At 71.7% G+C, this 56940-nt stretch carries 49 protein-coding genes (2 of these 49 cut by a window edge); 23 read left to right on the forward strand and 26 right to left on the reverse strand.

The annotated features are described in order from the left end of the window. The 6 genes from ACIA5G_RS35230 to ACIA5G_RS35255 all read right to left on the reverse strand — a co-directional run. Window positions 1-147 carry the 5' portion of a helix-turn-helix domain-containing protein gene (locus ACIA5G_RS35230; RefSeq protein WP_395931184.1) on the reverse strand. The gene continues 1725 nt to the left of window position 1, outside the view, so the window shows 147 of its 1872 coding nt (coding positions 1-147); it begins with the start codon at window positions 145-147; its stop codon lies beyond the left edge, outside the window. Between the two features lies 1 nt (window position 148). After that, a complete protein-coding gene (locus ACIA5G_RS35235; RefSeq protein WP_395931186.1) occupies window positions 149-1477 on the reverse strand; it encodes an MFS transporter in 1329 nt (442 codons plus the stop codon). Between the two features lie 42 nt (window positions 1478-1519). Beyond that, on the reverse strand, window positions 1520-2269 hold the full coding sequence (locus tag ACIA5G_RS35240) for a 3-hydroxybutyrate dehydrogenase (RefSeq protein ID WP_395931188.1): 750 nt from the start codon (window positions 2267-2269) through the stop codon (window positions 1520-1522). Window positions 2270-2318: 49 nt separating this feature from the next. Then, window positions 2319-2507, reverse strand: a complete 189-nt coding sequence (locus ACIA5G_RS35245; protein ID WP_395931190.1) for a DUF397 domain-containing protein — start codon at window positions 2505-2507, stop codon at window positions 2319-2321. Then, window positions 2500-3348: a helix-turn-helix transcriptional regulator gene (locus ACIA5G_RS35250; RefSeq protein WP_395931192.1), complete on the reverse strand. Its 849-nt coding sequence runs from the start codon at window positions 3346-3348 to the stop codon at window positions 2500-2502. Before ACIA5G_RS35250 ends, ACIA5G_RS35245 begins: the two co-directional genes overlap by 8 nt. 74 nt (window positions 3349-3422) lie before the next feature. Continuing rightward, window positions 3423-3812 (reverse strand): VOC family protein, encoded by a 390-nt coding sequence (locus ACIA5G_RS35255; protein ID WP_395931194.1) that lies wholly within the window; start codon window positions 3810-3812, stop codon window positions 3423-3425. Window positions 3813-3897: 85 nt separating this feature from the next. Here ACIA5G_RS35255 and ACIA5G_RS35260 point away from each other — a divergent pair, with 85 nt between their 5' ends. The 3 genes from ACIA5G_RS35260 (at window position 3898) to ACIA5G_RS35270 (ending at window position 7441) form a co-directional block, all read left to right on the forward strand. Continuing rightward, window positions 3898-4833, forward strand: coding sequence for a helix-turn-helix transcriptional regulator (locus ACIA5G_RS35260; protein ID WP_395931196.1), 936 nt, complete (start codon window positions 3898-3900; stop codon window positions 4831-4833). Between the two features lie 287 nt (window positions 4834-5120). Beyond that, window positions 5121-7187, forward strand: a complete 2067-nt coding sequence (locus ACIA5G_RS35265) for an AMP-binding protein (RefSeq protein WP_395931198.1) — start codon at window positions 5121-5123, stop codon at window positions 7185-7187. Then, entirely contained in the window at window positions 7187-7441 is a 255-nt protein-coding gene (locus ACIA5G_RS35270) for a hypothetical protein (protein WP_395931200.1), read from the forward strand. The genes ACIA5G_RS35265 and ACIA5G_RS35270 overlap by 1 nt, the downstream gene beginning before the upstream one ends. Window positions 7442-7474: 33 nt before the next feature. On the opposite strand, the gene ACIA5G_RS35275 is transcribed toward ACIA5G_RS35270, so the two are convergent. Together ACIA5G_RS35275 and ACIA5G_RS35280 are read right to left on the reverse strand one after the other, a co-directional pair. Next, window positions 7475-8065 (reverse strand): GyrI-like domain-containing protein, encoded by a 591-nt coding sequence (locus ACIA5G_RS35275; protein WP_395931202.1) that lies wholly within the window; start codon window positions 8063-8065, stop codon window positions 7475-7477. Next, the gene (locus ACIA5G_RS35280; protein WP_395931204.1) at window positions 8065-8577 is read right to left on the reverse strand and encodes a PadR family transcriptional regulator; all 513 of its coding nucleotides are present in this window, start codon (window positions 8575-8577) and stop codon (window positions 8065-8067) included. The genes ACIA5G_RS35275 and ACIA5G_RS35280 overlap by 1 nt, the downstream gene beginning before the upstream one ends. Window positions 8578-8679: 102 nt before the next feature. Here ACIA5G_RS35280 and ACIA5G_RS35285 point away from each other — a divergent pair, with 102 nt between their 5' ends. The 6 genes from ACIA5G_RS35285 to rpmJ all read left to right on the forward strand — a co-directional run bounded on the left by ACIA5G_RS35285 (window position 8680) and on the right by rpmJ (window position 16049). After that, window positions 8680-9999: an SWIM zinc finger family protein gene (locus ACIA5G_RS35285; protein WP_395931206.1), complete on the forward strand. Its 1320-nt coding sequence runs from the start codon at window positions 8680-8682 to the stop codon at window positions 9997-9999. A gap of 40 nt (window positions 10000-10039) precedes the next feature. Then, on the forward strand, window positions 10040-11425 hold the full coding sequence (locus ACIA5G_RS35290; protein ID WP_395931208.1) for a DUF5691 domain-containing protein: 1386 nt from the start codon (window positions 10040-10042) through the stop codon (window positions 11423-11425). Further along, window positions 11422-12507: an AAA family ATPase gene (locus ACIA5G_RS35295; RefSeq protein ID WP_395931210.1), complete on the forward strand. Its 1086-nt coding sequence runs from the start codon at window positions 11422-11424 to the stop codon at window positions 12505-12507. The genes ACIA5G_RS35290 and ACIA5G_RS35295 overlap by 4 nt, the downstream gene beginning before the upstream one ends. Continuing rightward, window positions 12504-14684 carry a DUF5682 family protein gene (locus tag ACIA5G_RS35300; protein ID WP_395931212.1) on the forward strand — a complete coding sequence of 727 codons (2181 nt, stop codon included), beginning with the start codon at window positions 12504-12506 and terminating at the stop codon, window positions 14682-14684. The genes ACIA5G_RS35295 and ACIA5G_RS35300 overlap by 4 nt, the downstream gene beginning before the upstream one ends. Beyond that, window positions 14681-15850, forward strand: coding sequence for a VWA domain-containing protein (locus ACIA5G_RS35305; protein WP_395931214.1), 1170 nt, complete (start codon window positions 14681-14683; stop codon window positions 15848-15850). Before ACIA5G_RS35300 ends, ACIA5G_RS35305 begins: the two co-directional genes overlap by 4 nt. 76 nt (window positions 15851-15926) lie before the next feature. Continuing rightward, window positions 15927-16049, forward strand: a complete 123-nt coding sequence (gene rpmJ, locus ACIA5G_RS35310) for a 50S ribosomal protein L36 (protein WP_020640202.1) — start codon at window positions 15927-15929, stop codon at window positions 16047-16049. Here rpmJ and ACIA5G_RS35315 read toward each other — a convergent pair. From ACIA5G_RS35315 to ACIA5G_RS35345, 7 genes are all read right to left on the reverse strand, one after another. Continuing rightward, window positions 16040-17521: a flavin-containing monooxygenase gene (locus ACIA5G_RS35315; protein WP_395931217.1), complete on the reverse strand. Its 1482-nt coding sequence runs from the start codon at window positions 17519-17521 to the stop codon at window positions 16040-16042. The genes rpmJ and ACIA5G_RS35315 overlap by 10 nt on opposite strands. 124 nt (window positions 17522-17645) lie before the next feature. Then, on the reverse strand, window positions 17646-20018 hold the full coding sequence (locus ACIA5G_RS35320; RefSeq protein WP_395931219.1) for a polysaccharide lyase 8 family protein: 2373 nt from the start codon (window positions 20016-20018) through the stop codon (window positions 17646-17648). A 223-nt stretch (window positions 20019-20241) separates the two neighbouring features. Continuing rightward, on the reverse strand, window positions 20242-21696 hold the full coding sequence (locus ACIA5G_RS35325; protein ID WP_395931221.1) for an aldehyde dehydrogenase (NADP(+)): 1455 nt from the start codon (window positions 21694-21696) through the stop codon (window positions 20242-20244). A gap of 14 nt (window positions 21697-21710) precedes the next feature. Beyond that, window positions 21711-22850 carry a hypothetical protein gene (locus tag ACIA5G_RS35330; RefSeq protein WP_395931223.1) on the reverse strand — a complete coding sequence of 380 codons (1140 nt, stop codon included), beginning with the start codon at window positions 22848-22850 and terminating at the stop codon, window positions 21711-21713. Between the two features lie 4 nt (window positions 22851-22854). Further along, on the reverse strand, window positions 22855-24111 hold the full coding sequence (locus ACIA5G_RS35335; protein ID WP_395931225.1) for a glucarate dehydratase family protein: 1257 nt from the start codon (window positions 24109-24111) through the stop codon (window positions 22855-22857). Continuing rightward, window positions 24111-25046 (reverse strand): 5-dehydro-4-deoxyglucarate dehydratase, encoded by a 936-nt coding sequence (locus ACIA5G_RS35340; protein ID WP_395931227.1) that lies wholly within the window; start codon window positions 25044-25046, stop codon window positions 24111-24113. The genes ACIA5G_RS35335 and ACIA5G_RS35340 overlap by 1 nt, the downstream gene beginning before the upstream one ends. A 50-nt stretch (window positions 25047-25096) precedes the next feature. Then, on the reverse strand, window positions 25097-26602 hold the full coding sequence (locus ACIA5G_RS35345; RefSeq protein ID WP_395931229.1) for a sodium:solute symporter family protein: 1506 nt from the start codon (window positions 26600-26602) through the stop codon (window positions 25097-25099). Between the two features lie 160 nt (window positions 26603-26762). On the opposite strand from ACIA5G_RS35345, the gene ACIA5G_RS35350 reads away from it, so the two are divergent. From ACIA5G_RS35350 to ACIA5G_RS35360, 3 genes are all read left to right on the forward strand, one after another. Next, window positions 26763-27572 (forward strand): IclR family transcriptional regulator, encoded by an 810-nt coding sequence (locus tag ACIA5G_RS35350; RefSeq protein WP_395931231.1) that lies wholly within the window; start codon window positions 26763-26765, stop codon window positions 27570-27572. 26 nt (window positions 27573-27598) lie between these two features. After that, window positions 27599-28405 carry an NAD-dependent epimerase/dehydratase family protein gene (locus ACIA5G_RS35355; protein WP_395931233.1) on the forward strand — a complete coding sequence of 269 codons (807 nt, stop codon included), beginning with the start codon at window positions 27599-27601 and terminating at the stop codon, window positions 28403-28405. Window positions 28406-28481: 76 nt separating this feature from the next. Then, window positions 28482-29213, forward strand: a complete 732-nt coding sequence (locus ACIA5G_RS35360) for a polysaccharide deacetylase family protein (RefSeq protein ID WP_395931235.1) — start codon at window positions 28482-28484, stop codon at window positions 29211-29213. Here the strand turns inward: ACIA5G_RS35360 and ACIA5G_RS35365 are convergent. Continuing rightward, window positions 29155-30144, reverse strand: a complete 990-nt coding sequence (locus tag ACIA5G_RS35365; protein WP_395931237.1) for a histidine kinase — start codon at window positions 30142-30144, stop codon at window positions 29155-29157. The two genes, ACIA5G_RS35360 and ACIA5G_RS35365, sit on opposite strands and share 59 nt — an antisense overlap. A 23-nt stretch (window positions 30145-30167) precedes the next feature. Here ACIA5G_RS35365 and ACIA5G_RS35370 point away from each other — a divergent pair, with 23 nt between their 5' ends. From ACIA5G_RS35370 to ACIA5G_RS35380, 3 genes are read left to right on the forward strand one after another with little or no spacing between them, the layout of a single operon-like run. Further along, window positions 30168-30746: a LuxR C-terminal-related transcriptional regulator gene (locus ACIA5G_RS35370; RefSeq protein ID WP_395931239.1), complete on the forward strand. Its 579-nt coding sequence runs from the start codon at window positions 30168-30170 to the stop codon at window positions 30744-30746. Next, complete coding sequence (locus ACIA5G_RS35375) at window positions 30747-31649, forward strand: hypothetical protein (RefSeq protein WP_395931241.1); 903 nt, start codon at window positions 30747-30749, stop codon at window positions 31647-31649. It begins immediately after the preceding gene. 47 nt (window positions 31650-31696) lie between these two features. After that, window positions 31697-32965 carry a right-handed parallel beta-helix repeat-containing protein gene (locus ACIA5G_RS35380; RefSeq protein ID WP_395931243.1) on the forward strand — a complete coding sequence of 423 codons (1269 nt, stop codon included), beginning with the start codon at window positions 31697-31699 and terminating at the stop codon, window positions 32963-32965. Here the strand turns inward: ACIA5G_RS35380 and ACIA5G_RS35385 are convergent. Further along, the gene (locus ACIA5G_RS35385) at window positions 32955-33569 is read right to left on the reverse strand and encodes a TetR/AcrR family transcriptional regulator (RefSeq protein ID WP_395931245.1); all 615 of its coding nucleotides are present in this window, start codon (window positions 33567-33569) and stop codon (window positions 32955-32957) included. The genes ACIA5G_RS35380 and ACIA5G_RS35385 overlap by 11 nt on opposite strands. 71 nt (window positions 33570-33640) lie before the next feature. Between ACIA5G_RS35385 and ACIA5G_RS35390 the strand changes: the two genes are divergently transcribed. From ACIA5G_RS35390 to ACIA5G_RS35415, 6 genes are all read left to right on the forward strand, one after another. Beyond that, complete coding sequence (locus tag ACIA5G_RS35390) at window positions 33641-34279, forward strand: pyridoxamine 5'-phosphate oxidase family protein (protein ID WP_395931247.1); 639 nt, start codon at window positions 33641-33643, stop codon at window positions 34277-34279. A 2-nt stretch (window positions 34280-34281) separates the two neighbouring features. Next, window positions 34282-35169 carry a PDR/VanB family oxidoreductase gene (locus ACIA5G_RS35395; RefSeq protein ID WP_395931249.1) on the forward strand — a complete coding sequence of 296 codons (888 nt, stop codon included), beginning with the start codon at window positions 34282-34284 and terminating at the stop codon, window positions 35167-35169. After that, window positions 35169-35963, forward strand: a complete 795-nt coding sequence (locus ACIA5G_RS35400) for a siderophore-interacting protein (protein WP_395931251.1) — start codon at window positions 35169-35171, stop codon at window positions 35961-35963. Before ACIA5G_RS35395 ends, ACIA5G_RS35400 begins: the two co-directional genes overlap by 1 nt. 168 nt (window positions 35964-36131) lie before the next feature. Beyond that, the gene (locus tag ACIA5G_RS35405) at window positions 36132-37007 is read left to right on the forward strand and encodes a helix-turn-helix domain-containing protein (RefSeq protein ID WP_395931253.1); all 876 of its coding nucleotides are present in this window, start codon (window positions 36132-36134) and stop codon (window positions 37005-37007) included. A 76-nt stretch (window positions 37008-37083) separates the two neighbouring features. After that, the gene (locus ACIA5G_RS35410; RefSeq protein WP_395931255.1) at window positions 37084-38880 is read left to right on the forward strand and encodes a maleylacetate reductase and hydroxyquinol 1,2-dioxygenase domain-containing protein; all 1797 of its coding nucleotides are present in this window, start codon (window positions 37084-37086) and stop codon (window positions 38878-38880) included. Further along, window positions 38877-40616, forward strand: coding sequence for an FAD-dependent monooxygenase (locus ACIA5G_RS35415; protein ID WP_395931257.1), 1740 nt, complete (start codon window positions 38877-38879; stop codon window positions 40614-40616). The genes ACIA5G_RS35410 and ACIA5G_RS35415 overlap by 4 nt, the downstream gene beginning before the upstream one ends. Before the next feature lie 99 nt (window positions 40617-40715). Here the strand turns inward: ACIA5G_RS35415 and ACIA5G_RS35420 are convergent, their stop codons facing one another. The 3 genes from ACIA5G_RS35420 to ACIA5G_RS35430 form a co-directional block, all read right to left on the reverse strand. Then, on the reverse strand, window positions 40716-41639 hold the full coding sequence (locus ACIA5G_RS35420; RefSeq protein WP_395931259.1) for a peptidylprolyl isomerase: 924 nt from the start codon (window positions 41637-41639) through the stop codon (window positions 40716-40718). Window positions 41640-41705: 66 nt separating this feature from the next. Further along, window positions 41706-43991 (reverse strand): glycosyl hydrolase family 95 catalytic domain-containing protein, encoded by a 2286-nt coding sequence (locus tag ACIA5G_RS35425; protein WP_395931261.1) that lies wholly within the window; start codon window positions 43989-43991, stop codon window positions 41706-41708. Between the two features lie 28 nt (window positions 43992-44019). Then, window positions 44020-46311, reverse strand: coding sequence for a glycosyl hydrolase family 95 catalytic domain-containing protein (locus ACIA5G_RS35430; protein WP_395931264.1), 2292 nt, complete (start codon window positions 46309-46311; stop codon window positions 44020-44022). Between the two features lie 170 nt (window positions 46312-46481). Between ACIA5G_RS35430 and ACIA5G_RS35435 the strand changes: the two genes are divergently transcribed. Next, window positions 46482-47354 (forward strand): hypothetical protein, encoded by an 873-nt coding sequence (locus tag ACIA5G_RS35435; RefSeq protein WP_395931266.1) that lies wholly within the window; start codon window positions 46482-46484, stop codon window positions 47352-47354. A gap of 3 nt (window positions 47355-47357) precedes the next feature. Here ACIA5G_RS35435 and ACIA5G_RS35440 read toward each other — a convergent pair whose 3' ends face one another. Further along, complete coding sequence (locus tag ACIA5G_RS35440; protein ID WP_395931268.1) at window positions 47358-47993, reverse strand: TetR/AcrR family transcriptional regulator; 636 nt, start codon at window positions 47991-47993, stop codon at window positions 47358-47360. Window positions 47994-48039: 46 nt separating this feature from the next. On the opposite strand from ACIA5G_RS35440, the gene ACIA5G_RS35445 reads away from it, so the two are divergent. Then, complete coding sequence (locus ACIA5G_RS35445; protein ID WP_395931270.1) at window positions 48040-48876, forward strand: class I SAM-dependent methyltransferase; 837 nt, start codon at window positions 48040-48042, stop codon at window positions 48874-48876. On the opposite strand, the gene ACIA5G_RS35450 is transcribed toward ACIA5G_RS35445, so the two are convergent. The 5 genes from ACIA5G_RS35450 to cmk all read right to left on the reverse strand — a co-directional run. Then, window positions 48873-50288: a M1 family metallopeptidase gene (locus ACIA5G_RS35450; RefSeq protein WP_395931272.1), complete on the reverse strand. Its 1416-nt coding sequence runs from the start codon at window positions 50286-50288 to the stop codon at window positions 48873-48875. The two genes, ACIA5G_RS35445 and ACIA5G_RS35450, sit on opposite strands and share 4 nt — an antisense overlap. Window positions 50289-50377: 89 nt before the next feature. Further along, window positions 50378-54316, reverse strand: a complete 3939-nt coding sequence (locus ACIA5G_RS35455) for a Pls/PosA family non-ribosomal peptide synthetase (RefSeq protein WP_395931274.1) — start codon at window positions 54314-54316, stop codon at window positions 50378-50380. Window positions 54317-54583: 267 nt separating this feature from the next. Further along, a complete protein-coding gene (gene der / locus ACIA5G_RS35460) occupies window positions 54584-56053 on the reverse strand; it encodes a ribosome biogenesis GTPase Der (RefSeq protein WP_395931275.1) in 1470 nt (489 codons plus the stop codon). A gap of 16 nt (window positions 56054-56069) precedes the next feature. After that, on the reverse strand, window positions 56070-56729 hold the full coding sequence (locus ACIA5G_RS35465; RefSeq protein WP_395931276.1) for a lysophospholipid acyltransferase family protein: 660 nt from the start codon (window positions 56727-56729) through the stop codon (window positions 56070-56072). After that, window positions 56726-56940, reverse strand: the 3' portion of a protein-coding gene (gene cmk / locus ACIA5G_RS35470) for a (d)CMP kinase (RefSeq protein ID WP_395931356.1). It continues 490 nt past the right edge of the window; only the last 215 of its 705 coding nucleotides appear in the window; its start codon lies beyond the right edge, outside the window — the gene reads right to left on this strand; it ends in the stop codon at window positions 56726-56728. The genes ACIA5G_RS35465 and cmk overlap by 4 nt, the downstream gene beginning before the upstream one ends.

Raw genomic sequence — 56940 nt, forward strand, 5'->3', positions numbered from 1 at the left:
GGCCAGCGCGCCCAGGTCGGCCGGGCCGAGGGCGCCCTCGGCCCGGGCCGCCACGACGACGTGCGCCAGCTGCTCGCTGCTCGCCCCGGAGGCGAGCAGGTCGAGCAGCCGGCGCAACGCGTCGGTGGGTGCGGTCACGGCCGTCATGCTAGGGCGAAACGGCCGCCGTCTCCGCCTCGACACTGTCGTCGTGCAGCGACTGGCCGCGCGTCTCCCGGGCGGCGAGCAGCGCGATCACCGTGATCAGGCACATCGCCGCGACGTACAGCGACACCGGCACGGTGCTGCCCCAGGCCGAGAACAGCGCGACGGCGATCAGCGGGGCGACGGCCCCGGCGGCGATCGACGACAGCTGGCCGCCGACCGAGAGACCGGTGTAGCGCACCCGGGTCGGGAACTGCTCGGCGAAGAAGGCGGCCTGCGGGCCGTACATCGCGCCGTGCAGCACCAGCCCAACGGTCGTGGCCAGCACGATCACCGCCGACGACTTCGTGTCCAACAGCGCGAAGAACGCGAAGCCCCACAACGCCATCCCGACCGCGCCGAACAGGTACACCGGACGCCGGCCGACCCGGTCGGACAGCGCGCCCCACAGCGGGATCGTCACGAAGTGCACGGCCGAGCCGATGAGCACCGCGCTCAGCCCGACGCCCTTCGACAGGTGCAGCCCGGTCGTGACGTACACCAGGATGAACGCCGTCAGCACGTAGTAAGAGACGTTTTCGGCCATCCGGGCGCCGATCGTGACGAGCACCTGGCGCCAGCTGTTGCGGAACACCTCGACGACCGGGACGTGCTTCTCGACGCGCGATTCGGCCTGGCGCTGCGCGGCCAGGAACACCGGCGACTCGGCGACGGCCAGCCGGATCCACAGCCCGATCAGCAGCAGCACCCCGGAGAGCAGGAACGGTACCCGCCAGCCCCAGGACATGAACGTCGCGTCGGACTGCGTCGCGGACAGGATCGCCAGCACGGCAGTGGCGAGGAGATTGCCGCCCGGCGCGCCGCACTGCGGCCAGCTCGCCCAGAAGCCGCGGCGGCGGTCGTCACCGTGCTCGGAGACGATCAGGACCGCACCACCCCATTCCCCGCCGAGCGCGAAGCCCTGGACGAGGCGAAGCAGCGTCAGCAGGATCGGAGCCGCGACGCCCGCACTCGCGTACGTCGGCAGCACGCCCATCAGGCAGGTCGAGCCGCCCATCAGCACCAGGCTGACGATCAGGAGCTTCTTGCGGCCCAGCCGGTCGCCGTAGTGGCCGAAGACGAGACCGCCGATCGGCCGGGCGAGGAACCCGACGGCGTAGGTCAGGAACGCCAGCAGCGTGCCGGTGAGCGGATTCGCCGTCGGGAAGAACAGCTTGTTGAACACCAGCGCGGCGGCCGAGGTGTAGAGGAAGAAGTCGTACCACTCGATGGTGGTGCCGATCAGGCTCGCGCCGACGATCTTGGCGATCGCCGATCGGTTCGGTTGACTCACTGCGGGCTCCACTTCCTTGTGGTGTCAGGGTTTCGAGCGGCTTTACGCGGCGGTCCAGCCGCCGTCGAGCGGGATGGACGCCCCGGTGACGTGGCCGGCGTGCGGCGAGCACAGCCACGTCACCAGAGAAGCGACGTCGTCGGCTTCGATGAGCTTCTTGATCGCGGCGCGCCTGAGGAGGACCTCGGCGACGACGTCCTCACGCGGGATGCCGTGCTCGGCCGCCTGCGCGTCGATCTGGCCGTCGACCAGCGGGGTCCGGACGTACCCGGGGTTCACGCAGTTGCTGGTGACCCCGTGTTCGGCGCCTTCGAGCGCGGCGACCTTGGAGAGGCCTTCGAGACCGTGCTTCGCGGCGACGTACGCGGCCTTGTAGGCGGAGGCGCGCAGCCCGTGGACGCTCGACATGTTGACGATCCGCCCCCAGCCCCGGGCGTACATCGACGGCAGCGTGTGACGGATGAGCAGGAAGGGCGCGGTGACCATCAGCGCCTGGATGCGGGTGAAGGCATCGGGCGGGAAGTCCTGGAGCGGGGCCACGTGCTGGATCCCGGCGTTGTTGACCAGGACGTCGACCTCGGTGGGGAGGTGGCCGATCGCCGCGGGGTCGGTGAGGTCGGCGGCGTGCGCCCAGCCCCCGACCTCGGTGGCGGCGGCTTCGGCGCGCTCGGCGTCCACGTCGACGACGTGCACCTTGGCCCCGGCCGCCGCGAGGGCCCGGACGCAGGCCAGGCCGATACCGCCGGCCCCGCCGGTGACGAGGGCGGTGCGCCCGTCCAGATCGCTGGTCATGGACGGGAACGGTAAGCGTGACCCGCGTCGCGAGCTATGTGCGCGAGGGCTACAAGTTCCGAAGATCCAGTGGCCGCGGAGCACATAGGTCGGCGAGGAAGGCGTCCCACGATCGGGTGGAGATGATGAGGGTGCCGCCCGCGCGGTCCTTGGCGTCGCGGATTTGCGACACGGCGCCGAGCGCCACTTCCACGCAGTTGTCCTTGCCTGAATAGCGGGAAGTCCGCCACTCACTCATCCGAGCCTCCGAGGTCGGCGATCACCTCCCCGATGAACACGCGGCTGTCGTGTTCACTCAGGGCCAGCGCCGCCAAGGTTTTGGCAGCCGCCCGGTAGTCGGCGACCTGATCTTCAGCGTAGAGGTAGGCGCTCGCCCGGTACTGCTCCACGAACACGATCGGCGGCAGCTGCTCGAAGTCGAGGATCGCGAACGGTCCGCACAGTCCCGGATGGCAGCTCGGGCTGCCGCGAAGAACCCGCAGAGAGATGTTCGGCCGCCGCGACAGTTCGGCCAGCAGCCGGAGCTGCTCGATCATGAACGAAGGTTCGATGAACCCCGGCCGCAGCGCGGCCTCGCCCACGATCGCCTCGAAGGGAACCGGCTGCGGTCCGGTGAGCAGGCCCCGCCGCGCCTGCCGGGCCACGGCCCGCCGCTCGACCATCTCGCCGGGCACACCGAGACCGGTCAGCACGACCCGCGTGTAGGCGTGCGTCTGCAACAGCCCGGGAACCAGCACCGGCTCCCACCCGAACAACTCGCTCGCCTCGCGCTCGTACTGCACGTAGGTCAGGTTCTTGCGTCCCGGCATCACCTTCTCCAGCCAGCTCGGCTCCGCCGCCGTGCGCGCCAGCTCGAGCAACCGGGCGCGCTCCCCCGGCTCCACGACGAGCACCCCCATCACGAGCGCCACCTGCTCCACCCGCGGCACCCGCTTCGCGTACTCCCAGTTCGACACCTCCTGCGCATGCACCCCGACCAGCTTCGCCAGCTGCCGCACGCCGACGTCCTTGTCCTCCCGGCACTTGCGCAGCCCGAAGCCGAGCGCTCTCGCCCGGGGTGTCGCGAAGGGTGTCGCCATGACCGCATTCTGTCACCGGGGTCCGACAGTTCCGCCGGCCCGGCGACCGCCCCCGTCGCGAATTCGCGACACCCTCACCGCTCCTTGAGCACCGCCAGGTAGTGCACGTTCGTCATGACACCCAGGACGTTGCCGAACGGGTCGACGACCGACGCCGTCACGAACCCGGGCCCGCGCTCGGTGATCGGCTCGTGTTCCTTCGCACCGAGTTCCTGCAGCCGGGCGACCGTTGCTTCCAGGTTGTCCACGTGCCAGTAGACGATCTCGCCGCTCGCGCCGCCCATGCTCGCGGGCACGTACTTTCTGTCGATCAGCCCGAGCTCGTGCTGGTAGTCGCCGATCCGGAACTCGGCGTAGCCCGGGCGGTGGAAGTACGGCTCGACGCCGAGGAACTCGGTGTACCAGGCCTGCGCGGCCGCGTGGTCGTCGGCGAAGTACGAGACGGTGGCCATTCCTCGCAGCATGTCTGCTCCTCTTCATCGGGTGTGCAGCCATCATGCGGGGTAAAAGTGCGCACCGACTGAGCACTTTGTTTGCGACACTTCCCCCATGCGCGCCGATCGCCTCGTGGCCACCCTCCTGTTGATGCAGACCCGCGGCCGCGTCACCGCGGGCGAGCTCGCCGCGGAGCTCGAGATCTCCGTCGCGACGGCCCGCCGTGACCTCGAAGCGCTCTCGGCCGCCGGGGTGCCCGTTTACCCGCAGCCGGGCCGGGGTGGCGGCTGGCAGCTCGTCGGCGGCGCCCGGACCGATCTCTCCGGACTGAGCGCGCGGGAAGCGCAAGCGCTCTTCCTCCTCGCCGGCCCGGCCGCGGCCGCCGCACCGGAGGTCAAGTCCGCGCTGCGCAAGCTCATGGGCGCGCTGCCCGGCACGTTCCGGGCGGACGCCGAGGCCGCGGCGGACGCGGTGGTCGTCGACCAGGCGGGCTGGGGCGAACGTCCGAAGGAGCGGCCGCCGATGGTCGAGGCGCTGCGGGACGCCGTCATCGCGCGCCGGAAGGTCCGGCTGACCTACGCCGGCCGGGAGAAGTCGGAACGGCTCGTCGACCCGTGGGGCCTGGTCGACAAGGACGACGTCTGGTACCTCGTCGCGGGCACGGAGAAGGGGCGCCGCACGTTCCGCGTCGACCGGATCATCACGGCCGTCCCGACCGAGGAGACCGCCGACCGGCCATCGGGCCTGGAGCTGGCCAAGGTGTGGGACGAGGTCGTCGAGGAGATGGAGAAGCGCCGTTCACTCCTCACGGCGCACGTCGTACTGGGCCGCCGCTACTTCGGCGTGCTGCGCGACCGGTTCGGCCGGCACTGCGAGATGGTCACCGAACTGCCGGGTGACCGCGTCCGCGCCCGGGTCGCCGCGCCGGCGCCGATCATGATCGCGCAGGAGCTGGCGGGCTGGGGTGCGCTCGTCGAGGTCGAAGGTCCGGAGTCCGTCAAAGCCGAACTCGCCCGCCTGGGTGCCGAACTGGTTGCCCGTTATGCCTGATTATCTACTCAATGTCGGATCAGATCCAGGCGTTCATCATTCGAGACGACGCACGTCAGAAGCCCGTCCGAACCGACTTCGCGAGCTTCGATCCGCGGCCATTTTCCCGCTATGCTCGGTAAACGGCGTTAAGGTATCCATAGTGGACAGTGGGACTACCTACTACGAGTGTCCGTTACTCTCCGGTATATCGCCGTTCGGAGTATCCGGGATCACCCGTTTGCTGCTAATGTGACGCGTCCGTGACCTGAACGTGTGTTCGGTGACACCTGCGGTGAGGGCTGACGATGCGTGACGATGTGGTCGAGGCGAGTGCCGTGGTCGGACACACGCCGGACGTGGTGTGGCAGATCGTCGGATCGCCGGAGTGGTATTCGCGATTCGTGCCGGAGATCAGCTGGTGCGAGATCCAGGAGCCGCCTTCGCGCGGACGGGGGCCGAAGGGCCTGATCCGGATCGTCCCCGAGCGCGGGCCGATGCTGGAGACGCAGATGCAGGCCGTCGTGTACCGGCCGGGCGAGCACGTCGTGTGGTGCGGCGTCCCCGACGAGGGCACCTGGGTCTCCCTGGAGCTGAGACCGCTGGCCGGCGGCAAGACCGAGCTGTTCGTCCGGATGATGCTGCCGCCGTCGCACCTGGACCTGGTGTCGTCGGTGAAGAAGGACCTCCGTGCCCTCGCCCGGCGCCTCGACCTGCACCTGGCGGGCAAGCCCGATCCCGAGGCCGACACCGACGGCAACAAGGCGACCAAGCTGCGCACCACCAGCATCCTGGTGCGCGCCGGCGTGGTGAGCCCCGCCCGGCCGGACCGGCTGGCCCGCCAGCTGAGTTCGATCGCGCAGTGGGGTGCCACCGTCGCGGGCGGCTACCAGGCTGCCGCGAGCCGCGTGCCCGACCAGACCGCCCTGCACGACGAGCGCAACCTCCGCACCTTCCGCCAGGTCAAGGAGCGCAGCGACCGGCTCGCCAACGCGCTGACCGACCTCGGTGTCGGCGAGCGCGACCGGATCGCGCTCATGTGCCGCAACCACTCCGCGATGGTCGAGTCGTTCGTCGCCGCCAGCAAGCTCGGCTGCGACGTCATCCTGCTGAACACCGGGCTGTCGCCGTCGTCGGTGAAGGACGTGCTGGCCGAGCACGAGCCGGCCGCCGTCCTGGCCGACGACGAGTTCGCGCAGACCATCGCGAACGTGCCGGGCGACTTCGCGCGCATCAGCACCTGGCCGGACGCCGAGACCGGCTACCCGACCGTCGACGAGCTGATCCAGGCCGCGCCCGCCGACCCGCCCAAGCCGGCGGAGCGGCCGGGCCGGCTGGTCGTGCTCACCTCCGGCACCAGCGGGACGCCGAAGGGCGCCCGCCGCCCGACCCCGAAGGGTCTCGGCGCGGCCGCGTCGATCCTCGACCGCATCCCGCTGCGCTCCGGTGACAACATCCTGGTGGCGGCACCGCTGTTCCACAGCTGGGGCCTGGCCGCGATGCAGATCGGGATGGCGCTGCGCGCGTCGCTCGCGCTGATCCGCAAGTTCGACGCCGAAGAGACGTTGCGGACGATCGCCGAGCAGAAGTGCGACGCGCTGTTCGTCGTGCCGATCATGCTGCAGCGGATCATGGACCTGCCCGAGCGGGTCCGCGCGCGGTACGACCTGTCGTCGCTGCGGATCGTCGCGAGTAGCGGCTCGGCGATGTCCGGGACGTTCGTCACGCAGTTCATGGACACCTTCGGCGACGTCCTCTACAACTTCTACGGCTCGACCGAGGTCTCCTGGGCCAGCATCGCCGACCCGGGTGACCTGCGTGCCGCGCCGACCACGGCCGGCCGCTGCCCGCTCGGCACGCGCGTCGCGATCCTCGACGAGGACCGCAAGCCGGTCCCGCCCGGCGGCGAGGGCCAGATCTTCGTCGGCAACGACATGCTGTTCGACGGCTACACGAACGGCACCGACCCGGCCCGCGCGGCGGACCTGATGGCCACCGGCGACGTCGGCTACCTCGACGCGGCGAACCGGCTGTTCGTCACCGGCCGCGCCGACGAGATGATCGTTTCCGGCGGCGAGAACGTCTTCCCGCGCCCGGTCGAGGAAGCCCTGGTGGCCCTGCCCGGCGTCCACGACGCGGCGGTGGTCGGCGTGGCGGACGCGGAGTGGGGCCAGCGCCTGGCGGCGTACGTCGTGCCGCGGCGAGGGGCGTCGCTGCACGCCGAGGACATCCGGGCGTACATCCACCAGCGCCTGGCCCGCTTCGCCGTGCCGCGCGACGTGTACTTCGTGCCGGACCTCCCGCGCAACGCGACGGGCAAGATCCTCAAGCGCCTGCTGCACGACGACACCTGGCCGGCGACCACCGACTACTGATGCCGGAGCACACGGCCGACGGCCGTCACATCATCGTCGACGGCCGCCGGTGGCGGGCGACGGATCCGGAGATCCCGGACGAGGTCCGGGATCGGCTGCAGAAGCACCTGATGGCGGCGCGGCGCGTGCAGGATCGCGCGCGGACGCAGACGGCGAAGGTCGCGCTCGGAGAGCGCGGGGAGCCTTGGTGGGAGCAGACTTCCGAGCAACGCCGGGCGCGGTGGGAAAGCGGGCTCGCCGAGCTTGACGGCTGACCTATCGGACTCGCGGCCTCCTACGGAGCCGGATCAGCCGACCGGCTGCCGCAGCACGGTCCTGAGCTTCTCGGCCGCCACTCGCCGCGGATCGCCAAGGTAGACCTCGTGGTGCAGTCCGGTGGGCTTCAACCCTTGCGCGGCAAGGAACTCGTCGTGCAGCCGGGCCAGCACCGGACCCTCGTCGTCGTACGGCCCCACGTGCAGCACCTGCGCACACCGCCCCTCGTGCAGCTTCTCGAGCCGCACCGGCGCGTCGATCTTCTTCTTGCGCCGCACCGTCTCCCGCGCCGACTCGACGGCGTCCTCGCCGATCCACCCGGGCACGGAAACGAGCATCGTCCACTGCCAGGAATCCTTGGCCCGCACGGTGAACGCCGCCATGTCGTCGGCCCACCACAAGCCTTCCAGCGGGCCGACGACGAACCTCTCCGTCGCCGCCATCCTGATCGTGTACGCAAAGGCGTAGAGCGCCTCGACGGCCCGCGCATAACTCGACGCCGTGTTCGGGTTGCCGCGGCCGTCGACCGCGAGGAACTGCTGTTCGGGCACATCCAACAGCTCCCACTCGCGGTTCCTCGGTGCGTAGAGCTGCTTCAAGTCTTTCTTGACGTCGTACGGCATCAGATCGTTCCTCCGGTCAGCCACTGGGCTTCGGCTTCGAGCTGCGCGATCGAGTAGTCGAAGATCGCCCGGACGAACGGCGGCACGTCCGGCTGGGCCGCGGCGGCGCGGCGGACTTCGGCCAGCCGCTCCTCGACCGCTTCGGCACGCCGGGCCAGGGCGGCCGCGAGCCGTCCGGGTGGGATGGCCGGGCTGTTGGCCAGCCCGATCAGCACCGGCGGGTGCACCGGGCGCAGCTCGGCGATGGCCGCCTCCGCCGCCTCGGCGCACGCCTGCCGGCCCGCGTCCGTGGCCGTGAACGTCTTCTTGGCCTTGGCGTGCGCCCGATCCGCCGCGACCTCGGCGATCAGGCCGCGGTCGCGGAGTTTGCCGAGCACGTAGTAGATCGAGCTGAAACCGAGGGCGGTCCAGTCGCGCATGCCGCGTTCCGAGACGACCTCGTCCAGCTCGTAGCCGTGGCGCGGCCGTTCGACCACGAGGCCGAGCACCGTCAGTTCCGCGTCGGTCAGCACGGCCCTATTCTAGAACTAGAATAGGGCTCGGTGTCAACGCTCTCGGAAATTGTCGGTGGGTCCTGGCATGCTTCAGCGGTATCCGAAAACCGAGGGAGCACAGTGGGGGGACAGGTGGTGACGGCGGTGCCGTGGACCGCGGAACGCGTGGCCGGGCTGGCGCCGGATCCCGCTTCGGAGAAGGCGGGCCGGGCGCTCGCCGCGCCGGCGAGGTGGTCGGGCGCGGGCGCGTCCGAAGACGCCGTGTGGGGTTTCTGCCGGGGCAGCGGCAAGAAGCCGTACCAGACGTGCGTCGAGCTCGCCGAGCCCGCGTTCCGGTGTTCCTGTCCCAGCCGGAAGTTCCCGTGCAAACACGCGCTGGGGTTGCTGATGCTGTGGGCGGCCGGGCAGCTCGACACGGCGGAGCCACCGGAGTGGGTGCACACCTGGCTCGCCGAACGCGCGGATCGCGCCCGGCGCGCGGAAAAACGCGCCGAGACAGCCGGGCCGAAGGACGAGGAAGCCGCCGCCCGGCGCGCCGGCGAACGCGCCGCCCGGGTCGAAGGCGGCGTGGCGGAGCTGAAGATCTGGCTGACCGACCGGATCGGCGCGGGTTTTGCCGGGTTCGACCGCAGCGGCGGTGAAGAGCTGCGCACGGTCGCCGCCCGCATGGTCGACGCGCAAGCGTCCGGCCTGGCGGGCGGGCTGCGGCGGGCGGCCGGGATCGTCGGCCGCCGCGACTGGCCGGAGGCGCTGCTGGGCGAGCTGTCGCTGCTGTACCTGCTGGCGGACGCGGCGAGCCGGCTGAGCGAACTGCCGCCGGCCTTGGCGGAGACCGTCCGCACGCGGCTCGGGTTCTCCGTGGAGACAGCGCGAGTGCTCGAACAAGGCGAGCGCGTCTCCGACGACTGGCTGATCACCGGCGCGGCCGACGAGGAGAACGACCGGCTGCTCACCCGGCGCACCTGGCTGCGCGGCCACACCACGGGCCGGGACGCGCTGGTGCTGTCGTTCGCGCCACCGGGCCGGCCGCTCGACGCGTCGTTGCCGCCCGGGCACCTGCTCACCGCGGAGCTGGCCTTCTATCCGGGCGCGGCCCCGCTGCGTGCGCTCGTGGCGGAGCGCGGCATCCCGCTCCCCGCCCCGGCCGCCGACGGCGGTTCGATCGAAGACGCGCTGGGGGCGTGCGCACGGGCGATGGCCGCGGACCCGTGGCTGGAACGCTGGCCGGTCCTGCTGGCCGGCGTCACCCCGGCGGAACACGCCGGCGGCTGGTGTCTGTCCGAAAAGGACGGAACGGCGCTGCCGCTGGTGCCGTACGCCTTCCCGTGGTCGCTGCTGGCGATGTCCGCGGGCCGCCCGGTGACGGTGGCGGGCGAATGGAGCCCGTCGGGCCTGCGGCCGTTGACCTGCTGGCACGAAAACCGGGCGGTGCGGCTGTGAACCACCCGGCGAACCGGAACCACGAACAGGAGGTGCGATCGTGAAAGCCTGGGAAGACCTCGTCGGCACCGCCCTCCTCGGCACCCGCCGGCGCACCCTCGACACCACCACCCAGCCGCCGGCCGTCCGCGAGCTCGTCGCCGACCGCGCCGAACCCGCGGACCAGCTGCTCACCGCGGCGGCCGTGCTCACCACCTACCGGCGCGCCGGCAAGCGTCCCCTAGCCGACGTCAAGCCGCTACCGGTCGCCGCGGACGACGAGCGGCCGTTAGTGCCGCCCCTCGCGCGGGAACGGCTGGCCCGGCTGCTGGCCGCGAGCCACCCCGACCTGCTGCTGGAATGGCTCGGGATCGTCGCGGGCACGAGCTACCGCGTCCCGCCGGAAACCCTGCCCCTGCTGGCCGAAGCGGCACGCACCAAGGCCGCGTTGCGCGGTCCGCTGGTCACGGTCGCCGGGCCGGTCGGGGCGTGGCTCGGGCAGCGAAACCCGGACTGGGCCTTCCTGTCCGCGCCCGCCGGGGAAACCGCGGACGTCTGGCAGTACGGCAGCCTCGCCCAGCGCCGCCGCTGGCTGGCCGCCCGGCTGGCCACAGACCCGGACGCCGCCCGCGAAGCCCTCACTTCGTCGTGGAAGAGCGAACCCGCCGACGTCCGGTCGGACTTCCTCGGTGTGCTCGCCGCGCACGTCCGCCCCGACGACGAAGCGTTCCTCGAAGCCGCGCTCAGCGACCGCGCGGCCGCGGTCCGCGAGCGAGCCGCCGAGCTGCTCGGCCGGCTGCCGGGCACCCGCTACGGGCAGCAGATGGCCGAACGGCTGCGGCCGCTGGTGCGCCGCCGGGGCCGGGTCCTGGAGGTGTCCCTGCCCCCAGGGGAACGCGGCGAAGGCACCGTCCGGCTGCGGACGCTCGTCGCGGCCGCGCCCCTGGCGTTCTGGACGGAGTTCGGCCCGCCGGCCGAGGTGGTGCGGATGACCGTCGAAGGCTGCCCGTCCGGCGTGCTGCGCGACTCCTGGGCCACCGCGGCCCTGCGCCAGCACGACGAAACGTGGGCCCACGCGCTGATCGGCGCCGACCCCGGCGGGCGCACCACCCCGCCGCTGCTCGGCGTGCTGAGCCCGGGCAGCCAGGCCGCCACCGTCGGGCACCTGGTCAGCCGGCTGCCCGTCGAGTCGTTCGCGCGGCTGGTGCACGAGCTGCCCCGGCCGTGGACGAAGGAGCTCGGCACCGCGCTGCTCGACTGGATCGCCCGCCAGGACGACCACCGCCTGGTCTCGCACGCCGCCGTCGTGATCGCCCGCGCGGTCCCGCGCGCCTGCCTCGGCCACCCGCTGGCCACCACCCGCTTGACCATGGACGCCGGGCCGTGGCGCCGGGCGCTCACCGAGACGTTGAACTTCCGCCGCGAAATGTACGAGGAGCTCGCATGACCGCCGCCACCGTCCTCCGGCCGCACGCCGAACAGGACCACGCCGCCGAGCTGGCCGCGCTGGCCGCCGCCGACGACCGGGCGAAGCCCCCCAACTGGAACCTCTCCCCCTGGGCCGTCGTCGAGTACCTGCTCGGCGGCACGCTGCCGGACGGCACCGTGATCACCCCGAAGTACGTCGGCCCGCGGCGGCTGATCGAGGTCGCCGTCGCGACGCTGGCCACCGACCGCGCGCTGCTGCTGCTCGGCGTGCCCGGCACGGCGAAGACGTGGGTGTCCGAGCACCTGTCCGCCGCGATCAGCGGGGACTCGACACTGCTGGTCCAGGGCACCGCGGGCACGTCCGAGGAGTCGATCCGCTACGGCTGGAACTACGCCCGGCTGATCGCCGAAGGCCCGAGCGCCGCCGCGCTGGTCGAAAGCCCGGTGCTGCGCGCGATGCGCGACGGCAAGCTCGCCCGGCTCGAGGAGCTGACGCGCATCCCGGCCGACGTCCAGGACTCGCTGATCACCATCCTGTCGGAGAAGACGCTGCCGGTCCCGGAGCTGGGCACCGAGGTGCAGGCGCGGCCGGGCTTCAACCTGATCGCGACGGCGAACAACCGCGACAAGGGCGTCAACGAGCTGTCGAGCGCGCTGCGGCGGCGGTTCAACACCGTGGTGCTGCCGCTGCCGGACACCGCCGACGCGGAGGTCGAGATCGTCAGCCGCCGGGTCGCCCAGCTGGGTGCGTCGCTGCAGCTGCCGGCCGAAGCGGCCGAGCTGAACGAGATCCGCCGGGTGGTCACGGTGTTCCGCGAGCTGCGCTCGGGCCGCACCGAAGACGGCCGCACGGCGGTGAAGTCGCCGTCCGGCACGCTGTCGACGGCCGAGGCGATCAGTGTGCTCACCGGCGGCCTCGCCCTGGCGACCCACTTCGGCGACGGGGTGCTGCGCCCGCACGACATCGCGGCCGGCATCCACGGCGCGGTGGTCAAGGACCCGGTGGCCGACCGCGCGATCTGGATCGAGTACCTGGAGACGGTCATCCGCGAGCGTGACGGCTGGGCCGACTTCTACCGGGCGGGCCAGGAGATTTCGTGACGACCCACCTGCTCGGCATCCGGCACCACGGCCCGGGTTCGGCCCGGGCCGTGGCGACACGCCTGGCGGAGCTCGAACCCGACGTCGTGCTGATCGAAGGCCCACCCGAAGCCGACGCGCTGGTCGAGCTGACCGAAGACCCGGCGATGGCGCCGCCGGTCGCGCTGCTGGCGTACGCGACCGACGACGTCTCGCGGGCCGCGTTCTGGCCGTTCGCCGTCTTCAGCCCGGAATGGCAGGCGCTGGCCTACGCACGCGAAGCCGGCGTCCCGGTGCGGTTCTGCGACCTCCCGGCCGCAAACACGTTCGCCGCGGGCCCCGACGAGCACGCCGGGCCGCCGGGTGACCCGTTGGCCGCGCTGGCTTCGGCCGGCGGTTACGACGATCCGGAACGCTGGTGGGACGACGTCGTCGAGTCCCGGCGGGACGACGAAAACCCGTTCGACGTGATCGCCGAGGCGATGACCGCGCTGCGGGAGGACGAAGAAGCGCCGCGGGGCAACGAAGCGCGGCGTGAGGCTTACATGCGCACCGTGCTGCGCCGCACCCGCAAGGAGGGCTTCGAGAACATCGCCGTCGTCTGCGGGGCCTGGCACGTGCCCGCGCTGGCCGATCCGCTGCCGCCGGCGTCACACGACCAGGCCGTCCTCAAAGGACTCCCGAAGCGGAAGGTCGCGTGCACCTGGGTGCCGTGGACCCACGGCCGCCTCGCCACGGCCAGCGGTTACGGCGCGGGCGTCCGGTCACCGGGCTGGTACCACCACCTGTTCACCACGGCCGAGGACGTCACCACGCGCTGGCTGGCCGGTGTTGCCGCGGTGCTGCGGGAAGAGGACCTGCCGGTCTCGACCGCGCACGTCATCGAGGCGGTCCGGCTGGCCGAAACGCTGGGGACGCTGCGGGGCCGGTCGTCGGCCGGGCTCGCCGAGGTCACCGAAGCCACCCGGTCCGTGCTGTGCGGCGGGGACGAGGTGCAGGTCGAGCTGGTCACCCGGCGGCTCGTCGTCGGCGAACGGCTGGGCGAAGTGCCCGACCGGGTGCCGCAGCCGCCGCTGGCCGCGGACCTGACCGCGACGGCGAAACGCCTGCGGCTCAAGAAGGACCCGGTGGTCAAGGAGCTCGACCTCGATCTGCGGACGCCCGGCGGGCTCGATCGTTCGAAGCTGCTGCACCGGCTGCGGATCCTCGGCATCGAGTGGGGCAGCCGGGAAGCGTCGGCGCGGCGGAACCGCGGCACGTTCCGGGAGACCTGGGCGCTGTGCTGGGAGCCGTCGTTCGAGGTCGATCTGGTCGCGGCCGCGGTGCACGGCACCACCGTGCCGTCGGCCGCCGGCGCCGCGGTCCGCGGCACGCTCGAGGGCAAGCCGCCGCTGGACGAGGTGACCACGGCCGTCGAGAACTGCCTGCTCGCCGACCTGCCGGAGGCCCTGCCCGACGCGCTCGCGGCGCTCGACGCGCGGGCCGCCGCGGACGCGGACGTCGCGCGGCTGATGTCGGCCCTGCCCGCGCTGGCCCGGGCGACCCGCTACGGCGACGTGCGCGACACCGACACCGGCTCGCTGCGCGCGGTCGCCCACCGCATGCTCGACCGGATCTGCGCCGGCCTGCCACCGGCGACCCACGCGATCGACGACGACGCCGCGGCGCGGATGGCCAAGCTGGTCGACGGCGTGCACGACGCGACGTCGTTGCTCGGTGACGACGCGAAGGAACGCTGGCTGGCGGCGCTGGCCCGGCTGGCGGAACGGCCGTCACTGCCGCCGCTGCTGGCCGGCCGGCTCAGCCGGATCCTGCACGACGCCGGGCTGCTCGACGCGCTCGACATCGAACTGCGGCTGGGCCGGGCGCTCACGCCGGGCATCACACCGTCGGCGGGTGCGGCGTACGTCGAGGGGTTCTTCGACGGCGGCGCGCTGCTGCTGGTGCACGACGAAGGCCTGCTGCAGGTGATCGACGCCTGGCTCTCGGCGATCCCCGACGACGTCTTCACCGAGGTGCTTCCGTTGCTGCGCCGCACTTTCGGGGCATTCAGCGGACCCGAGAAGCGGGCGATCGGGCAGCGTGCGGCCGGGCTCTCCGGCACGGCGCGGGTGGTGCCGGTGGCCGACGAACTGGACGAGGACCGGGCGGAGCGGGTGCTGCCCGTCCTGGCGACACTGCTGGGGGTGGGGGTTTGAGCACGGACACGGACCGGGTGCGGCGCTGGCGGCTGGTGCTGGGCGGGGAAGGCGCGGGCCCGGGTTCGGGCCTGGCCGACGCCCAGCTGTCCGATGAGGACAGTGGGGTGGACGCGGTGCTGGCCGCCCTCTACGACAAGCCGGACGACGAGGCCACGGGCGGGCCGCGGAGCGCGAACCTGGGCGCGTCGGCGCCGCGGGTCGCCCGCTGGCTCGGGGACATCCGGCGTTATTTCCCCAGCACCGTGGTGCAGGTGATGCAGCGCGACGCGGTCGACCGGCTGGGGCTGACCCGGATGCTGCTGGAAAAGGAGCTGCTCTCGGCGGTCGAGCCGGACGTGCACCTGGTCGGGACGCTGCTCTCGCTGAACGGCGTGCTGCCCGAGGAGACCAAGGAGACCGCGCGCGAGGTGGTCCGCAAGGTCGTGCAGGAGCTGGAGGAGCGGCTCGCCGAGCGCACCCGCTCGGCGATCACCGGCGCGCTGGACAAGGCGTCGCGCACGCACCGGCCGCGGCCCGGCGACGTCGACTGGGCGCGCACGATCCACGCGAACCTCAAGCACTACTCCCCCGAGCTGGGCACGATCGTGCCGGAAAAGCTGGTCGGGTTCGGCCGGCGCCGGCAGGCCGTGCAGCGTGACGTGATCCTGGCCGTCGACCAGTCGGGCTCGATGGCGGAGTCGGTCGTGTACTCCGGGCTGTTCGGCGCGGTCCTGGCCTCGATGCGGTCGTTGAAAACCAGCTTCGTCGCGTTCGACACCGAGGTCGCCGACCTCACCGAGCACCTCGCCGACCCGGTCGACGTCCTGTTCGGCACTCAGCTGGGCGGCGGCACCGACATCAACCGCGCGATCGCCTACTGCCAGGGCCTGGTCGGCCGGCCCCAGCAGACGCTGCTGGTGCTGATCAGCGACCTCTACGAGGGCGGCGACGAGGACGAGCTGCTGCAGCGCGTCGGCGAGCTGGTCGGCGCGGGCGTCCAGGTGGTGACGCTGCTGGCGCTGTCCGACTCGGGCGCGCCGTCGTACGACCACGAGAACGCGGCGGCCCTGGCCGAGCTGGGCGTCCCGGCGTTCGCGTGCACCCCGGACCAGTTCCCGGAGCTGATGGCGGCGGCCGTTCGCGGGGACGACCTCCAGGGCTGGGTCGCCCGCGAGACCAGCTGAGTTGCGGGATTAAACCGACGCCCGAGCTGGTTGACGAGAGTGTGCGGGACAGCTCCCGCAGGAAGGACGGCTCGCCATGAAGGTCCGCAGCTCGATCCGCTCGCTCGCCCGCCAGTCCGGAGCTCAGGTGATCCGGCGCGGCAATCGCGTCTTCGTGATCAACAAGGACAACCCGCGCTCGAAGGCCCGTCAGGGCTGACGCGCCGCCGGAACCCGCGCAGGCACCCGGCCGAAGCGCATCACTCCGTCGTCGAGGCGGTTGAGGCGCATGTCGGCGAGGTCCAGCAGGTAGTTCTGGCGCATCATCCAGGGCCGTCGCCCGCCCTGCTTCGGCAGGCCGGCGGCGGCCCGTTTGATGTACCCGGACGCCAGGTCCACGATCGGGCGCGGCCGGCCCGCCGTCTCGGCGTCGGCCGCGTCCGGCACGCAGTACGCGTACCCGCGGCTGTCCAGGTGCGCGAGCAGGCGGCAGACGTACTGCGACGTCAGGTCCGCGCGCAGCGTCCACGAGTTGTTCGTGTAGCCCACGCACCACGCCAGGTTCGGGATGCCGCCGAACATCATGCCTTTGTACGCCCGCTGGTCGCCGGGAGAAATCTCGCGGCCGTCGACCGTCAGCGCGATCCCGCCGAAGGCCACCAGGCGAAGACCCGTCGCCGTCACGATGACGTCCGCCGGCAGCACCCGCCCCGATTCCAGCTCGACCCCGGAAGCGGTGAACCGCGTGATCCGGTCGGTCACGATGTCCGCCTTGCCCGAACGCAACGCGCGGAACAGGTCCGCGTCCGGCACCAGGCACAGCCGCTGGTCCCAGGGCTGGTAGTCCGGCACGAAGTGCGGGTCGACGGGGATCGACGCCGGCAGTTGCGCCGCGACACGCTTGCGCAGCGCCAGCGATGCCCGGTCCGGCAGCCGCCGCAGCAGCTGGAAGAAGAACGTGCCCAGCACGACGTTCTTGCCGCGCACCACCCGGTGCGCGAGTTTCTCCGGCAGCAGCGCGCGGATCCGGTCGGCGAGCGCGTCCCGCCCCGGCCGCGCCACGATGTACGACGGCGAGCGCTGCAGCATCGTCACCCGGGAAGCACGCTCGGCCATCGCCGGCACCAGGGTCACCGCCGTCGCGCCGCTGCCGATGACCACGACGTCCTTGCCGGTGTAGTCCAGCGAGTCCGGCCAGTGCTGCGGGTGCACGATCTCCCCCGCGAACTCCGCACGCCCCGGGAAGTCGACGACGTGCCCGCCCGCGTGGTCGTAGTAACCACTGCACAGGTACAGGAACCGGCACGTGAACACGGCTCCGTGCGCCGTCGTGACCGTCCACAGTGCCTCGGCCGACGACCAGGCGGCCCGCACCACGCGGTGCCCGAACCGGATGTGCTGCTCGACGCCGTGCACGGCGGCCGTCTCGCGGACGTAGGCGAGGATCGACGGGCCGTCGGCGATCGCCTTGGCGTCCTTCCACGGCCGGAACGGGTAACCGAGGGTGAACATGTCCGAATCGGAGCGAATGCCCGGATAGCGGAACAGGTCCCAGGTGCCGCCGATGGTGTCGCGCGCTTCCAGCACGGCGTACGTCTTGCCCGGCAACCGCTCCTGCAGCCGGCAGGCGGCGCCGACGCCGGACAGGCCGGCGCCCACGATCAGGACGTCCAGGTGCTCGGCACTGGTCATGAAATCCAGCGTAACCGAGGTGGGGACCCCGCCGGGCCGGGTCGGGGCACCGGTCCGGCGGGGAAGACCATCCTCAGCTTTCGGGGGTCCGGGTGGCGGAGCCCCCGGCCGGGGGCTCCGCATGTCACAGCGGCACGACCTTCGTCGCACCGAAGGTGCCCTTGAGCGGCACCACCACGGACTTGCCGCGCACGGTCACCGTGACGCTGTCCTGCGTCTGCGTCGGGTCCGAGACGGCGAGCTGCCGGCCCCAGCCGGACCGGCCGATCGCGATCGACGCGGGCCCGGAGACACGCACGTCGCCGACCGAGCCGGCCGCGAAGAAGTTCGCCAGCAGGGTGTCGCCGGCCTGGACCGCCTGGACCGTCGTGGTGTTCGCCCGCACCTGCCACGCCCAGGACGCGCCGACCGTGCCGAGAACCGACGCACCGGGCAGCACCGCGTAGGCGTACGACGCGTTCGTCGGCTTCACCCCGTGCTCCAGCACCAGCTTCTGGTACCGGCGCGTGTTCGGCGTGGTGGTGCCCTTGGTGTTGGCGCCGGTGTCGATGTCGCGCCAGGCGCCGGTGCGGTCCTCGCGGAGCGCCGTCACGGAAGCGTCGTCGAGCAGCACGTAGCCGCTGACGTTCTCCAGGTGCACCCAGCGCGGCCGGCGCAGCGTGCTCACCTTGCCGAGGTCGGTCGCGACGCGCCGGAAGTCGGCGGTCAAGGCGCCCCGGCCGCCTTCACCGAGGTTGCGGTTCTCGATCGTCGTGCGCACGTTCGACGCCGACGTGCCGGTGATCCCGGCGCCGAGGCACACCACACCGGACGGCGTGAAGAACCACGACTTCTTCGCGACGAGCGAGCCGTCCCAGGACTTGAAGTCGAACGCGTAGGTGCCGTGCTTGTCGTCCCAGCGGACACCGCCGGTGTGCGGGTTCGGGCCCACCGGCACCCCGCCGAACGCCGGGTCGGCCGGGCCGTCGTTCTCCGTGGTGCCCGGCAGCAGCAGCGGGTCGACCGTGGGCCAGTACGCGTCGGTGTAGTGGCCCTTCGCGTTCGGCAGGAACGTGTAGAGCACACCGTCGCCGACGTAGTAACCCTTCAGGTTCTGGCCGTTGATGGACTCGTAGCGCGAAATCCGCGTCGAGCTGACACCCAGCGACGCCGTCCAGTCCTCGGTGATGTGCACCAGGCGGTCCTGCTGGCCGAAGATCCGGTGTGTCGCCGTCGTCCGGGCCGGGCGTGCGCCCGACGCCAGCATGTCCTGCGCGAACTCGATGCCCGGCGTGGCCACCAGGTCCGGGCCCGGGGCGAAGCGTTCCGGGTCGGGGATCTTCAGGAACGGCGCGTAGGTGCCCTCCTTGATCCACTTCGCGGCCAGCGCGTTGAGGTCGGTCCTGGTCTTGCCCGCCGCCGTCCGGGCGAGCACCAGCGTCGCGACCGTGAGCTGGTGGCCGATGTCGTGGCCGGTCTCCCCCTGCCGTGACAGCATCCGCCCGCGCACCGGCTCCACCAGCGCGCCCGCGTAGACGAACGGCGCGAAGCTGTCCGCGACCAGCGCGTAGATCTTGTCCTTCAGCGGCTGCGGCAGCGCGTACTCGGTGCCCTGCGTGACGTGGATGGCGCCGGCGAGCGCGGTGAGCAGCACGATGCCGTAGTGCCCGGGGTACGGGATGGTGTCGTGCTGGATGAACGAGCCGTCGACGTGGAAGCCGTCGCCCGCCGCGCGGTCGAGTTTCGCGACGACGCTGGCCGCGCCACCGCCGGCGACGTCGGTGAGCGCGTTGATGCCGGTCTTGATCCAGGCGGTGTCGCCGATCAGCGCGCCGGACACGATGGAGATGAGTGCCTTGTCCGCGCGGTTGGCGCCGGTTTCGACCACCGACGTGTTGTTCGCGCGCAGGTTGGGGTTGCCGACGAACCGCTTGATCGGCCGGACGTACCGGGCGAGCTCGTCGGCGGTCAGCTGGTCGGCGACCACCGAGAGCGTGTGCAGCACGTAGTACGGGACGCCGATCTCGTAGGTGTACCAGTTGCCGATCTCACCGACGTTCTCGTTGTACTGGCTGGTGTAGATCAGCTCCAGCGCCGCCTTGATCCGCTCGAGCACCGCCGGGTCGCCGGCCAGTGCGCCGCCCGGCGTGCCCCAGTCGACGGCGATCGCGCGCAGCCGCGCGTACATCGACGTGGTGTAGTCGCTGCCCGGGCCGAGCGGCAGGTCCGTCCACAGTGGAGCACCACCGCCCGCGACGGACATGCTCGCGTTGTAGGCCTTGGCGACGCGGCCCAGGTTGGCCAGCGCCTCGGCGCGTTCCGGCGACGGCCGGTTGATGCCGGTCTGCAGCTGCCGGTACGCGGCGACGATCGGCGCGGTCGCGGCCGGCACCCCGCTCGCGGCCGCGAGGCCGGCCGCGGGCGCGGCGCCGGCGGCGAAGGCCGGACGGGTCAGGAGCACGGTGGAAGCGGCCGCCAGGGCACCACCGCGCAGGGCACTTCTCCGGTTCACGGGCATGACAATGCCTCCCAGGATCAAGACAGCCTTGGCTTGCGGGAAAGGGATTCAGTTGTGCGGCGGCGGTTCTCGGCACCGGAACTGTCGGTGCCGAACGATAAAGTGGAACCGGGGGGCGCCCCCGCGGGTCCAGTGGCTCCGCGTTCGGCGGCGCCGAAACTGTCGGTGCCGAACGGTAGAGTGGAAACCGGGGGGCGCCCCCGCGCGATCAGCGGTCAGCCGGTCAGCGGGAGCCGTCGGTGCGGCGGGGCAGCTGCCAGGGGTTGGCCTCCTGCAGGGGTTCGGGCAGCAGCGCGTCCGGGAAGCCCTGCCACGCGATCGGGCGCAGGAAACGCTCGATCGCGGCGGTGCCGACGGACGTCGTGGTCGGGGCGGTCGTGGCCGGGTACGGGCCGCCGTGCTGCTGGGCCCAGCTCACCGTGACGCCGGTGGGCCAGTCGTTCCACAGCAGCCGGCCGGCGACGCGGGCCAGCGCCGGCAGCACCGGCCGGATCCAGTCCACATCGGACTCTTCGCCGTGGATCGTGGCGGTGAGCCCGGGTTCGACGACGTCGAGCAGGCGCAGCAGCTCGGCCTGGTCGGCGTAGGTGACGATCAGCGACGCCGGGCCGAAGCACTCCTCGTGCACGGCGGCGCCACCCTCGAGGAACTGCTTGCCGGAGGTCGCGAGCAGCGTCGGTGTGAAGGCCGGCGACGAAGAAGCCGCCTCCGAGACGACCTCGACCCCCGGGACCTCGCGCAGCTTCTCGAGCTTCGAGGCGTACCCGGCGGCGATGCGGTCGTTCAGCATCGGCTGGGCCGCGGCGCCGTCCAGCGCCGAACGCAGCGTCTCGGTCAGGTTGTGGTCTTCCGGCAGGAACAGCAGGCCCGGCTTGGTGCAGAACTGCCCGGCGCCGAGGGTGAACGACCCGGCGTAGCCCTTGGCGACGGCTTCCCCGCGCGCGGCGATCGCGGCCTCGGTGACCACGACCGGGTTGACGCTGCCCAGCTCGCCGTAGAACGGGATCGGCCGCGGCCGCGCGTTGGCGATGTCGAACAGCGCGCGCCCGCCGGGGATGGAGCCGGTGAACGACGCCGCGCCGAGCCGCGGGTCCTTCAGCGCCGTGACGCCTTCCTCCTGCCCGAAGATCACGTCGAAGATGCCTTCGGGCGCGCCCGCGCCGATCAGAGCTTCGCGCACAATCCGGCCGGTCAGCGCGGACAGCTCCGGGTGCCCGGGGTGCGCCTTGACGATCACCGGGCAGCCCGCGGCGAGCGCGGACGCCGTGTCGCCGCCGGCGACGCTGAACGCGAACGGGAAGTTGCTCGCGGCGAACACCAGCACCGGGCCGATCGCGGTCTTCACCCGGCGGATGTCGGGACGCGGGCCCATCGGCCAGTCCGGGTCGGCGTGGTCGACGGTGGCGCCGAGGTACTCGCCGTCGGTGAGCACCTCGCCGAACAGCCGCAGCTGGAACGTCGTGCGCTTCAGCTCGCCGGCCAGCCGCGGCGACGCGGGCAGGTGCGTCTCGGTGTGGGCCAGCGGGACGAGGTCGTCCGCGGCGGCGTCGAGCGCGTCGGCGGCCGCGACCAGCCAGCGGGCGCGCTCGGCCGGGGTCGCTTCGGCGGCGGGACGGGCGGCCGCGGCGGCTCCCGCCAAGATGTTCTCGAGCGTGGCGGCGTCGGTTGCCTGGCTCATTTCGGTACAGCTCCTCAGTGGATCTCGTGGGCGGCGACGGTGGCCGTTTCCAGGTCGGCCCAGCGAGCCGGACCGGCCAGTCCGAGGTGGTACAGGTGCAGCTCGGCCGCACCCGCCTTGGCCAGCTCGCCGGCGTACGCGGCGATGTCGGGCACGGGGGCGGCCGCGACGGCGGTGATGTAGCTGCCGATCGCGACCCGGTCGGGCAGCGCCTCCCGGGCCGCGGCGACGGCTTCGGCACCCGTCGCGGGTGCCCAGCCGAACAATACGACGGTGTCGGCGTCATCCGCGGCAGCCGGCGTCAGGCCCGGCAGCGCGCCGGTGACCCAGGGGTCGAGCGCGCCGTGCAGCACGATCCGCGTTCCCGCGGGCAACGACGCCAGCACCGCGGCGCGCAAGGCATCGGTCGCATCCTGGCGGACCCGCAGCAGCATCGAGGTCAACGAGGGCGGCAGGCCATCGGCCGTCACCCCGAGGTCGCCGGTCGCGACCAGCCGCCGGACCTCCTCGACGAGCTGGGCCCGCACGGTGTCCGCGTCGACGTCCCACGAAGAAGCGCAGGCGTCGCAGCAGCAGATCGACAGCAGCCGGGCCACCGCGGGTGCCCAGACGCCGTCGGTCTTCTCGTGCTGGTGCTGGTGCACCGCGCCGAGCGGGCCGCACGCCTCGAGGATCACCGACGACAGCTCCAGCCCGGCGACGGCCTCGGCGGTCAGTGTCGCGGCGTACTCGCGCACCGCGGGCTGCGACGGACACAACGCCCAGGGGTAACTCTCGCCGAAGCAGTTCCGCACCGTGACGTCCGGGTGCTCGTAACCGAGCTGCGAGTTGTGGGTCAGCACGATCCACGCGGCGGCCGGGATCCCGGCCTCGTTCAGTACCCGAACGGCGTCAGAACCGCTGTCCTGGGCAGCTACCCAGTCCGGAGTGGACGGCCGCAAACGTTTGCCTTCCCAGGCTTCCGCTCGCACCGGCCGGTAGAACGCCGCGTGCCGCGCCACGACCGCCGTGTGCGAAGCCGACCACGGCGTCGCCGCACGGGCGCTGTGGTACGACAGCGCCACAGCCACCTCGTCGACGCCCAGCTCCCGGGCCCGCGAGGCGAACCCGGCCTCCAGGACGTCCCAGGGGTAGGCGTATCCCGTCACCTTCACCGGGTCACCACCTCGCCGTGTTCGGCTCGAAGCCCTCGACGTACTTGCGCATGTAGGTCACGTCGTCCCGCTTGGTCAGTCCACATCGGACGTAGTTCTCGTGCAGCCGGGCCAGCGCGTCCTCGTCCAGCTTGACGCCGAGGCCCGGGGTCGACGGCACCGCGACGGCGCCCTCCCGGAACTCCAGCACACCCGGCTCGATGACGTCCTCGACCTTCCACGGCCAGTGCGTGTCGCAGGCGTAGGTCAGGTGCGGGGTCGCCGCGGCGACCTGCACCATCGCGGCCAGGCTGATGCCGAGGTGGCTGTTGGAGTGCATCGACAGGCCGACGCCGAAGCTCTCGCACGTCGTCGACAGCGACTGCGTCGCGCGCAGGCCGCCCCAGAAGTGGTGGTCCGAGAGCAGCACGCCGATCGCGCGCGCCCGGAAGCCCGGCTCGATGTCGCCGAAGTTCACCACGCACATGTTGGTGGCCAGGGGCATCGACGCCACCTCGGCCACCTGGGCCATGCCGTTGATGCCCGGCGTCGGGTCTTCGAGGTACTCCAGGACACCGTCCAGTTCGGACGCGACCCGGATGCCGGTCTCGACCGTCCACGCGCCGTTCGGGTCGATCCGCAGCGGGTGTCCGGGGAACGCCTCGGCCAGCGCGCGGATCCCGTCGACCTCCCGGTCCGGCTCGAACACCCCGCCCTTGAGCTTGATCGAGCGGAAGCCGTACTCGTCGATCATCCGCTTCGCCGACCCGACCAGCGTCTCCGGCGTGGTGATCTCGCCCCAGGAGTCCTCACGGCCGTCGACGTGCTTGCCGTACTTGTAGAACAGGTACGCGGAGAACTCGACGGCGTCGCGGGCCTTGCCGCCGAGCAGGTCGGTGATCGGGCGGCCGAGGTACTGCCCTTGCGCGTCCAGGCAGGCGACCTCGAACAGCGAGTAGACGCTCGCGACGGTCTTGCGGATCGAGAACCCGCCGATCAGCCCGTGGGCGTCGGTCAGGACCGTGCCCGACAACGCCTGCGCGACCAGCCGCTGCAGGCCGGGCAGGTCGAAGACGTCGTGGCCGCGCAGCTGCGGCAGCACCTTGCGCATCTCGCTGAGGAACGCGTTGTCGCCGTAGGACTCGCCGAGCCCGACTATGCCGTCTTCGCACTTGACCTGCACGACGCTGCGCAGCGCGAACGGCTCGTGCACGCCCATGACGTTGAGCAGCGGCGGGTCGGCGAACGCGACCGGCGTCAGCACCACATCGAGGATCTTCATCAGCCCAGCGCCTTCAGCGTGACGAAGCCGTCCTCCACGATCTTCTCGAGCCGGTGGATCTGCTCCGGCGTCGGCTCGACCAGCGGCGGCCGGACCGGGCCGACCTTGTCACCACGCAGCCGGGCGGCGGCCTTCACCAGCGAGACGGCGAACCCGGGCGTCTCGTCCCGCAGCGCCACCAGCGGCAGGTAGAACCCGGTCAGCAGCGCGTCCATCACGCGGGTGTCGCCCTCGCCGAGCGCGCGGTGGAAGCGGTGCGCGATCTCGGGCGCGAAGCAGTGCACGGCCGACGAGTAGCGGGCGACGCCGATCGAGGCGTACGCCTTGGCCGAGACCTCCGCGGTCGGCAAGCCGTTGAAGAACAGGAAGTTCCGCGCCCGCTCGGTGTCCAGCGCCCGGATCGTGGTGACGATCCGAGTCATCACCTCGACGTCGCCGTAGCCGTCCTTGAGGCCCACGATCGAGGGAATCTCGAGCAGCGAAGCCGCGGCCGGCGCGGTGAACACCCCGGTGCCGCGGTGGTAGACGATCACCGGCACCGAAGAGTCACCGACGGCGTACCGGACGAAGTCGACCAGGCCCGCCTGCGGCCCGGAGACCAGGTACGGCGGCAGCAGCAGGACGCCGTCCGCACCCCCGGCCTGGGCCGCCGCGATGCCGGCCCGCGCCGCCGCCGCGCCGCCCCCGGCACCCACCCAGACCGGGACGCGGCCGGCGGCCACCTCACGGGACCGGGTGAGCACCGAGGCGTGCTCGGCGGGCGAGAGCGAGCTGAACTCGCCGGTGCCGCACGCGACGAACAGCGCACCGGCGCCCGCCGCGATGTGGCTCTCCACGTTCTCCGCGAGCGCGTCGAGGTTGACCTCGAGGTCCTCGGTGAACGGGGTGAGGGGGAACGCCAGCAGGCCGTCCAGCTCGATCTCGTTCTGTGCCATCAGTTTCTGCTCTCTCGTCCTTTTTCGGGTTCGGCCGGGTAAGGCCAACGTCAGGCGGGCACGGTCGTGCCTTCCTTCTTTCGGTCGACGTCGTCGTCGGTGTTCACGGTGTCGACGATCTCATCGGCGACCGCGCTGCGCTCGGGCGCGATCAGGCCGAGGCCGACGAACAGGGCGAGCGAGACCAGGATCGGCGTCGCGACGAGCACCGTCTGGTTCGCGTTGAAGACGTAGTAACAGAGACCGTAGGCGATCAGGCCGCCCGCCCAGGAGACCAGCGCCGCGCGCGGGCCGCACTTGCGGAACCACGGCAGCATCCCGAGCAGCAGCGGGATGGAGATCGGGCCCATCAGCGCGGCGACCCAGTTGACGACGATCTGCAGCACTCCGCCGAGGTTCTGGGCCTGCGTCGCCACCAGCATGGTCAGCGCGACGAACACGACCGTGGTGATCCGCGCCGCCTTCAAGCCCTGGGTGTCGGTCCACTGCCGGGTGCGGCGGACCATCGCCGGGATCATGTCGCGGGTGATCACCGCGGAGATCGCGTTGGCGTCCGAGGACACCATCGCCATGGTGTGCGAGAAGATCCCCGCCAGCACCAGGCCGACCAGGCCCGGCGGCAGGAACGTCGTGGTCATGATCGCGTAGGACTGCGTCGGGTCCTTGATGCCGGGGATGAGCAGCGGTGCGGCGAACATCGGGAACATCAGCACCAGCGGCCACAAAAGGTACAGCGCCGACGAAAGCCGCGCGCCGCGCCGGGCCTCGTGGGTGTTCGGCGCCGCCATGTAGCGCTGCGCCAGGTTCCACATGCCTCCGTTGTAGTCCAGCGTCTTCACCAGCACGTAGACCAGCAGGAAGATGGTGGTGTACTTGGACGTCACCGGGTCGACGTGGTTCTCGGGCAGCTTGTCCCACATCGTCCAGAGCGCGGAGATGCCGCCCAGCTTGCCGAGCACCACGACGATCATCACGATCGCGGCGATGCCCTGGATGACGAACTGGCCGAAGTCGGTGAGCGCGTCGGCCCACAGGCCGCCGATGGTGCAGTAGACGAGGGTGACCGCGCCGGTGATCAGGATGCCGAGGTTGTAGTCCAGCCCGGCGAACACATGCAGCAGCGTCGCGACGGCGAACCACTTGGCCGCGATGTCGAAGATCTTCAGCAGGCTGCCGCTCCAGGCGAGCGCCTGCTGCGTCGGCACGTTGTACCGCTTGGCCAGGTACTCCAGCGGCGAGGCGACACCGAGCTTCGAGCGCAGCCGGTTCCAGCGGGCGGCGAACAGCCAGCTGCCGATGCCCACGCCGATGCCGATGCTGGCGAAGCCCCAGAAGTACACGGTGACGCCGCTCGTGTACGCGACGCCCGCGTACGCGACGAAGAGCACCGCGCTGTAGCCGGACATGTGGTGCGAGATGCCCGCCAGCCACCACGGCATCTTGCCGCCGGCCGTGAAGAAGTCCTTCACGTCGCTGACCCGTTTGTGCGACCACCAGCCGATCACGATCATCAGCGCGAAATACGCGCAGACCATCGCCCAGTCGAGTACGTGCACCGCAGGCTCCTTTCCGCGTCCACAGTGATGCGGTTCCCGAAGGAGGTGTTCACATCCATGAACGGAGTCTGTTATAGTGATTATGTTCATCCATAAGAACGTTGTTCGGGACGCTAATATGGCCGGAGTCACAAGTCAACGGCCGGACGGAGGCACACAAATGCCGCAAAAGGTGGACAACCCGGCGGTGACCGACGGTGCCCCCGCCGAGTCCTCGGGAGTGAAGTCCGCGCGCCGCGCGGTGGACCTCATCGAGACCTTCGCGGCGAACGACGTCTGGCTGTCCCTGTCCGACCTCCACGCGCGCACGGGCTTCCCGCGCTCGTCACTGCACGGGCTCTTGCGGACCCTCCTGGAAGCGGGCTGGCTGGAGGCGGACGCCAACACCGCCCGCTACCGCCTGGGCGTCCGCGCGCTGATCTGCGGCACGGCGTACCTGGACCGTGACGCCGTCGTCCCGTTCGCCACCGAGGCGCTGGAGCGGATCCGGGAGAAGACCGGCTTCACCGCGCACTTCGCGCGCCGCAACGCCACCGAGGTCGTCTACCTGGAGACGCGGGAGTCGCAGCGTTCGACGCACCTCGTCTCGCGCGTCGGGCGCACGCTGCCCACGCACGCGACCGCGCTGGGCAAGGCGCTGCTGGCCGAGCTGACGCACGACGAGATCGAGGCGCTGATGCCGGCGACGCTCACCGCGCTGACCCCGAACACGATCACCTCGCTCGAAGCCCTGCACGCCGAGTGCGCCGCGACCCGCGAGCGTGGCTACGCCGCCGAGATCGAGGAAGGCACGCTGGGCGTCCGCTGCGTCGCCGCGGTGATCCCGTACCGGATCCCGGGCACCGACGCGATCAGCTGCTCGATGCCCATCGCCCAGGTGACCGACGCCGACGCCCAGCGTGTCGGCGAGCTGCTCGCCGAAACCACCGCCGAGCTCGGGCAGCAGCTGCGCCGGGCCGGCATCCGCTAGCCGCCGCCCTTACTGGAAGGAACTCCATGACGGACCAGCGTGTGCTCATCACCGGGTCGGCGGGTGTCGTCGGCACCCTGATGCGCCCCCGCCTGAAGCGCGACGGCCGCGTGCTGCGCCTGCTCGACCTGGCGCCGCAGACGGCGTCGGACGCCTCCGAGGAGGTCGTGACGGGGTCGGTCACCGACCCGGAGGCGATGGCCGCGGCCTGCGAAGGTGTCGACGCGCTGATCCACCTCGGCGGGCACAGCCGCGAGAACTCGTGGGAAGCCACCCTCGACGTCAACATCAACGGGACGCAGACGGTGCTGGAAGCGGCACGGGCGGCGGGGATTTCGCGGGTGATCCTGGCTTCCAGCAATCACGCGGTCGGCTTTCGCCGCAACGACTCCGATCTCCCGGCGGACTCTTCACCGCGCCCGGACACGTACTACGGCGTCAGCAAGGCGGCGATCGAGGCGCTGGGGAGCCTGTACCACTCGCGGTTCGGGATGGACGTCATCGTCATCCGGATCGGCTCGTGCTTCGAGACTCCGTTGCCGCTGGGCCCGCGCGGCTTGACTACGTGGCTGTCGCCGGACGACGGCGCCCGGCTGTTCGAGGCCTGTCTCTCCGCGCCGTCGCCGGGGTACCGGCTGATCTGGGGCGTCTCGGACAACACGCGCCGGATCTACTCCCTCGAGGAAGCCGAAGCGCTGGGCTACAAGTCCCTGGACGACGCCGAGGTGTACGCGGATCAACTGGCTTCCCGGCCCGCGCCGACCGGAGCCGCGGCGGAGTACGTCGGCGGCCCGTTCTGCACCGCTCCCCTGGGCGTCTTCAACCCGCTCTGACGGTCTTACGGAAGCCGCGAAGGTACTAGTACCTTCGCGGCTTCCTCGTCTCTTCGGGCGAAGCCAGGCTGACGCCATGATCTTGAAATCCCGCCGCGCGCGGAAGTGGACGATCGTCGTGGCGTGTGCGTTGGTCGTCGTCCTCGCCGGTGCGTTCACGCTGTTCCAGGTGTCGAAGTCGCCGACCTTCCAGTTCTTCGGCACGCTCGTGAACCGGGTCGAGACCACCGAGAAGGTCGTCGCCCTGACCTTCGACGACGGGCCCGACCCCGCGGGCGCGCACGCCATCCTGGACACCCTGAAGAGCCGTCAGGTGCCCGCGACCTTCTTCCTCATCGGGCGGGACATCGCGGCGCACCCCGGCCTCGCGCACGACATCGCCGCCGCGGGCCACGAAATCGGCAACCACAGCTTCTCGCACGACCGGATGATCGGCGTGACACCCGCCTGGGTCGCCGACGAGGTCGAGGCCACCGACGCGCTCATCCGCACCACCGGTTACACCGGCGACATCCTGTTCCGCCCGCCGAACGGCAAGAAGCTCTTCGCCCTGCCCCATTACCTGGCCGAGCACAACCGCACCACGATCACCTGGGACGTCGAGCCGGACTCCGAGGGCATCCCGGACGCCGCGACCGTCGAGCGCACCACGCTGGACCAGGTCCGGCCCGGTTCGATCGTGGTGCTGCACGGCATGTACGCCTCGCGTGCGCAGACCCGGCAGGCGATCGGGCCGATCCTCGACGGGCTCAAGCAGCGCGGCTACCGGTTCGTGACCGTGTCGCAGCTGCTGGCAGCCCGACACTGACGACCCACTCGCCGTCCCGCGGCCCGTGCGTCAGGACTCCCCCGGCCGCCGCGGCCTGCTCCGCGAGCCCGGCCAGGCCGTAACCCCCGCCCGCGCGCGGATTGCCCTTGAGCGGGTTGCGCGCGGTGATCGTCAGCCGGTCCCCCACGTCGACCTCCACCCGCAACCGGACACCAGGACCGTTGTGCCGCAACGCGTTCACCGCCGCCTCGGCGACGAACCGTTCGGCCAGCTCAAGGATCGGACGCGGCAGCGCGGGCAGCAGCGGGTCGCGGTCGAGGACCAGGCCCGCCGTCCGCAGCCGGGCGAGGACCTCGGCGAGGTCCGGGGCGCGGTCGGAATCCGCCCGCAGGTCGTCGAGCGTGCGGCGGACCAGCGTCAGCGCGCCGCGACCGGCAGCCAGCAACGTGTCGAGCCGCTCGCGATCGGCTTCGGTCAGGTCGCCGACCGCGCGCAGAGTCTCCGCCTGCACCAGCATCACGGCCGTGGTCTGGGCGAGCGTGTCGTGCAGCCGCCGCGCCGCGCGCTCGGCCCGGTCCGCGAGCGCACGACGGCGTTCCGCGCCGAGCAGCCAGGCAACTGCGCAGATCGTGACGGCCAGGACCGTGCCGTCGAGCGGCCCCTTCGCGGGAAAGACGGCGCCGCCGATCACGAGCGCCGCCGCGGCCGCGAGCCATCGCTGCGGTGTGCTGTAGAGCGCGAGCAGCACCGGCACGTACATCGTGTTGCGCGGCTGGTCGAGCAGCAGGTGCCCGGCCGTCGCGAGGGTGACGACCACCAGCACGGCCGCGGGCGCTCGGCGTGACCACAGCAGCGGCACCAGCTGCACCGCGCCGAGCAGCGCCGCGACCCAGCCCTGGTGCGGGGTCCAGGCGCCGCCGGCGAGGAACACCGCTGCGGCTGCGGCCGTCGTGACGAGGGACTGACGCATGGGGCCGACAGTAGAGTGCGGGCATGATCCGGGTTCAGGTCGTCGACGACCACGCGCTCGTGCGCGAGGGGATCGCGCTGATCCTGGACGCGCAGCCGGACCTCGACGTCGTCGCGCAGTACCCGAGCGGGCCGGAGCTGCTCGCCTCGGCCGTCGAGGCCGACGTGGTGCTGCTCGACCTTTACCTGCCCGGCATGGACGGCCTCGAGGTCCTGCGCCGGCTGGGGCCCGCCTCACCGCGGGTGCTGATGCTGACCACCGTCGGCCGCCCCCGCGAGATCCGCGAGGCCCTGCGCTCGGGCGCCGCCGGGTTCGTGCTGAAGGACTCCTCGGGTGACGAGCTCGCGGCCGCCGTCCGGGCCGCCCACCAGGGTGTGACCGCGCTGAGCCCGGCGGTGGCGTCGGCGCTGAGCGCGGGCGGCGCGCTGACCCCGCGCGAGCGCGACGTGCTGGAGCTGCTCGGCGAAGGACTGTCCAATCGGGACATCGCCGGGCGGCTGCGGCTGGCCGAGCGCACGGTCAAGGTGCACGTCGGCAACGTGCTGACGAAGCTCGGGGTCACCAGCCGCACCCAGGCGGCGCTCGTGGCGAAGGACCGTTGAGTGGACTGGCTGGCACCCTGGTGCGTCGAGCACCTCGGCGCCGGGCCGGCCGAGGTGCTGTTCGAGCGGACATCCCTTTCGGCGGTGGTCGGGCTGCGGCTGGCCGACGGGCGAGAGGTCGTCGTGAAGGCGCGCGAGGACGACGGCCGGGCCGATTCGTGTGTCGCCGCGCAGGCCCGGCTCGCGGAGCGGGGGTTCCCGTGCGCCCGGCCGATCACACCCGTGACCATCGTCGACGCGCTGGCTGTGCACGCCGAAGAGTCCTTGCCCGGTGGGGAAATGCTGCGCGGCGACTCGCCGGACGTCGCCGTGCGCTGTGCAAAGGTGTTCGCCCGGCTGATGGCCGAGCTGGCCTACGTGACCGTCGCGCCGCCGCTGCCCAATCCACGCTGGGCGCGCTGGGACCACCAGGATCCCGGGCTGTGGCCCGCGATCGGGTTCCTCGACGAGCGAGACCAGCGCGCCGTGCCCGCGCACGTCGTCGACACCGCCCGCCGGGCTCGTAAGCGGTTGCTGGCCACCGACCTGCCGTGCGTGCTGGGCCACGCCGACTTCGAAGCCCAGAACCTCCGCTGGCAGGACGGCGAAGTGCTGGCCGTGCACGATTGGGACAGCCTGGCCTGGCAACCGGAAGCAGCACTCGTGGGGGCAGCTTCCGGAGCGTTCGCCAGTGCCACGCCGCCGACCTTGCCCCCGATCGAGAGCTCCGAAGCTTTCCTGACGGCCTACCAGGACCTCCGGGGCCGCCGGTTCACCACGGAGGAGCAGGAAATCGCCTGGGCGGCCAGCCTGTGGACGGCCGCCCACAACGCTCGCTGGGAAGCCCTGCACGGTGATCCCCCGGTGTCCGGTGAAGCCGTCCGCGCCCAGGCCGCCGAACGCCTCCGCCGCGCGGGCGCCTGACCGGCCTTGTACAACCCGTGTACGGGCCCGGCTTAGCGTCGCGCGGCATGTCGAAGAAACTGCTCTCGCTGGGCGTGTTCGCCGCCCTCGCGGCCAGTACCCTCACCACGACCGACGCCGCAGCGGCCACGAAGACCTATTACGTCGACCAGACGCTCGGCAGCGACAGCGCGGCCGGGACGTCGCAGGCCGCACCGTGGAAGTCCCTGGCCAAGGTCGCCGCGACCACGCTGGCACCCGGTGACACCGTGCTGCTGCGCCGCGGCCGGACGTGGAGCGGCGGGCTGGCCGTCCGCGGCTCCGGGAGCGCCGCCGCCCCGGTGACGATCGGCGCCTACGGCGACGGCGCCCGCCCGATCGTGCAGGGCAACGAGGAAGCGTGTGTCAACCTGCCGGGCAACTACCTCTGGGTGCAGGACCTGCAGGTCGGCGTCGCGGCGGACGCCGGGCGCTGCTCCTGGGCCGGCATCGAGGTCGGCGGGGACCACAACAAGGTGCTGTCGAACCTCGTCACCGGCGCCGGCGCGGGTGTCTACATCGCGCCGTCCGCCGACGGCACCGAAGTCACCCAGAACGACCTGGTCGACAACAACCACATGACCGTCGTGACACCCGGCGGCAACGACGACTCCGGCGCGTTCGCGATCCTGGTGCAGGGCAACGGATCCGACATCGGCTGGAACCGGATCAGCGGGTCGATCGCGGTCAGCGACGACTTCGGCGGGCTCGACGGCGCCGCCGTCGAGGTGTTCTGGGGCTCGGACAACGTCATCCACCACAACATTTCCGAGGACAACGAGTCCTTCACCGAGCTGGGCACCGACGCCGACGACCCGGACGGCGTGTCCCGCAACAACGTCTATGAGTACAACGCGGTCTTCGGCGCCAAGACCCGCGGCGGCATCGTGACGCGCGGCGCCGAGGACGGCAACGGGCCGGTGACCGGCACGGTGTTCCGCAACAACTCCCTCCGGCTGAGCAACGCCGAGTCCGAGGGTTTCGTCTGCTACGGCGGCTGCACCAACCGGACGTTGACGCTGACGCAGAACGTCGTCCAGGCCGCGATGAAGATCGGGTACGCCGACGACGGCTGGACCGCGACGGACCACAACGTCTTCTTCGGCGGCCAGCAGCAGTTCACGCGGGGTGCCACGGACAAGGTCGCCGACCCGAAGTTCACCTCGGCGACGAACCTGGTCCTCAAGACCGGCAGCCCGGCGATCGGCCTCGGCACCACCAGGTACGCGGACGTCGACGTCGACGGCAACCCGGTCGGCACCCGGGTCGACGCGGGCGCCTACCAGTTCACCCCCTGACGTAGCGGGTCAGCATCGCGACCATCTCGTCCTCCAGCCGGTCGACGTCCACCGGCTCGTGGTCGGCCACGAGCTGGTGGACGACCAGCTCGACGGTCGTGACGATCAGCCGGGCCGCCGTCTCGGTGTCGGTGATCCGGACCTCGGGGTGGTCGTCCAGGAGCTCCCGCAGGTAGCCGACCAGGGACTGCTTGAGCCGTTCCACCTTCTCCAGCAGGTGCCGCGACCGCGGCGCCTGCTCCAGCAGCACGCGCAGCAGCTGCGGCTCGTCGAGGTGGGTGTTGATCGCGCCCCGGACGAAGACGCGGAAGACCTCGTCGATCGGGCCGGGCAGCCGCCCGGCCTGGATCTTCGCGGTGGCGGCCGCGCCGTCGTCGAGGTGGCGGAGCAGCAGCTCGGCCAGGATCGCGTCCTTGTTCGGGAAGTACTGGTACAGCGAGCCGATGGAGATCCCGGCCTGCTCGGCGATGCGGTTGGTGGTGCCGGCGGCGTAGCCGTGTTCGCCGAAAACGTGAGCAGCCGCGGTCAGGATCCGCTGCCGGGTCAGCTCGGCGCGGACCTGACGCGGCTGTTTACGTGGCTGGATGCGGCGCTGGTCCGACACGACGGCGCTCCCTTCCGCGCGCCTCGAAAAGCGAGTAGCGCAAGACCTGAGTATTTGCTCATAATTATGCCATGACCAGCACAAACACGCTGAGCACTCGATACCGGCGGGTCTCCATGGCCGAGGTCAGGAGCCGGCTGGGCGCCCCCGAAGAGATGATCGAGGGCAAGAAGCTCGACCACGTCGACAAGCACGCCCGCCGCTTCATCGCCCACGCTCCGTTCCTCGCACTGGCCACCGCCGACGCGACCGGCCGCACGGACTGCTCGCCCCGCGGCGACTACCCGGGTTTTGTGAAGGTCCTCGACGAGCACACGCTCGCGCTGCCCGACCGGCCCGGCAACAAGATCGCCGACTCGTTCCGCAACATCGCCGAGAACGACGGCGTCGGTCTGCTGTTCCTCATCCCCGGCATGCGGGAAACGCTGCGGGTCAACGGAAGCGCGTACGTCACCGACGACCCGGACGTGCTCGCCCGCATGCGCACCGAAGCCAAGGCGCCGATGCTGGCCATCATCGTCGAGGTCGCCGAAGCGTACTTCCACTGCGGCCGGGCGCTGCTGCGGTCGAGGCTGTGGGACCCGGCCAGCCAGGCGCTGGCCGGGGAGCTGCCGTCGGCCGGCGAGATCGTCACCGACCAGCTGGGTGTGGCCGTCGACCCGGCGGTGTTCGAGCAGCTCCTCGAAGACAGCTACCGGAAGTTGTACTGACCATGCAGAAAACGATGCTGGACCGCGTCGAGCGTGTTGCCGACGACGTCGTCTCGCTGGTGCTTCGCGGTGACGAGGGCCTGCTGGAGCCGTGGGAGCCGGGCGCGCACATCGACCTCGCGCTGCCGAACTGGCTGACGCGGCAGTACTCGCTGTGCGGTGACCCCGGTGACCTGTCCGCCTACCGGATCGCGGTCCGGCTCGACCCGCTGAGCCGGGGCGGCTCGGAGTACGTCCACTGGTACCTGCGCCCGGGCCGGACCCTCGAAGTCTCCTCGCCGCGCAACCACTTCCCGCTCGTGCCGGCGCCGGAGTACCTGTTCCTGGCCGGCGGCATCGGGATCACGCCGATGGTGCCGATGCTGCGGGCGGCCGTCTCCGCCGGGGCCGCCGCGTCGCTGGTCTACGTGGGACGGTCGGCGTCGACCATGCCGTTCGCCGCGGAACTCCGCGCCACGTACGGCGAACGTGTGCGGCTGTTCGACCACGGACGGCCGGATCTCGCCACCTTGGCGGTGGGGCCGGAGGCGGAGGTCTACTGCTGTGGACCGGCGTCGATGCTCAGCGCGGCCGAAGCGATCTTCCCGCGGCTGCACACCGAACGCTTCCAGCCGACCCAGCGCGTCTTCGGGCCCGACACGGCGTTCGAGGTCGTCTGCGGCCGCTCCGGGCAGACGCTCCAGGTCCCGGCCGACGAATCCCTGCTCGACGTGCTGAACCACGCGGGACGACCGGTGCCTTCGGGCTGCCGCGAAGGCGTCTGCGGCAGTTGTGAGCTTTCGGTGCTGGACGGCGAGCCCGAGCACCGCGACGACATCGGCGCCCCGGCGGGCCGGATGTACCCCTGCGTGTCGCGGGCGCGGTCACCCCGGCTCGTGCTGGACGTCTGATGATCCCGAAGGTGCGCCGTGCGAAGACGCGGCGGATGATCACGCTCGAAGTCCTGGCGAACACCGCGCCGAGCCCGGCGTTCCGCACCGTCACCCTCGGCGGGCCGCAGCTGGCGGAGTTCGAGCCCGTCGGCGACGACCAGGCCGTCCGGCTGTTCTTCCCGCGCGCCGGGCAGGACCGGCTGCGGATGCCGACCCTCGACAACGAGGGCTGGATGGCCGAGGTGCTGATGATGCCGAAGAGCCGCCGCCCGTGGGTCCGCAACTACACGATCCGGCGCGCGCGTCCCGGCGAGATCGACATCGAGTTCGCACTGCACGACGGCGACGCCCCGGCCGCCGACTGGGCCCGGAGCGCCCGCCCGGGTGATCCGGCGGGAGTTTTCGACCTCGGCGTGAGCTACCTGCCGCCGTCCGAAGTGGCCTGGCAGCTGCTCGCCGGGGACGAAAGCGCGTTGCCTGCGGTGCTGGCGATCCTCGAAAACGCTCCCGCCGACCTGCGGGCGGAGGTGTTCCTGGAGGTGCCGTCGCGATCGGACGTCCGGGCGGTCCAGGCTCCGGTCGGGGTGCGGGTGCACTGGCTGCCGCGGCTCCGGCCCGGCCGCCCGGGCGCGCTCGCGCTGGCGGCGGTCCGGGAGGCCGACCTGCCTGCCGGGCGCGCGTACGCGTGGGTCGCCGGCGAAGCCGCGCTGGCCACGGGAGTGCGACGTCACCTCGTGCGCGACCGCGGCTGGCCGAAGCCGGACATCGCGTTCCTCGGCTACTGGCGCCACGGCCGATCGTCGCCGGGCTGACCTGGAGGGTCGGCTCGCGTACCGGAAGGGTCGGTTCGCGTACCTGGAGGGTCGGTTCGTGAGCCGACCCTCCAGGTACGCGAGCCGACTCCCTGGGTACGCGAGCCGACCCTCCAGGTACGGGCGGCGGGTACCATCGCGGGGAGCCTCGACGTCGAGGAGGCAGGCGTGGGCGAACTCGGGCTGGCCGACACCAACGGCATCCTCGCGCTGCCCTGGGTCCGCCCCGACCGCACCAGCGCCGGCCTCGGCTGGGATCACCTCTACGTCTCTAAGCAGCGTGAACGCCCGTACCGCGCCGAGTTCGCGCCCGCGCGCAGCCACCAGCTGATCCTGCACCTCGACGGGCCGGTGACCGTCCGCCGCGGGGTCGGGACGGCGCACGAGCACAGCCGGCGGATGCCCGCGGGCGGGCTGTTCCTGCAGCCGTCGCACGCCGACCTGTCGGTCGAGCTGGGCGGTGAGCTCGACACCGTGCACGTCTACCTCGCCGACGACGCCGTGCAGGAAGCCGCGGGCGAGTACGCGCCGGTGCGGCTGGCCGAGGAGCTCGGCAGCACCGATCCCCTGCTCGAACAGCTGGTGCTCAGCCTCGACGGCGTCATCCGCGACTGGGAGCCGGCCGCCCGCACCTACGCCGACCAGCTCGGCGCGCTCGTCGCCGCGCAGCTGGTCAGAAGGCACCGCGCCGGCCGCGTCCGCGAGCCTGCCCCGGTCCGCGGCCTCTCCGACCGGCAGTTCGCGCGGGTCCGCGACCTGATGGCGGAACGCCTGGCCGAGCCGGTGCCGCTGGCCGAGCTGGCCGCGCTGGCGGGCCTGAGCGTCAGCCAGTTCTCGCGGCAGTTCAAGGCCCGTACCGGCCTCCCGCCCCACCGGTTCCTGCTGCGGCTGCGTGTCGAGCAGGCCGGGCTGCTGCTGCGCACCGGCGACGACCCGATCGCCGACATCGCCGCCCGCTGCGGCTTCTCCCACCAGGAGCACCTGACCCGCGTGCTGCGCGCCCAGCTCGGCACCACCCCGGCCGCGCTGCGCCGGGCAGGCTGACCACACGCGCGTTTTGTGCCGTCGCGTGCCGCGAACGTGCAGGACCGGCGCCCGCCGGAGCCGGATACTCCCCCGCATGACCTCGTTCAGCTACGCCGCGAACCCCGTGCGGGTGGTCTTCGGCTCGCTCGACACCCTCGGCGCCGAAGCCGACCGGCTCGGCCTCCGCCGGGTGCTGCTCGTCGGCCGCCCGCGGTACGCCGACCGCGCCGCCGAGGCGCTCGGCCCGCGGCTGGCCGCGCGCTTCGAGGACGCCGCCATGCACACCCCGGTCGACGTCACCGAGCGCGCGCTCAAGGTCGTCGCCGACCACGACGTCGACGGTGTTGTCGCCATCGGCGGCGGCTCGGCCACCGGGCTGGCCAAGGCGATCGCCCTGCACACCGATCTGCCGCAGCTGATCGTCCCGACGACGTACGCGGGCTCGGAGCTGACGTCCGTCCTCGGCCAGACGGCCGACGGCCGCAAGACCACGCAGAAGTCGCCGAAGGTCCGGCCCGAGACCGTCCTCTACGACGTCGACCTGACGCTTTCGCTGCCCGTCGCGATCTCGGCGGCCAGCGGGCTCAACGCGCTCGCCCACGCCGTGGAAGCCCGCTACGCCCCGGACGCCAACCCGATGACCGACCTGCTCGCCGCGGAAGCGACGAAGCTGCTCACGAGCGCCCTGCCGCGCATCGCCGCCGATCCGTCCGATGTGGACGCCCGTGCCGACGCCCTGCGCGGCGCCTGGCTGGCGGGCACCTGCCTGGACAGCGTTTCGATGGGCCTGCACCACAAGCTGTGCCACCACCTCGGCGGCAAGTTCGGCCTGCCGCACGCCGAAACGCACGCCGTCCTCCTGCCGTACGTCATGGCGCACCAGGGTCTCGACGACGCGGACGACGTCTTCGAGCTCGCCGCGTCCCTCCCGATCCCGCACACGCTGGCCGAACTCGGGCTCACCGAAGCGGACATCGCCGCCGAGCCCGAAGCAGACCTGCTGCGCCAAGCCCTGACGGGCACCCGCCCGGCCGCGCGCCCGAGTCTCAAGGCGCTCACCCGGCAGGTCGTCGACAGTTTCGCCGGCGCCCCGGACCGCGTCCACGAGCTCCTCACCGACCTCGTCGAGACGCTCCACGGTTACGCCATCCGCACCGACCTCACCCAGGACGAGTGGGAACACGCGATCGGCTTCCTGACCCGCGCCGGGCACATCACCACCGACACCCGGCAGGAGTTCATCCTGCTGTCGGACACCCTGGGTGTGTCGAGCGTCGTCGACGTCCTGACCAACTCACGGACACCGGACACCACCCCGTCGGCCGTGCTCGGGCCGTTCTACGTGGACGGTCCGCCGGAGACACCGCAGGGCGCCGACCTGGCCGCCGGACTGCCCGGAACTCCACTGTGGACGGACGTCCGGGTCACCGACACCGAGGACGTCCCGGTCGCGGACGCGATCGTCGACGTCTGGCAGTCCAATGAGGACGGTTTCTACGACGTCCAGCTGCCGGACCTCGACGGACCCGTGCTGCGCGCCCGGTTCCGCACCGACGCCGAAGGCAGGCTGCGGTTCTGGACGATCGTTCCGTCGGCGTACCCGATTCCCGCCGACGGCCCCGTCGGACAAATGCTGGACGCCGTCGGCCGGCACCCCTACCGAGCGCCGCACGTGCACTTCATGATCGCCAAGCCCGGCTACCGCACGCTGATCACCCAGCTGTTCGTCCAGGGCGGCGAATACCTGGACTCCGACACCGTGTTCGGCGTCAAGGACGGCCTGATCGTCGACTTCACCGAGCAGTCCGGGCCCGCCCCGGACGGCCGCTCCGCCGAACGGTGGCGGCGGCTCGACTTCACCTTCCGCATCCAGCCCGGGAGCACGAGATGAGCTATGACACCGACGTCATCGTGATCGGCAGCGGCCCTGCGGGCGGCTCCGCGGCGCTGCTGCTCGCCACCTACGGCGTGCCGACCGTGCTGGCCACCAAGTACGGCTGGATGGCCAACACCCCTCGCGCGCACATCACCAACCAGCGGACCATGGAGGTGCTGCGCGACCTCGGTGTCGAGGACAAGGCCCTCGCCGTGGGCACGCCGCCGGAGCTGATGGGCGACACCGTGCTCTGCACGTCGCTGACCGGGCCGGAGATCGGCCGGATCGCCAGCTGGGGCACCGGCGACCGGTCGGCGTCCGAGTACACCGCCGCGAGCCCGTGTCACATGATCGACCTGCCGCAGACCTACCTGGAGCCGATCCTCGCGAGCGAGGCGGCCGCGCGCGGCGCAAAACTGCGGCTGGACACCGAGTTCCTCGACTTCACGCAGGACGCCGACGGCGTGACCGCCCGGTTCCTCGACCGCGTGCGTGGTGACGAGTTCACGTTGCGCGCCAAGTACCTGATCGGCGCGGACGGCGCCCGCAGCCGCGTCGCCGAGCAGGCCGGGCTGCCGATCGCCGGGCAGACCGGCAAGGCCGGCAGCATGAACATCACCTTCACCGCCGACCTCGCGCCGTACGTGGCGCACCGGCCGAGCGTCCTCTACTGGGTGATGCGGCCGGGCGCGCACCTCGGCGGCATCGGGATGGGCCTGGTCCGGATGGTGCGACCGTGGAACGAATGGCTGCTGACCTGGGGTTACGACATCGAGCAGGCACCGCCGGAGGTCGACGTCGAGGAGGCGACCCGGCTGGTGCGCGACCTCGTCGGCGACCCGGACCTCGACGTCGAGATCACCTCGACGTCACTGTGGACGGTCAACCACAACTACGCGACGGAGTACCGCAGCGGCCGGGTGTTCTGCGCCGGGGACGCGGTGCACCGGCACCCGCCGTCCAACGGGCTCGGCTCGAACACGTCGATCCAGGACTCGTACAACCTGGCGTGGAAGCTCGCGATGGTGCTTCGCGGCGAAGCGGGCGAAGGGCTGCTGGACAGCTACACCGCCGAGCGGGCGCCGGTGGGCAAGCAGATCGTCGACCGGGCGAACCTCAGCCGTGACCAGTTCGGGCCGATCTTCGCCGCGCTGGGGATCGCCGGCGACACCGACGCCGACGGCATCACGGCCGGCCTCGAAACCTGTCTCGCGCCGACGGCCGAGGGCGCGCTCAAGCGGCGCGAGCTGGAGAAGGCGATCGAGCTCAAGCACTACGAGTTCAACGCGCACGGTGTCGAGATGGACCAGCGGTACGCGTCGGGCGCGGTGCTGCCCGACGGGGTCACGGCCACTTCGGAGCGGGATCCCGAGCTGTTCCACCGGCCGAGCACCGAGCCGGGGGCGAAGCTGCCACACGCGTGGCTGGTCGGCCCGCACGGCCGCCGGGTGTCCACTGTGGACCTCGTCGGCGGCGGCCGCTGGACGGTGCTGACCGGCCTGACCGGCGCCTGGGCCGACGCCGCGGCCAAGGTGGGCGCCGAGCTGGGGCTCGACCTGCGGGCGGTGCGCATCGGCGACCCGGGCACCCGCGACGCGTACGGCGACTGGTCCCGGCTGAGCGGCATCCACGAGGACGGCTGCCTCCTGGTCCGCCCCGACGGTTACGTCGCCTGGCGCCACACGACGTCGTCGACCACCCCGGCAAAGGCCCTGCTGGCGGCCCTGCGGTCCCTCCTCGACCGCCGGTAACCCGGATCTCGCGTGATCGAGCCCGTAACTCGCGTGATTGAGCCCGTAACTCGCGAGATCCGGCTTCGATCACGCGAGTCACGGCCCTGATCACGCGAGTTACGGGGTGGTGACCTGGGTGAAGGTGACCGGGATCTTCGGCGGGCCGCTGCCGTCGCCGATGCCGGGCTTGGACGTGTCGATGCCGCCTTGGGCGACCTTGTCCAGCACCTCGAGGCCGGCGTCGTCGATGCGGCCGAACACCGAGTACTCCGGCGGGATCTGCGTGTCGCCGAAGACCAGGAAGAACTGGGAGCCGCCGGTGTCGGGTTCGGCCGTCTTCGCCATCGCGAGGACGCCGCGGCCGTACTTCAGCTCCGGGAACGTCTCGTCCTTGATCGTGTAACCGGGGCCGCCGGTGCCGTCGCCGGCCGGGTCGCCGCACTGCAGCATCTGCAGGCCCGTGGTCACCGACAGCCGGTGGCACGACGTGCCGTTGTAGAACCCCTGCTTCGCCAGGCTCAGGAAGTTCGTCACCGTGCACGGCGCCAGCGCGCGGTCCAGCGTCAGCCCGATGGCACCGGCGCTGGTCTCGAGCCGGACGTTCAGGGTGCCCGACGACGGCACCGGGCCGTCCGCCGGCGGGGTGGCCGGCTTCGGCGTAGGTGACCCGGGCGCCGGGGTGAACGCGCAGGTGATCGGGTCGGCGAGCGGCCGCGGCCGGGTCGGCATGGGGGGCCGGTCGCCCGCGATCGACACCGGGGCGCTCTCCGTGGTCGTCGGGGAGGCGACCGACGTCGGCGAGGGTGACGTGGTGAACCACCCGCCGCCTGCGTTGGCCTCCGGCTCCCGCAGGAAGCCCGGATAACCCCAGGCCAGGAACGCGAGTGCCATCACGATCACCACCACGACCGAGCCCGTGATCAGCACGATCGCCGCCGGGGACGTCTTCTTCGGCGGCACCGGCGGCTGCCACTGCGGGTACCCGTAGGGCGGCGGCGGGTAGCCGCCACCCTGCTCGGGCCTGTCCCCCGGCTCGCTCATCCGCGCTCCCCTCGTCGAGAGCACCATTCTGCCGCGAAGACCGCCGGCCCGGGTGAGAACGCCGGATCAGGGCATCCCCCACGGCGAACTCGGCCCGCCCGGCGCGACCGGCCGCACGCCGAAGTCCGGCTTGTCCCCCTTCCGGTACACCCAGGCGTCCTCGTCCCGGCCGAGCTCGATCTGGACGTCCCCGTTCGGCAGCCGCCGCCAGCGGCGGGCCCGGCCCCGCGTGTCCGTCACGGCCAGTTCGCCGTCGATGCCGAGCCGCAGCACGCACGGCGCCCCGGCCTCGCTGTGCACCTTCAGCCAGCGTGTCTTCCCGCCCGCCCGGGACGCGCTGAGCAGGAACGCGCCTTCGGTGCGGAAGTCCCGGAGCGCGATGTCGCCCCACGCCGCGGGCACCGCCGGGAACAGCCGGAGCACCCCGCCCCAGCTCTGCACGAGCATGTCCTGCACGGACTTCGCCGCCGAAAGCGGCGTCTCGATGACCGGCCCGGACTCCTTGTACATCGTGTTCGGCTGGATGTAACGCCGCTGCAGCTCGCCGAGGTAGAACGCGGCCTGCTCACCCCGCAGCATCTGCGCCGAGATCGACGCGGCGCCGGTGAAGGTGTAACCCTGCAGCGCCCCCTCGAAGCCGACCCAGTGGTTCAACGACGTCTCGATGATCTGCCGGTGCTCCGGCTGCTCCCAGGTGACGTCGTAGAGCGGGTAGATCTGCAGCAGGTGCGAGTAGTGCCGGTGCGACTTCGCGAACGGGACCCCGGCGCCGATCATGTACCCGTTCACGTCGGCCGGGTAGTCCACCAGCGAAGCCAGGACGTCCCGCCACTTCGGCGCCAGCGCGTCGCCCGGCGCGGTCTGCAGCAACGTCTTGCAGCCCCAGCGGATCAGCGAGAGGTCGTAGTTGCAGTCGGGCGCGTTGACGCCGTACTCGGGTGAGAACGTCGGCGGCAGGTGCAGCTTCCCGTCGGGGCCCGGCGCGAGGAAGTGCAGGTAGTAGTTGATCGCCCTGCGCAGCAACGGGAACAGCGTGTCGCACAGCAGCCGCCGGTCCATCGTGTGCCGGTAGGACAGCCACACGTTGTGCAGCGCCCAGGTCAGGTTGCCGACCTCCGGGGTGGGCGTGTCCTGCCCCGGGATGCCGACGGGGAACCCGCTGGTCGTGTTCGAGACGCCGTTGAGCAGCGTCATGTCGGTGGTGCGCGGGATGCCCGCGGAGTCGGCTTGGTACGGCTGCGCGACCTGGCTGGTCAGATTGGCGCGGTACTTGTCGAGCGCGTAGCTGACGGCGTCCAGCTCCAGGTGGTTGGAACCGTGGATGAGCCAGTACTCGAGCTGGACGTTGAGGTTCCACCAGGTCGCCGGCCACGGGGTATTCTCCAGCCACGGCCCGGACGTCGCCATCACCGGCGCTTCCCGCCGGGCCGCCGACGCGACCTTGTAGAGCTGGATCCAGTAGAAGCTCTGCAGCCGGGTGTCCGGAATGGACAGGAAGCTGTGCCGGTAGTAGTCGTGCCACCAGCGCCGGTGGTCCTGGGTCAGCGCGCCGAACTCCGCCACGCGGCGGACCACACCCAGCGCGCGCGAAACCGACGTCTTCTCCGGGTGCGACCAGGCCACCGACGTGTACAGCGTGCGCGCGCCACCGCGGGTGACTTCCCGCCAGGCCGTCACGTGCTCACCGCCGGCCAGCAGCGGCTGGACCGCCAACCGCGCGTCGCCGCTGCTGCTCAAGTTGACCGGCGGGTTCGCGGTGTAACCGGCGGGCGGCGGCTTGTTCCACACCGGGTCGGCGCGCGGGCTGACCGCCACCGCCGGGTGGAACACCCACTTGAACCCGCGTTCTCCCTCGCTGGGCCGGATCTCCACGGCCAGCAGGGACTGTCCGGTGTGGACGATCGCCCGCAGGCTCAGGCTGCCGGACGCCGTTGTGATCGTGCCGGTGAGCTCGGCGTTCCAGAGGTCCATCCGCCAGTCGATCGCGGTGATCGCGCCGACCGGTTCGAGGGTGAAGTAGCCGATCGGCAGCCGCGCCAGGCCGAACAGCGAGCCGAACTCCGGCCGGTGGTCCTGCACCTGGCTGTGCTGGACGTTGAAGCGGATCGCGTTCCGCCCGGGTTCGGCGTAGATGCCCGAGCCGAGGAAGCCGTTGCCCAGGAACGGCCCCTCGTACCAGGTTTTCGGCATGCGCCGCCAGTACAGGTCGGCGGTGCCGAGGAACCCGGCCCAGCCGAAATCGTCACTGCCCGGTGCGGCCGCCGCGCCGGCGAACGCGGGGGTGACCCCCGCCGCGCCGGCGGCCAGCCCGGCGAGCGCGCCACCGAGCACGGTCCTGCGGGTGATGTCCATGGTCCGACCTCCTCGTCGAAGCGGATCTTCAGTCCGGCAGTCCCCACGCCGGAGCTGGGCCGAGCGCCGGGACGTCACGGGGTGCGAAGTCCGGGCGGCCGCCCCGCGGGGTGACCACGGCGGTGCCGCCGCGGCGCAGCCCGATGGTGATCCGGCCGGGCCCGGCCGGGCGCCACGGCAGCCGCCTGCCGTGCTCGTCGCGGACGTCGACGTCCCCGGTGACACCGTGCTGGAGCACCAGCGGCTCCCCGGCTTCGCTGTGCACGCGGACGAACTCCGTCGAGCCGCCGCGGCGGGACGCGTCCACCAGGAACGCACCTTCCGCGCGCAGGCCGGCGATCGAGGCGTCCCGCCAGGTCGCCGACACCGACGGGAAGACCTTGAGCACCCCGCCGGACCCCTGCAGCATCATGTCCACCACGGACTGCGCGGCGGTGATCGGGCTTTCGATCGCGAAGTTCGAGCCCTCGCGGTACATCGTGTTCGCGGTCAGCTCGGTGTCGGCGACAACGTTGCGGTCGAGGAAGAACTTCAAGTAGCGCAACGCTTCTTCGGGTGCATCCATCACCGAACTCATCGACGACGCGGCCGCGTAGCTGTAGCCGTGCCACGCCTTCTGGTCGGCGATCCAGTGCCGGAACGTCCGCGTCATGAGGTCGCGGTCACCCGCCCGGTCCCAGACCTTCTCGCGCAACGGGTACAACCACAGCAGGTGCGAGAAGTGCCGGTGCGACTCGGCCAGCGGCACGCCGTCACCGATGAGGGCACCGTCGGTGACGCTTTCGTGGTACGGCACGAGTTTTGCGCCGATCTCCCGCCAGATCGGCACGCGCGGCTCGTCGAGGCAGAGGATCCGGGCCGAGTCGACGAGCGTGCGGGCCGCCCAGCGGATCAGCGAGAGGTCGTAAGTGCAGTCCGGGGCGTCGGCGTACTCCGGCGACCGGGTCAGCGGCAGGTGCAGGTACCCGTCGGGACCGGTGAAGAGGAAGTGGCGGTAGAAGTTCAGCGCCTTGGCCAGGGTCGGGTACAGGACGTCGCGCAGCACCCGCCGGTCCAGGTGGTGCCGGTAGGACAACCAGACGTTGTGCAGGCCCCACAGCAGGTTCCCGGTCTGGTCGGTCTTCGACGTCGTCCCGGGGACGCCGACCGAACGTGTGCCGCCGGGGCGCAACCGCCAGTCACCCGGGTGCGAAAGCGCGTAGGTGTCGCCGTCGCGGTAGGCGGGCGGAACGGACGTCTCGAGGTTCGCGTGGTCACGCCGGAACGTCTCGGTGACGGCGTCGAGCTCGGGGTGGTTGCTGCTGTTGACGATCGGGTAGGTGACCTGGACGTTGAGGTTCCACCACACCGCGGTCCAGCTGTTGCCGACCTCCGGGAACCACGGGCCCCACTCGGACACGACGGGCCCGTCCGCACGGGTGGCGGCCGCGATCTTGTACAGCTGGATCCAGTAGAACCGCTGGACCTGCTTGTCCGGCACCGAAACGAAGCTGCGCCGGTGGAAGTCGTGCCACCAGCGGCGGTGCCGGGCGAGCAGCGCGTCCGGATTCGCCGCAAGCGCTTTCCGGACGGCGCCGAGCGCGTCCGCGGTGTGTGTGGTGCCCGGGAAGCTGTAGGCGACGGCCGCCGCGAACAGGCGTCGCGCACCGATCGTGCGCTCCTGCCACGCCGTCGTGTACCCGCCACCGGCGAGCATCGGCTGAGCGCAGTACCCGTCAGCGACCTCGGGCGCGGGGTTCGCGACGTACTCGGGCGGCTTGCGGACGGTCCGGGTGGTCGCCGACTCCAGCGGCTGGAACCCCCACGCCGCACCGGCTTCTCCTGCACTGGGTGTCAGCGAGACGAGCAGGACGCCGAGGTCGTTGTGCACCACCGCGGAGAACAGGACCGAGCCCCGGGTCGTGGTGATCGTGCCGCCCAGCTCGGCGTTGTACAGGTCGAGCGTCCAGTCGACGGCCGTGACCGAGCCGGCCAGCGTGAGCGTGAGGAAGCCGATCGGCAGCCGGGACAGCCCGATCCCGGCCTCCCACTGGATCCGCTGGTCCTGCACCTGCGTGTGGCTCAGCATGACCTTGAGCTCCTGCGGCGTCCGCCCGGCGTAGACCTGTGCACCCAGGTAGCCGTTGGCCAGGAACGGTCCTTCGCGCCAGTTCTTCGGGAGCCGCTTCCAGATCATGCGGGCGTCCGCGGCCACGTCCCGGTGCGGGTCGGCCGCCGCCAGCGCGGGTGGGGCCGCGCGGGCCCACAGACCGCCGAACGCGGCGGCTCCCGCCACCACCGAGGCGGAGCGGAGCACCGTGCGCCGCGACACTGCGTCCATGAAACATCCTCCGAATTCATACTACGTTTGACGGAGATCAGCAGGCGGCGTGCGGCCATAGTTGCAGAAGGCGTCCCGATATGCCAGAGCGATTCACTCGGACAGCGGCAAAGACATCCGACATATGTTGCTGCGGGGAACTCGGACGTGGACCCGGTCGTCTACCGGGCATGGCCTTTCTCCGGCGGCCCCGGCCGGTGGCGCCACCGGGGACGTTCGACCGGCTCGGCGACGTCCGCGGCTCGATCCACGAGCTCTACACGAGGCTGTCCGGGCCGGCGGTCAAGGCGTTCGGCACGCTGGTGCTGCCGCCGCCCGGCCCCGACCCGCTCATCGAAGCGCAGCGGGCCGCCGCCGCGCTGACCCGGCACCTCGGCATCGGCGACGCGCGGGTGATCGTCGGGTTCAGCACGCTCGGCGCGCACGTCGGCGAAGTCGAGCTGGGACCCGGGCCGGAGTACTTCGTCACGCTCAGCACGCACTACGAGGACGACCCGCGTGACATCCCGGCGATCCTGGCGCACGAGGTGATGCACGTCTTCCTGCACCGCCGCGGCATCCGGCACGCCGACCCGGCGCGCAACGAGATCCTCACCGACACCGCGACGCTCTACCTCGGCATCGGCCGGCCGATGCTGGCCGCCTACCGCGTCGACGTCCTGCGGGGGACGTACACCCGCCGCCGGACGACGTCCCGGGTCGGTTACCTCTCACCACCGGAAATGGGGTACGTGCTGGCGAAGCGGGCACTGGCCTTCGGCGAGGACGACCGCCCGCCGGGCCGGGGTGTCGCGGCCGACGCCTACCGGCTCGGCCACCAGCGCGCGCTCGAGGACTACGCGCGGCCACCGCTGGCCGGCGCCGACCGCCGGCGGTACGAGCAGGATCGCCGTGCCGGGCGCTCGACCGGCGAGTACCACTTCGAAGCCGGAAAGGTCGCCTTCGCCTGTCCCGCCTGCGGCCAGGGGACGCGGCTGCCGCTGAACCGGACGGTCCGGGCCCGCTGCCCGGTCTGCCGCTCGGTCTTCGCCTGCCAGACCTGACGGTCAGCCGTCCTGGCAGAGCTGGGAAACCAGCGTGTCACCCGCCCACGTCTCCCACTGCTCGGGCGGCCAGCCGCGGTCGCGCACGAACAGCTGGTAGAGCTCCGGGCTGAGCAGCCCGAACAGCAGGTCGGCGGTGTGCTCGGCGGTCACGCCGGCCCGCAGGCCCGGCTTGGCCACGAGGGATCGCGCGGCTTCGAGGTGGACCGCGAACCTCGGGTCGACGTGGTCGTCCCACTGCCCGGCGATCGCCGGGTCGGCCGCCGCGGCCGCCCGCAGCATCTCGACGATCGGGGCGACCCGCTCCAGGATCCGGCGCGTCCCGCCGACGTGCAGCCGGAGGTGGGCCCCGGCGGCCGGGGCCGCGACGGCCTCCTGGAACCACGGCCGGTCCATCGTCGCGACCGGCTCGAGATCACCCGCGATCGCCACGTCGACCAGTTCCTTGAGCAGCACCCGCTTGTTCCCGAAGGTGAAGTAGATCGTCTGCACGGCCACACCGGCCCGGTCGGCGACCTCCTTGAGGGTGGTGGCGCCGTACCCGTTGCGCACGAACAGCTCGCGCGCCGCTTCCAGCATCCGCTTGCGCGTCTGCGGGGCGTCGCGGACCCGTTTCTGCTCACCCTTGCGCTGTGCCATTACTAGAGTGTACTTCTAGAGTTTGACTCTAGTAGTGGGAGGTCCCGTGCAAACCGTCGTCAACACACAGCAGGCCGAAGCTTGGAACGGCTGGGAAGGCGTCCACTGGGCGCGGAACCGCGCCCGCTACAACGCGATCGTCGGCGCCTTCAACGAAGACCTCTTCCGCACCGCCGCGATCGCGCCGGACGACGACGTCCTCGACATCGGCTGCGGCACCGGCCACGTCACGCTGCTGGCAGCGAAGCGGGCGAGCCGGGGACACGTCCTCGGTGTCGACCTCTCGGCCCCGATGCTGGAGCGCGCCCGCGCCGACGCACAGGGCGTCACCAACGTCCGGTTCGAGCAGGGCGACGCCCAGGTCCACCCGTTCCCCGACGCCGGTTTCGACGTGGCGATCAGCCGCGGCGGGGTGATGTTCTTCGCGGACGCGGTGGCCGCGTTCACCAACGTCCGGCGCGGACTGCGCCCCGGCGGCCGGCTGGTGTTCCTGGGCCCGCAGGCCGGCACACCCGACAGCGAGTACGCCCGGGCCACCAGCGCGCTCCGGCCCCTGATGCACGCGCCGTCCCCCGCGTCACGCGGCATGGGCTCCCTGGTCGACCCGGCGCGCATCCGCGAGGTGCTCGAAGCGGCCGGGTTCACCGGCATCCGGATCGAGCCGGTCACCGCGCCGATGGACTACGGCCGTGACGCTGCCGACGCGGCCGAGTTCATCCTCGGCCAGGGACCGGTCCGCAGCAATCTGGCCGGACTCGACCGGAGCGTCGTGGAGCGGACGCGGGAGCAGCTGCGGGCGGGGCTCGAAGCGTTCGAGACGCCCGAAGGTGTTCACATTTCGGGTGCGGTCTGGCTGGTCGACGCCACCCGCGGCGAGTCCTAGGCCCCGGGCAGCGGCGGCAGCGCCGGCGTGGTCAACCAGCGGCTGAAGAACGCTGCCAACGACCGTCCCGCATACGTTTCGGCCAGCGCGACGAACTCGTCCGTCGTGACCAGCCCGTGCCGGTGCTCGCCGGTCCACGCCTTCAGCAGGGCGAAGAACGCCGGGTCGCCGATCTCCGCCCGCAGGGCGTGCAGCGTCAGCGCGCCGCGCTTGTAAACGCGCTCGTCGAACATCCGGGCCACCCCCGGGTCGGCGATCCGGACGTCGGCCGGCTTGGCCTTGATCCGGGTGTGCCAGCTGCGCGCCAGCGCCTGCGCCGGCTGGCCGCCGGACTCCTCCGACCACAGCCACTCGGCGTAGGTCGCGAAGCCTTCGTTCAGCCAGATGTGCCGCCAGTCGGCCACCGTCAGGCTGTTGCCGAACCACTGGTGGGCCAGCTCGTGCACCACGAGCCGCTCGTGGGTGCGGCGGCCGTCGAGGTGGTTGGCGCCGAAGATCGACATGCCCTGGGCCTCGATCGGGTCGTCGAGGTCGTCGTCGGTCACCACGATGACGTACTCGCCGAACGGGTACGGGCCGAACAGCCGCTGCAGCATCTCGAACATCCGGCCCTGGCGCCCGAAGTCGCGCTCGAAGAGCCGGCGCAGCCGCGGTGGCACGGCGGCGCGCTGCGGCACGGTTTCGAAGACCGACTCGACCCGGCCGTGGCTGAACCCGAGGCTCAGCAGCCGCGCCCCCACACCCGTGTGCGGGAACCAGCCGCGGCCGGTGAGCTCGAGCTCGTCGTACCGGCCGATCTGCACACCCATCAGGTACGTCGCCGTCGGCTCGGGGCGTTCGTAGACCCACCTCGTGGTGCTGGCCGAGGTGTAGCGGTCGATCAGGTTGCCGGTGACCGCGACCAGGTACGGCGACGCCGTCGTCACGGTCACGCGGTAGGCCGCCTTGTCCGACGGGTGGTCGTTGCAGGGGAACCACGACGGCGCGCCGACCGGCTGGCTCGCCACGAGCACCCCGTCGGTGAGCTCGTCCCAGCCGACGTCACCCCAGCGGCTCCCGACCGGGCGCGGGTTGCCGACGTAGTGGACCTCCACGGTGAACGCCGTGCCCGCCGGGATCGACTTCGCCGGCTTCACGTGCAGCTTCGGGCCGCGCTTCAGGTACTTCGCGGGCCTCCCGTCGACCAGCACCCGGTTGATCCGGAAGTCGGCGAAGTCGAAGCTGGCGCGGGAAAGCGCCTGCGTCGCCTCGGCGGTGATCACCGCCGAGGCCGACAGCCGGTTGGGCGCGACCTTGTAGTCGAGGTTCAGGTCGTAGTGCCGGACCCGGTACCCGCCGTTGCCGTGCGTGGGCAGGTAGGGGTCACCGGAAGTGTCAGCGCCGGGGGCGGGAGCGGAAGGCTTCGAAATCACCCGTCGCGGACCTTTCCTCGTGCGTACTTCAAACCAGGCTCGCACGGACGGGTGAGTCCGGCGAGCCGGGTGCCTGCTTCGTGACCTTCTTACTTGCCGGGCCAGGCCGAGATCGGGTTGCCGAGCCAGCGCGTGTCGGCCGGCACCTCGTCGCCGCGGGTCACCAGGGACCCCGGGCCGACCGTGGTGCGCGCGCCGATCCCGGCGCCCGGCAGCACGATGCCGTGCGGGCCGAGCGTCGCGCCCTCGCCGAGAGCCACCCGCGACATGCTCATGATCCGGTCGTGGAACAGGTGCGTCTGCACCACGCAGCCGCGGTTGATCGTCGCGCCGTCACCGAGCTCGACGAGGTCGGACTCGGGCAGCCAGTACGTCTCGAGCCAGACACCACGGCCGATCTTGACACCCATCGTGCGCAGCCACGCCGTCAGCAGCGGGGTGCCGCCGACCGAGCCGATCAGCCACGGCACGGCCAGGGTCTCGACGAAGGTGTCGGCCAGCTCGTTGCGCCAGACGAACGAGCTCCACAGCGGGTGGTCGATCTCGCGGAACTTCCCGACCAGCAGCCACTTCATCAGGGTCGCGGTCAGCGCCGCGACCACGCCGGCGGCCAGCAGGGCGGGCCCGGCCAGCAGCGCGGCGACACCGAAGCCGAACGCCGATGCGACCCACAGCAGGCCGAACGCGACCGTGACGGTCAGCGCGACCCCGCACATGACCGGGATGATCCGGCACAGCTCGACCAGCGCCCGCGCCGCCTTGAGGTGCAGCGCCGGGGTGTAGGTGCGGCTCGTGTCGGCGTCGCCGATCGCGCGGCGCACCGGCAGCGGCGGCATGCCGAGGTACGACGAGCCCTTCTTCGCCCGCAGCGGCGTCGAGGACAGCACACCCACGAGCCCGCGCTTCGGCACCGAACGGCCGGGCGCGGTCATCCCCGAGTTGCCGAGGAAGGCCTGCTTGCCGATCCGGGCCGGGGCGACGTGCAGCCAGCCGTGGCCGAGCTCGTAGGTGGCGACCATGGTGTCGTCGGCCAGGAACGCGCCGCTGTCGACCTGGGTCATCTTCGGCAGCGCGAGCACGGTCGACGCCTCCACGTTGCGGCCGACCTTCGCGCCCAGCAGCCGCAGCCAAACCGGGGTGAACAGGCTGGCGTACACCGGGAACAGGCCTTCGCGGGCCATGCTCATCAGCCGTTCGGTCGCCCAGACCTGCCACGCGACGCGGCCGTGGACCGGGTGGTAGCCCTCGACCATGCCGATGCTCAGCAACCGGACACCGACGAGCACGAACAGCATGTACGTGAGGAAGTACGCGGCCGTCGCGACCGGCACGAAGATCAAGGCCTGGGTGAACGCCGCCAGGAGCGTCGGCGCGCCGGTGACGGCGTAGCCCAGCACGGCCACGCCCGCGAGCGCGGCCAGCCCCGGGAGGAAGCCCAGGAGCAGCGAAGTCGCGCCGTAGAGGGTGGCCCAGAAGTGCGACCGCGGCGGGCGGCTCGACGGCCACTTCAGCGCGTCCTTCGAGTCCTTGCCGTCCTTGCCGACGGGAGCGGCGGGCGAACCGGCCCAGTGCTGGCCGGCCTTCACCGCGCCGCGGACGGTCGACCCGGCCGCGATCTCCGCGCCCTTGCCGATGCGGACGCCCGGGAAGAGCGTGCTGCGGGCGCCGATGCGGGCTTCCGCGCCGACGCGGACCTTGCCGATGTGCACCACGTCGCCGTCGACCCAGTGGCCGGTCAGGTCGACCTCGGGCTCGATCGCGGCGCCGCGGCCCAGCTTGAGGAAGCCGGTGACCGGCGGCGGCGAGTGCAGGTCGACGTCCTTGCCGATCCGCGCGCCGAGTGCCTTGGCGTAGGTCGTCATCCAGGACGCGCCGGCAACACTGTCCGCGCCGCTGAACTCCGCGAGCTTCTCGGCCGTCCACAGTCGCAAGTGGACACTGCCGCCGCGCGGGTAGGTGCCGGGGCGGACCCCGGACAGCAGCACCCGCGCGCCGCCCGCGGCGATCGCGATCCGGCCCGCGGGGCTGAACAGCGCGACCCAGGCCAGGGCGACCCACGCCCAGTTCAGCGTCGGCGCCCAGGCGAACCCGAGCAGGGAAAGCACGTTCGACAGCGCCGCGGCGAGCGTCACCCAGCGCAGCCCGACGAGGCCCATCAGCGGGACCATCAGGAGCGTCTGGATGACGCCGGCGCGACGCGGGGTCGGCGCGATGTCGCGGCGCTCGGTGGCCTGGCCGCTCAGCGCGTCCAGCATCGCGGCCAGCGCGCCCAGCTTCGGGAACTGGTAGATGTCGGCGACCGACACCTGCGGGTGCCGGGTGCGGATCCGGGCGACCACCTGGGCGGCGGTCAGGCTGCCGCCGCCGTGGGTGAAGAAGTCGGCCTTCGGGTCGTCGACCGACACGCCGAGGATCTCGGCCCAGCCTTCGGCGAGCCACGTCTCGGTCGGCGACAGCCCGGTGGCGTCCACTGTGGACAGCGGCCACGGGAGGGCGGTGCGGTCGACCTTGCCGGAGGTGCGGGTCGGCAGGTCTTCGACGACGGCGAGCAGCGGCACCAGCGCGGCGGGCAGGTGCTCGCGCAGCCGGGTCGCGGCCTGGTCATGATCAAAAGTGGCTCCCGCCGCGGGGACCACGTAGCCGACGAGGACCTGGTTGCCCGCCTTGGTGCGGCGGATCGCGGCGGCCGCGCCCTGCACACCCGGGAGGGACTGCAGCGCGGCGTCGACCTCGCCCAGCTCGATGCGGCGGCCGCCGAGCTTGACCTGCTCGTCGAGCCGGCCGAGGAACAGCAGGCCTTCGGCTTCGGCGCGGACCATGTCGCCCGAGCGGTACGCGCGCTGCCAGCCCAGCGACGGCAGCGGCGCGAACTTCTCGGCGTCCTTCTCGGCGTCGAGGTAGCGGGCCAGACCGGCGCCGCCGATGACGAGCTCCCCGGTCTCGCCCATGGCGACCGGCTGCCCGTCGTCGTTGACCACGGCGAGCTGCCAGCCGGCGAGCGGCAAGCCGATGCGGACCGGGGCTTCGCCGGTCAGCTGCGCGGCGCAGGCCACGACGGTGGCCTCGGTCGGACCGTAGGTGTTCCAGACTTCGCGGCCTTCGACGGCGACCCGCTCGGCCAGCTCCGGCGGGCACGCTTCGCCGCCGAAGATGAGCAGGCGGACGTCTTCGAGGGCGTCGGCGGGCCACAGCGCGGCCAGCGTCGGCACGGTCGAGACGACGGTGATCTGCTGCGCGACCAGCCACGGGCCGAGGTCGACACCGGTGCGGACCAGCGCCCGCGGCGCCGGGACCAGGCAGGCGCCGTGGCGCCAGGCCAGCCACATCTCTTCACAGGAGGCGTCGAAGGCGACACTCAGGCCGGCCAGCACCCGGTCGCCCGGGCCGATCGGTTCCTCGGTGAGGAACAGCTCGGCCTCGGCGTCGACGAACGCGGCCGCGGAGGCGTGCGTGACCGCGACACCCTTGGGCTTGCCGGTGGAGCCGGAGGTGAAGATGATCCAGGCGTCATCGGCCGCACCGGGGACGCCTTCGCGGCCGCCGGGGGTGCTGTGGACGTTGATGGCGCCGTCGGTGGCGACCGCCGCGACCTGGGCTTCTTCGAAGACCAGCTCGGCGCGCTCGTCCGGGTCGTCCGCGTCGACCGGCACGTAGGCGGCGCCGACGGACAGGGTGGCGAGGATCGCGACGTACAGCTCGGCGGTGCCGGAAGAGATCCGGATGCCGACCCGGTCGCCGAGGCCGACGCCGTAACCGCGCAGGCGGCGGCCGTAGGCGTCGATCTCCTCGAGGAGCCTGCGGTAGGTCAGCGTGGTGGTGCCGTCGTCGATCGCGGCGGCGTTGGGGTGCCGCTCGGCGGTGGCGGTGAGGATGTCGAGCAGCGTGCGCTCGCTCGCGCCGAGGCCGGACCAGAAGAGGGCGCGGTCGGCGACCGGGGCCGTCGACGGCGCGTGGGTCACCTCGGCGACACAGGTCAGCGGCGCGGTGATTTCCGCGGCCGATTCGGCGGGTTCGATCGTGACGGTCATCGAGCCGTCACCTCGACCACGACGAAGACGTGCAGGAACGAACTATGGGCGCGCAAGCCCATCACTCACCTTCCGCGAGCCTCACCGGGCTTGCTCTCCTGAATGAGGCGCCCGCAACGACCCTTCACCATACCCGCAGATGAAGGAAAGATATCTTCGAGATCACGACGGAGTGTCGGACCTCACCACCACCGCCCTGACCAGCGTGATCCAGGTCGCACTTCGCGGATCACGCCGGCCGGGACGTCAGGCTGGGACGTCAAAAAGTCACCGGGATTTGGCGGGCCTGGCCGCTTTTCCGCCGGCCTTCGGGCGGGCCTTCTTTTCGCGGACGCGCACATTCACCCGAACGGGGCTGCCGGCAAAACCGAACTGCTCGCGGAACTTGCGCTCGATGAACCGGCGGTAGCCCGCCTCGAGGAAGCCGGTGGTGAACAGCACCAGCGTCGGCGGCCGGATGCCGGCCTGCGTCGCGAACAGCACCTTCGGTTGCTTGCCGGACCGGACCGGCGGCGGGGTGGCCGCGATCAGGTCGGACAGCCAGGCGTTGAGCTGGCCGGTCGGCACCCGCTTGTCCCACGACGCCAGCGCCGTCCGCAGCGCCGGCGCGATCTTGCGCACCGAGCGGCCGGTCAGCGCCGAGACGTTGACCTTCTCCGCCCACGGCACGCGGACCAGGCCGCGGTCCAGCTCGCGGACCATCGCGTGCCGGCGGTCCTCGTCGACCAGGTCCCACTTGTTGAACACCAGCACGCACGCACGCCCGGCCTCGACGACCATGCTCAGCACCCGCAGGTCCTGCTCCGAAATCGGCTCGCCGGCGTCCAGCAGCACCACCGCGACCTCGGCCGCGTCGATCGCGGTCTTGGTGCGCAGCGAGGCGTAGTACTCGGCGCCCGCGGCGAAGTTGACGCGCTTGCGCAGGCCCGCGGTGTCGACGAACCGCCAGGTCTCGCCGTCCAGCTCGACCAGCGAGTCGACCGGGTCGACGGTGGTGCCGGCGACCGAGTCGACCACCGAACGCTCCTCGCCGGACAGCTTGTTCAGCAGGCTCGACTTGCCCACGTTCGGCTTGCCGACCAGCGCGACGCGCCGCGGCCCCGACGTCGCGGCGACACCCTCGCGCGGCGCCTCGGGCAGGGTCTTGAGGATGGCGTCGAGCAGGTCGCCGGAGCTGCGGCCGTGCAGCGCGCTGACCGGGTGCGGCTCGCCGAGGCCGAGCGACCACAGCGACGCGGTGTCCGCGAGCAGCCGGTCGTCGTCGACCTTGTTCGCCACCAGCAGCACCGGCTTCTTCGAGCGGCGCAGCACCTTGGAGGCGGCTTCGTCGGTGGCCGTGGCGCCGACCGAGGCGTCGATCACCAGCAGGATCGCGTCCGCGGTCTGCATGGCCAGCTCGGCCTGGGCGGCGACGGAGGCCTGCAGCCCGGTCGCGTCCGGCTCCCAGCCGCCGGTGTCGACCAGGGTGAACTTGCGCCCGCCCCAGTAGGCGTCGTAGGCGACACGGTCGCGGGTGACGCCCGGCACGTCCTGCACCACGGCTTCGCGGCGGCCGATGATGCGGTTGACCAGCGTGGACTTGCCCACGTTCGGCCGGCCGACCACGGCGAGCACCGGCTGCGCGAGCGCGGCCTCCTCGGCCGCTTCCGCCGCCTCGATCTGCGCGTCGAGCCTGGCGAACTCGGTCTCGTCGGACCAGGTGCCGTCGACTTCGCCGACGCCGTCGATCTCTTCCATTACTACCCAATTTCCCTTATGGCGTAACGAAACCGTTTTCGGTACGCCAATCGTCCAAAGTCTTCACGAGCGCCGCGAGCTCGCCGCGCAGCTCCTCGGTGCCCTGGTCGAGCCCGGTCTTCCCGGGTCCGACCTTCGGTGTGAACGGCTCCCCCACGAGGATGTCCACGCGTGGGCGCCAGCGCCGCTTGCCATCCGCTGGCCTGCGGGTCCCCCGCGTCGCGACCGGGAGCACGGTCGCGCCGGAGGCCCGGACCAGCCAGGCCGCGCCGCGTTCGGCCGCCCCGACGTCCCCGGCACCGCGGGTGCCTTCGGGGAAGATCCCGACAACACCGCCGTCCTTGAGCACGCCGACCGCCGTCATCAGCGGTTTGCGGTCGATCGCGCCGCGCTTGAGCGGGATCTGCCCGATCGCCAGGAAGAACTTCCCGACGATCCCGGCGAACAACTCGGCCTTGACCAGGAACGCCGAACGCCGCGGCAGCATTCCGAAGATCAGCTGCGGCTCGATCATCGAACTGTGGTTGGCGACCACCAGCACCGGCCCGGTGGCGGGCATGCGCTCGCGGCCGTGCACGCGGATGCGGAAGACCGACCGCAGATGATACCGGCCGAAGATCCGGCCGGCGTCGTGGAGCCAGCCGACGGAGCCTTCCGGCAGTCCGTCAGCCTTCATCGAGCTACCTCGGCGTTGCACCCCGCCAGCAGGCCGCGGTGGCTGGCCAGTTCGCTGAGGGCGACGATCACCTGGTCGATGGACAGTTCCGAGGTGTCGACGTGGACCGCGTCGTCGGCCGCGCGCAGCGGTGAGGCCGTGCGGGTGGAGTCGAGGTGGTCGCGGCGCTCGACGCTCGCCAGGGCGTCGGCGACCGACGACTTGCGCCCGG

It is taken from the genome of Amycolatopsis sp. NPDC051758, from assembly GCF_044453095.1.
GTDB lineage: Bacteria > Actinomycetota > Actinomycetes > Mycobacteriales > Pseudonocardiaceae > Amycolatopsis.

Coding starts and splice junctions, on each gene's coding strand:
- ACIA5G_RS35420 (WP_395931259.1), bottom strand. CDS start 41,639: ATGAGCGAGCCGGGGGACAGGCCCGAGCAGGGTGGCGGCTACCCGCCG.
- ACIA5G_RS35250 (WP_395931192.1), bottom strand. CDS start 3,348: ATGGCGACACCCTTCGCGACACCCCGGGCGAGAGCGCTCGGCTTCGGG.
- ACIA5G_RS35315 (WP_395931217.1), bottom strand. CDS start 17,521: ATGACCAGTGCCGAGCACCTGGACGTCCTGATCGTGGGCGCCGGCCTG.
- ACIA5G_RS35265 (WP_395931198.1), top strand. CDS start 5,121: ATGCGTGACGATGTGGTCGAGGCGAGTGCCGTGGTCGGACACACGCCG.
- ACIA5G_RS35430 (WP_395931264.1), bottom strand. CDS start 46,311: ATGGACGCAGTGTCGCGGCGCACGGTGCTCCGCTCCGCCTCGGTGGTG.
- ACIA5G_RS35335 (WP_395931225.1), bottom strand. CDS start 24,111: ATGAAGATCCTCGATGTGGTGCTGACGCCGGTCGCGTTCGCCGACCCG.
- ACIA5G_RS35295 (WP_395931210.1), top strand. CDS start 11,422: ATGACCGCCGCCACCGTCCTCCGGCCGCACGCCGAACAGGACCACGCC.
- ACIA5G_RS35395 (WP_395931249.1), top strand. CDS start 34,282: ATGCAGAAAACGATGCTGGACCGCGTCGAGCGTGTTGCCGACGACGTC.
- ACIA5G_RS35380 (WP_395931243.1), top strand. CDS start 31,697: ATGTCGAAGAAACTGCTCTCGCTGGGCGTGTTCGCCGCCCTCGCGGCC.
- ACIA5G_RS35270 (WP_395931200.1), top strand. CDS start 7,187: ATGCCGGAGCACACGGCCGACGGCCGTCACATCATCGTCGACGGCCGC.
- ACIA5G_RS35255 (WP_395931194.1), bottom strand. CDS start 3,812: ATGCTGCGAGGAATGGCCACCGTCTCGTACTTCGCCGACGACCACGCG.
- ACIA5G_RS35240 (WP_395931188.1), bottom strand. CDS start 2,269: ATGACCAGCGATCTGGACGGGCGCACCGCCCTCGTCACCGGCGGGGCC.
- ACIA5G_RS35440 (WP_395931268.1), bottom strand. CDS start 47,993: ATGGCACAGCGCAAGGGTGAGCAGAAACGGGTCCGCGACGCCCCGCAG.
- ACIA5G_RS35340 (WP_395931227.1), bottom strand. CDS start 25,046: ATGGCACAGAACGAGATCGAGCTGGACGGCCTGCTGGCGTTCCCCCTC.
- ACIA5G_RS35275 (WP_395931202.1), bottom strand. CDS start 8,065: ATGCCGTACGACGTCAAGAAAGACTTGAAGCAGCTCTACGCACCGAGG.
- ACIA5G_RS35325 (WP_395931221.1), bottom strand. CDS start 21,696: ATGAGCCAGGCAACCGACGCCGCCACGCTCGAGAACATCTTGGCGGGA.
- ACIA5G_RS35400 (WP_395931251.1), top strand. CDS start 35,169: ATGATCCCGAAGGTGCGCCGTGCGAAGACGCGGCGGATGATCACGCTC.
- ACIA5G_RS35415 (WP_395931257.1), top strand. CDS start 38,877: ATGAGCTATGACACCGACGTCATCGTGATCGGCAGCGGCCCTGCGGGC.
- ACIA5G_RS35435 (WP_395931266.1), top strand. CDS start 46,482: ATGGCCTTTCTCCGGCGGCCCCGGCCGGTGGCGCCACCGGGGACGTTC.
- rpmJ (WP_020640202.1), top strand. CDS start 15,927: ATGAAGGTCCGCAGCTCGATCCGCTCGCTCGCCCGCCAGTCCGGAGCT.
- ACIA5G_RS35260 (WP_395931196.1), top strand. CDS start 3,898: ATGCGCGCCGATCGCCTCGTGGCCACCCTCCTGTTGATGCAGACCCGC.
- ACIA5G_RS35370 (WP_395931239.1), top strand. CDS start 30,168: ATGATCCGGGTTCAGGTCGTCGACGACCACGCGCTCGTGCGCGAGGGG.
- ACIA5G_RS35365 (WP_395931237.1), bottom strand. CDS start 30,144: ATGCGTCAGTCCCTCGTCACGACGGCCGCAGCCGCAGCGGTGTTCCTC.
- ACIA5G_RS35390 (WP_395931247.1), top strand. CDS start 33,641: ATGACCAGCACAAACACGCTGAGCACTCGATACCGGCGGGTCTCCATG.
- ACIA5G_RS35355 (WP_395931233.1), top strand. CDS start 27,599: ATGACGGACCAGCGTGTGCTCATCACCGGGTCGGCGGGTGTCGTCGGC.
- der (WP_395931275.1), bottom strand. CDS start 56,053: ATGGAAGAGATCGACGGCGTCGGCGAAGTCGACGGCACCTGGTCCGAC.
- ACIA5G_RS35455 (WP_395931274.1), bottom strand. CDS start 54,316: ATGACCGTCACGATCGAACCCGCCGAATCGGCCGCGGAAATCACCGCG.
- ACIA5G_RS35410 (WP_395931255.1), top strand. CDS start 37,084: ATGACCTCGTTCAGCTACGCCGCGAACCCCGTGCGGGTGGTCTTCGGC.
- ACIA5G_RS35425 (WP_395931261.1), bottom strand. CDS start 43,991: ATGGACATCACCCGCAGGACCGTGCTCGGTGGCGCGCTCGCCGGGCTG.
- ACIA5G_RS35465 (WP_395931276.1), bottom strand. CDS start 56,729: ATGAAGGCTGACGGACTGCCGGAAGGCTCCGTCGGCTGGCTCCACGAC.
- ACIA5G_RS35350 (WP_395931231.1), top strand. CDS start 26,763: ATGCCGCAAAAGGTGGACAACCCGGCGGTGACCGACGGTGCCCCCGCC.
- ACIA5G_RS35245 (WP_395931190.1), bottom strand. CDS start 2,507: ATGAGTGAGTGGCGGACTTCCCGCTATTCAGGCAAGGACAACTGCGTG.
- ACIA5G_RS35360 (WP_395931235.1), top strand. CDS start 28,482: ATGATCTTGAAATCCCGCCGCGCGCGGAAGTGGACGATCGTCGTGGCG.
- ACIA5G_RS35320 (WP_395931219.1), bottom strand. CDS start 20,018: ATGCCCGTGAACCGGAGAAGTGCCCTGCGCGGTGGTGCCCTGGCGGCC.